Here is a 57671-nt window from a genome sequence, read left to right as displayed (position 1 = left end):
TGAGAATACCATTATTAATTTCAAATACATTCCAATATTCCCCTTCACCGCTAGTTGGAATATTAAATACCTTAATAAGGTTTCCGTCTTTGTAAAGTTCTACCTTTGCTCCACTTTTAACTAAAGGTGCGTCTAGAGAATAATTGTTTACAAAAAATCTATATACACCATCTACTTGTTTAAATGAAGTGATTGTTTCAGGACCATATCCATTTACATCATCCACATCTAGTTCCGCATATTTAACACCATTCTCTTCATAAATTTCATTATTATAAAAAATATGGAAGCGTTCGGTCGAATTTAATTTTGGCCCAGTTAAATGTGCGTCTAAGTCACTCGGCAAGTCATTCCAAGATAATACAACCACAAAATCACTTATCTCTGTTTCAAAAGGCATAATGGATTCATTCTTCTTGACGACTGTTCCTGTTTCCACTACAACATTGATAAATTTAGTTGTATATTCATTTAAAGATATCTCCATCGTATATTCACCTGGAAAAATATTTGCAAACGAATAATTACCGTCATTATTTGTTTTGGTAACTAGAATTGGATTACTCGAATGATTATCAAGTCCAGTTCTTAATTTAACATTTACCTCTGGAACTTCTTTTCCAGTTTTTGCATTACTAATCATGCCTATAATACTACCGTACTGTACAAAAACGGCCTTTATATGTTTATTGCTATTCATCTTAACACTTAGCTTTGTAGATTGACCTGCATTCACTCCATCTACTTCCCAATGATCAAATCCCCACCCGTCCGCAGCATTGGCAGTAAGTTCCACAAGGGAATCTTGTTCATATTTATTATTGCTAACCGCTTTTCCAATACTTCCTTGGCCAGCAACAGATGTTTCCAATGTATAATACTTAGGTTCTTTTGGAGTTTCGTTATCAACCGGTATTATTACTAGTTCTTCTTTTGGTTCGTCCTCTTGTGGTTCATCTTCTTTTGGTTCATCTTCTGGTTGCTTTTCTTCTATTTCAACAAATACTGCTTTAATTTGCTTAGAACCATTCATTTTCACTTTAGTATCACGTTGATTACCAGAAATGGATCCTTCCCAATGATCAAATTCCCACCCCGCAGCTGGCGTTGCAGTAATTTCAACAGTTGTTCCTTCTTTAATGCTAGTACTATCGGAGGAAGTCTTAATTGTTCCCTCGCCTTTTTTCGTTAAGTTCAATGTATAATATTTAGGTTTCTGTTTAAATTTAGCTTTAATGGACTTATCATTATCCATCACAATGGAAACTTCAGCAGAATTCGTTTTAATCGTTGAATCCCATCCTACGAATTCCCATCCTTCATCAGCGACTGCTTTTAGAAGAACCGAGTCTCCTTCTTTAAAAGTAGTTCCAGTAGGACTACTTATAATAGAACCTTGTCCCTCTACCAGCTTTGTAAGGGTATAGTTGTTGTCTTCTACTTGGAGCTTTATCTTAAATTCTTTTCCATCAATTTTAGCTATAATAGTAGATTCACCATTTTCATTTGAAACAAAGGTATTCTCCGCTCCACTTGCTTTGGCAAGTGTTCCGGTGCCCTCTTCTATGTACCACACTGGATTTATAGCCATTTCTTTGCCGTCAGCATCTTTTCCTATTGCTTTTAATCCAATTTCTTGTCCAATTGTTGTTTTATTTTTGGTTGCAATCACTTCTAAACTCTCAAGAACATGTTCTTGGATAGAAATAGCTACTGTTTTCTTGATAGAACCAATTTGTGCAGTTACAGTCTCCTGTCCAGCTTTTTTGGCAAGAAGTGTATTCACATCACTTTCTTTTTCTGATAGTTCCGCCAATTCATCTTTACCTAAAGACCACTTTGCGTGAACTACAATACTTTGTTCATCCTTTACATCCTCAGTATTTTGAACGGAATCGCCATTTTTTGAAGTTTCTTCCGTTGAATTAGCATCAGTAGTTATATTCTCTACCTCATCCTTTTCAACTGTTTCCTCTGAAGTATCTTTCGTAGAGTCAGTAGTATCATTACTTGCAGGCTGATTATCACTTTCTTCATTCGATTCATTAGCATTCTGTTCTTTTTCTTTTTCTTGTTCTTTTTCTTTAGAAGAATTATCATTTTGCTTTGTATATAATACTTTTAATTCAGCGGTTTTTCCTATTTGTACCTTGTCTCTATCAGAAACTAGAATTAAATCTTCATCTATTTCTTTTAATTGTTCCTTAATCTTGCTATCATTAGTCACTCCAAATCCCTCATCTAGAGATTCAATCGCTCCTAATATATCTTCTTGCATTAGTTTTACATCGCTTAACTCCAAGTAGAGACTAGCAGATTTAGGAACAATTTTAATTCCCGCTACCAATACTTCTACTGCCTTAACATGCTTTTCTAATGCCACATAAGATTTTGCTATACCAATACGAGCTTCTGTGTTCTTGGGATCGATATCCAACACTTGTTCATATGCTATAATTGCTTCTTCATATTTTTGCTCTTCATAAAACTTATTACCAATTTTCAACTGTTCATCAATTGTTCTAGCATTAACAACTTGTACAGTAAAATAAGTACCTAAAGATATTATTAATAATAATAAAGCCAGTACAAGTATAGTAATCTTTTTCTTGTTCCTTACATTTTCGGTCCTATTCAACTTTTAAATATCCCCCTCTTCCTAAAATAGGTCTAATCAACCAGCAAAAATTTGATAAACATTCCAAAAGAATCATTTTATTAGTTAATTTTCCCATATTAATACTACCATAATTTATCAATTCAAAAAACAAAATTTTAATTATTATCTACTTCCTTCCATTTTTATAAGGATACTTTCTCTCTGTGGCAAATTAAGATGGGAATCATAAAACCTCTCTATATAGGGTATCTAGCACCTATTATTTAATAAAAATATCAATAAGAAAGCCTGATTGAGGAAATACGAGGAAATACTATTTGTGAAATTCAGTGTTATAGTAATTGGCGAAACGTTTATTGATCAGCTCCATTTAAAACGGGTACTTTGAACTAATTGTAAATGGAAGTGATTATACATGAGGCAATAAGAGGAGATTTCAAAGGGGTACTTTCCATAGAGTTGTGTTAGGATAGGAAGAAAGGCTTGAAAATCTGATATTCTGAAACAGGTTGTTACGTTGATTTTCCTTGGAAATAATGTCATAAAAAGGCTCTGGTATATGCACTATTTTCTTAAAGGCATTATGTCTCACTCGAAATCTTCATTTAAGTATCCTACGCCCAACATCTTAAGGTCATCACAATCTACCACTCCAATATTCTACAGAACAATCAATTTTCCTACCAAAATAAAAAAAGAAAACACCATAATTGCTGTACTTCTTCTTTAACAAATTCCAACTGAAATCACAACAAAGTCCCCTCTGAAACAAGATTATTCGAGGCGTCGCTGTGACCAAGAGTTTACGTAATCTGTTGGAGTTTACTATCCATGGGAAACGAATTGGCGCTATGTGATACATTTATTGGAGAAGATTAGTAAAAAATATGACAAGCGTGGTAAAATCACCTTGCCGTAATCCTTCCACAAAGAAATCTTTCTATGATTATCCCCCCTTTCCTAAACCGAAAAAAACACCTCCAATATCCAACTACTATTTCAGTTTATCACTCCTCATTCTAATTTTCTATTATCAATCTTCGACATATTTCGGGTCGTCCCTGTGACCAAGAAGACTACAGTACTTTTCCCGTTTCTGTGTCAATGATCCTTCATAATAATCTAGTAAAAAATTCACATTCATAAAACAAGGTACTGTAGAATGCTTATCCTTATAATATTGATAGCTACTCCAAGGATAGTATTCTGCCAGCTTAACCATCCTCGCCTCAACTGGGTTAAGGTGTATATAACGGCTAACTTTTAACATTCCTTCTTTGTCGTCAATTCTTTTGTCATAAAACCGTTTTTCAAAGACATGGCCTGTTAAACGGTATTTGGTGTTATAGTAATTGGCATAACGTTTATTGATCAGTGCCATTAGCTTTGAAATGGGCACTTCACTAGAACGCAATTGTAAATGGAAATGATTATTCATAAGGCAATAGGAGGCGATTTCAAAGGGGTACTTTTCGTAGAGTTGTGTTAGGATATGAAGAAATGCTTGAAAATCACTGGCATTCCGAAACAAAGGGTCACGTCGATTTCCTCTGGAAACAATATGATAAAATCGCTCTGGTGTATACACTCGTTTCTTATAGGGCATTATTTCTCCCTCGCAATCGTCGTTTGTTTATTCTGCCCCCAGCGTCTTAAGGTCATCGCTTCCCAAATGGCTTGATCAGCTATTCTTTCTTCCCCTGCTAAATCAGAAATGGTCCTTGCGAGTCTGATAATTTTTATCTGAACACGGTTGCTCCAGTTTTGCTTAGAAGAAATTTGGGTGAGTGTCTTTTTCTGTTCTGTTGTCAAGGCACTCGTTTCCACCAAAATGTCAAACGGAACCTTCGCATTGGATACTTCTTGTTGATACCGTTCATACTGGCGCACGCGCGCTTTTTCCACTCTTTTACGAATATCATTAGAGGATTCTTGCGTCGTTGGGGACCCGTTAACATTTACTGACTGTAAGGATAAGAGGATGTCCATTCGGTCATAGATAGGACCGGACAACCGATTTCGGTAGGCTTGAATTTGCTTTTGGGAACAGGTGCAATAATGATGAAGAGAACCGAGGTATCCACATGGACAAGGGTTCATAGCACCTATTAGGATAAAAGAAGCTGGATACGTCACTGTAGAATGCGCTCTGCTAATGGTTACTTCACCTGTTTCGAGTGGTTGACGGAGCATATCAAGCGTTTTTTTGGAGAATTCTGCAATCTCATCGAGAAAAAGAATCCCATGGTGAGCCATCGAAATTTCACCTGGTCGCGGGTTCGATCCACCACCAATAATGGCGACAGCAGAAGCAGAATGGTGGGGATGTCTGAAAGGAACAGATGGAACATGGATGCGTTTTTCACGAGCAAGCTGATACAAACTCATCACTTCGAGTTGTGCTTGATTTGTTAATGAAGGTAGGATGGAAGGAAAAGATTCAGCTAACAAGCTCTTTCCACAACCAGGAGGACCATTCATCAGCAAATTATGCTCACAAGCTGCAGCAATTTCTAATGCTCTTTTTGCTTTCTCATGTCCAATCACATGACAGAAGTCCTTTTGATGTGTGGCAATCTCTGGTGTTAGATGATTCTCTGAGGAAAAAGAAGGTTGAGACAGCATGCTTTCTTGCCCTTCCAAATGCTGAACGACTTCCTCGATATGAGACACAACTATACATTCAATATCCTGTAGCATATGGAGTGGCAGCACCGAATCATAAGGTAAATACACTCGTTTGATCCCAAGTCCCCTTGCCGCAATAACTGCAGGTAGTATCCCTTCTCCACTCACAACCGAACCATCAAGGGATAATGCCCCAATGAACGCCGTATCTGTGGGAATCTCACGCTTCACCTCCCCCAGTTCCTTCAAAGCAGCAATTGCGATAGCCAGATCAAATAGCGAACCATTTTTCTTTTGATCAGGCGGAGATAGATTCACAACTACCTTCTTATCCGTCACATCCAAATCAAAATGAGCAATCGACGCCAACACCCTCTCTCGAGACTCCTTAACAGAAGCATCAGGCAAACCAACAATCACCATAGATTCCGTGTCCTGTGATATCCGCACCTCCACCTGAACACGGTAGCCCTCTAATCCTTTCAAACCAATACTTGAAACCTTTACGGTCATACAAAAACCTCCAAACTATTTAGTTTTATAGTACAATGAGTGAAAATAAACTAGGAAAGAAATAACAATTCGAGAAAGAATAAAATAGGATGATAAATCAATCGAGGTTAAAATAGAAGGAATTCTTTTTAGAACAAGAACAACTAACAGAGGGAAAGATATAATCTACCACTTCAATATTCTACAAAATAATCAAATTTCCTGCCAAAAATGAAAATGAAAATAAAAAGAAAGAAGAAAACAATATAACTGCTGTACTTCTCTTTGACAAATTCCATCGGCAATCCCACAAAACACTCTTGTAATATTTTCCTGTGAAACAAGATTATTCGGGATTTCACTGTGACCTAAACTTTTCTACAATAGTCATTGAGTCAACCTAGATTTATATATCTCTTTATTAACTACCGAGATCTCATTACTCTGGCTAAATTTAATTTGTTTTTGTTGAATGTTCTTGGAAAATTCCCATAATAACCAATGTCTTTTTTTGCATGTTTCATATTTGATATACCAGCTAATAAGTCATCGAAGTAGGAAAGATGTTCATATACTGCATTCTCTGTATGTTCACTTAAAATTTCATACTCTTGATATAACCTGTGTGCGTACTGCCTAGTTATTTCTTTAGTCGCTTTAGCATCTTTGTTTTCAATTTCTCGTCTATAGTCATCCATAATATTAATAAAAGGCTCATTTTTAATTGGGGTCCAGTGCGGCATAGTATCACTCCATAATTTTTTACTTACTATTTCAATACAAGAGAGAAAAATTCCTTTCGAACTAACTATTCTCTACAGAGAAAAAAGGATTATATTTAATAGCTCTACTGCTGTACTTCTCCTTTAACAATTTCCTACTGTAATTTCACACAAATTCTCTCGTAGAATTTCCTGTGAAACAAGATTTTTTCAGTGCCTCACTGTGCAGCAAGAATTTATTATCGGTTCGCCATTGGAAAGGGAAAAACGCCACCCCCCTCCAATATCCAACTACTATTTAAGTTTATCATTCACACAATCTAATTCTCTATCAATCCTCGACATATTTCGGGGCGTCACTGTGACCATGAGTTCATTGAACTAATCCGAATTTATATTGTCTACTTTTTAGATCTCGGTGCACTGTGACCATAAGTTCAAAATAATCAAATTTCCTGCCAAAATGAAAATAAAAAAAGAAGACAACAATACACTTGCTGTACTTCTTCTTTAACAAATTCCAACAGCAATCACACACAAAGCCTCCCGTGAAACATTTATGTGAAACAAGATTATTCGAGGCGTCACTGTGACCAAGAATTTCTTGTGATTAAAATTATTCTCCAAATTCCCTTTTAACTGTAACAAGTGCTGCCCCAATCACTTGATGCATATCATAATATTTATAAGTACCAAGCCTACCACCAAATATTACATTTGATTCTTTATCTGCCAATTCTTTATATTTTTTATATAATTCATTATTTTTGTCACTATTAACAGGATAATAAGGTTCATCACCTGGTTTCCATTCCGAAGGATATTCCTTAGTAATAACTGTTTTATCTTGAGTTCCAAATTCAAAGTGTTTATGCTCTATTATTCTTGTGTATGGAGTTTCTCTATCCGTGTAATTAACAACTGCATTACCTTGATAATTATCTTGATTTATTATTTCTGTCTCAAACTGCAGACTTCTATATTCTAAGACTCCATATTTATAATTATAAAACTGATCAATCATACCTGTAAATACTACTTTATCAGCTAAGTTATCAAACTCTTCCTTATTTCCAAAATAATCAACATTAAGTTTTACATCAATATCTTTTAACATTTTTTCTATAATAATAGTATAACCACCCACTGGAATCCCTTGATATTTATCATTGAAATAGTTATTATCATAGGTAAAGCGAACAGGTAATCTCTTTATAATAAATGCCGGCAATTCTTTCGCTGATCTTCCCCATTGTTTTTCTGTATAACCTTTGATTAGTTTTTCATATATATCTGTTCCAACTAAAGAAATCGCTTGTTCTTCTAAATTCTTTGCTTCTTTTATTCCTGACTCTTCTTTTTGTTCATCTATTTTTTTCTTTGCTTCAATAGGAGTAATTACTCCCCATAACTTATTAAATGTATTCATATTAAAAGGAAGATTATATATTTCACCCTTATAGTTTGCTACTGGAGTATTTGTATATCTATTAAATTCAGTAAAACTATTTACATATTCCCAGATTTTTTTATCATTAGTATGAAATATGTGCGCACCATATTTATGTACATTTATACTTTCTATTTCTTCGGTATAGATATTACCACCAATATGATTTCTTTTATCTATAACTAGACATTTTTTTCCTCTTTTATTTGCCTCATAAGCAAATACTGATCCGAATAAACCAGCACCTACTATTAAATAATCATACATTTTCTAATTCTCCTTTTATATTATTATTTTTTCTATACTGAAATCTATAATGTATACTGCTTCTCAAAATAATGCTGATATTCACCACTAATGATTTGCTCCCACCATTCTTTATTATCTAAATACCATTGAATAGTATGGGCAATGCCTGATTCAAAAGTATATGTTGGCTTCCAACCTAAAGCTTCTAGCTTAGTCGGGTCAATGGCATAGCGTTTGTCATGTCCTAAGCGATCTGTCACAAATTCAATCAGATCTTCGGATTTGCCTAATGTGCTAATGATGGTTTTTACAACTTCTAGATTGGTACGCTCATTATGTCCGCCCACATTATATACTTCCCCATTTACTCCTTCATGAAGAACAAGATCAATCGCTGCACAATGATCTAGCACATGCAACCAATCACGGATGTTCTTACCATCTCCATACACCGGAATCATTTGATCATTTAATACACGAGAAATTGTTAGTGGGATTAATTTCTCTGGGAAATGGTATGGTCCATAGTTGTTGGAACAACGAGTAATATTAATTGGCAGGCCATATGTCTCATGATACGCGCGAACCAGCATATCAGAAGATGCTTTACTTGCACTGTAAGGACTGTTTGGCTGCAATGGTGTTTCTTCTGTAAAGAAAGTAGTTGGATCAACATCTAATTCTCCATATACTTCATCTGTGGACACATGAATAAATTTAGTCACGCCCACTGCTTTTGATGCATCTAATAATACTTGAGTTCCCAATACATTCGTTACCACGAAAATTTCTGGATTGGTAATGGAACGGTCTACATGACTTTCTGCCGCAAAATGAGTCACATAATCAAATTTCTCTTTCTCAAAAAGAGCGAAAATCTCGTCTCGATTCGCAATATCTGCCTTAACAAAATGATAATTCTCTTTCTCTTCAATCGATTTATGTTTCGTTAAATCGCCAGCATATGTTAATAAATCAAGGTTATAAATATCATAATCTGGGTATTTATTGACCATATATTGAACAAAATTTCCACCGATAAAACCTGCTCCACCTGTTACTAATACTTTCTTCTTTGCCATTTACTTCACCTCTTCTTGATATTCAGCTACATATCGTTTTAAAGCATCTTGCCATGCTGGAAGACGATTAAATCCTTTTCTTTCCAACTTGTCCTTGGACATTCTGGAGTTCTTAGGACGCACTGCTTTTGTTGGATATTCTTCAGTTGTAATGCTGTTGACCTTTACAGCTTTGCCAGCCACGTTAAAAATTTCTTCAGCAAATTGGGACCATGTTGTGAATCCTTCATTGGAAGCATGATATACACCATATTTGTCTGTTTCAACCATATCAAGCAAAAGCTTAGCCAGGTCGAAGGTATAGGTTGGGGATCCGTGCTGATCACCCACTACATTTAATTCATCACGCGTTTCGGCCAAACGCAGCATCGTTTTAATGAAGTTTTTGCCATTGAAGCCAAACACCCAAGAAATTCGCACAATATAATACTTCTCAAGTAAACTTTGTACCACTTTTTCCCCTTCATACTTGGTTAAACCATAGTAGCCAACGGGACATGCTGGGTTTTCTTCTGTAAAAGGTTCTGTACCTGTTCCTTCAAAGACATAGTCTGTGGAAATATAGACGAATTTTGCATCTGCCTCTTTCGCTGCGCTTGCTAAATATTTCGTGCCATTCACGTTCACATCAAAGCACGCTTCTTGGTTGTCCTCTGCGTTATCGACTGCTGTATACGCAGCACAATGGATAATCGCATCTGGTTTTACTTTTTGTACAAGGGTGTGTACTTTTTCTTCGTCGGTAATATCAAGCTCCTTACTGCCGACGCCAATCATCTCCAACCCGCGGCGTTTTCCTTCTTGAACCACGTCATAGCCTAATTGACCGCTGTATCCTGTTACTAATACTTTCATTTAGTGTCTCCATATTGGAAATTATTATCAGCATCTTTCAGAAAAGGAGCTTTTTCGTCTTTTTCGGAAAGAATAGGCGTAATATCTAACGGCCATTCAATATTGATTGCTGAATCGTTCCAAATAATTCCACGATCACAATCTGGAGCATACAGGTTGTCCACTTTGTATTGCACTTCCACATCATCTGTAATCGTCATAAAACCATGTGCGAATCCTTGTGGAATCAGTAACTGTTTTTTATTTTCTGCAGAAAGTTCTACACCAAACCACTTTCCAAAAGTCGGACTTCCCTTGCGGATATCGACTGCCACATCAAAGATAGCCCCTTTTGTACAGCGAACTAGCTTGGTTTGTGCTTTCGGATTTAATTGATAGTGCAATCCACGCAGTGTTCCTTTTGCAGCAGAAAAAGATTGATTGTCCTGAACAAATTTAATATCAATTCCTTCTTGAATTAAATTCTCTTCATTATACGTTTCCATAAACCATCCGCGATGATCTCCGAAAACCTTTGGTTCCAACACTTTTAAACCCTGGATAAATGTTTCTGTAATTTGCATTCCTTGATACCTCATTCTGTTAATATATAATTTGCCCTTTAGCTACCTTTAATAGATATTGGCCATAGCCAGTTTTAGCATATAAATTCCCTTGTTCGACTAAGCGATCGTTCGTAATCCATCCATTTATGTAACCTATCTCTTCTGGTGCGGAAATTTTGATTCCTTGATGATCTTCAACCGTACGTACAAAGTTAGCTGCATCTAACAAACTTTGGTGCGTCCCGGTATCCAGCCAAGTAAACCCTCTTCCCAATAACTCTACATCAAGCTCCCCTAATTGAAGATACGCTTCATTGATAGAAGTGATTTCTAGCTCTCCGCGATGGGATGGCATGACATTCTTCGCAATCTCTACAACACGGTTATCATAGAAATAAAGACCTGTGATGGCATAGTTAGATTTAGGCACTTTTGGCTTCTCTTCCACACTAAGCACTTTTCCTTCTTCATTAAATTCAACTACCCCAAATCGCTCTGGATCCTGTACATGATAGCCAAATACGGTTGCACCACTTTCCTTCTGAGCAGCACGCTGAAGAATCTTTCTCATGCCGCTTCCGTAATATATATTATCTCCTAATATCATCGCAACAGAATCATTACCGATAAATTCTTCCCCAATCAGAAAAGCCTGAGCAAGCCCTTCTGGCTTAGGCTGCACCTTATATTGCAAGGAAATACCAAATTGGGAACCATCTCCTAAAAGCGCTTCAAAACGTGGAGTATCCTCAGAAGTAGAAATAATTAAAATGTCCTTAATACCAGCTAGCATTAGAGTAGAAAGTGGATAGTATATCATTGGTTTATCATTAATCGGTAGTAATTGTTTGCTTGTTACCAGGGTTAGAGGATATAGCCTAGTACCACTTCCCCCGGCTAAAATTATACCTTTCATTAAACTACCTCCTAATTCATTTTAAATTCTAGATAAAAAATTTTTAGTAATTCTTTCAAAATAACTCTGAACAAAGAGAAACAATATAACATTTGTCGAAGTTCAAGTTGAATTTTTAATAAACTAGCATTATTGTTTAATAATTATCGTAAATAAGAAAAAGCATTCACAGTATCATTATCAAAAAATCAGATTTTTGCAAACATGAGCTTCAATTACTTAATATGTGAATGCCTAAATATTATATATAAAATCATACACTTTAATCTAATTCTTCTACTCAAAACTTTCTAAGTACATTTTAGTACAATTTAATCCATTCTTTATAATTTCATAGAATAGCCTTTTTTATATCCCAGATATCTTGTAAGTAAATCAATACCTAGCAACAATAAATCTTTTATTTTAAATCTTTTCAATAGATTTTTTAATAAAAAATATAATAATTTTCTTCCCTCTCCTAATGAAGAATAATCTTTTAAATCATTTTGATATCTTTTTTCAAATGAACCAATTAACTTATATCTTTTATAAACACTTCCAACTTCGAAATTATGGCTATGATAAACTTTACTTTTAGAGTTATATAAAATACTTTTTCCACTAATAATAACATTTAAAGCATATACTACATCTTCATTTGTACCTACATCAAAATCATAGCCACCCAGGGAAAAAAAAGTTTCTTTTAATGTAGCTGAAGAAGCATCAGAATAATATATATTTTTTCTTCCCCATTTTTCAATAGTCATATTATTACATAAACGGTCATAGTCAGGATAGTTAAATTGCCTCATTAGCTTTTCTGTTTCAGTAGCATAAGGATATGCAATTTGCTTTGAATATGTTGCAACTATATCATTATCCCCAAATAGAGGTTCTACTAAGTTTTTTAACCAAACATGGTCATATGGTGTAACATCTTGTGTAATAAATACTAATATATCACCACTTGCCTTTAGAGCAGCTACATGCCTTGTTTTAGCATGATTAAAATTTTCAACCAAAAAAGTTATGTCACATAATTGCTCACAAAGTTCAAGACTGCGATCATTTGACTTGCTAACAGCCGCAATAATTTCAAAATCATTTTCTATCTTCTGCAACCTAATTTTATCAATTAATTTTCTTATATATTTTTCTCCATTAAAAACTGGTAATATGATTGAAATTTTTTTCATTATATCCCACCTCTTTTTCTAAAGATAATAAAATCAACCATAATATTCAATACCTTCAAGAAGAAAACTATGAATAGAATATTCATAGTTTTCTTCTTGAATTTTAAATACTAAGCAAGCTTAAATAAATATAAGTTCTCTATCTTCTTAAAATTTGCCTATACGCTTCGTATGTTTTCTCTGCGGCCATATTCCAAGTATATTTATTTTTAATGAGTCTTATGAATTCATTATTTTTATAATTAAATTCTATAGCATTATCTATAGAACTTCTTATTGAATCATAATTAGATGGATCACAGTAAGACACCATATTTCCATAGTACTCTTGTGTATATCCCTTTTCAGTCATTACAATATTAGAACCCATTGCTCCAGCTTCTAAACCTACTAAACCAGTTGTTTCGAACCAACTCGGTAAAACTGTAACTCTTGCTAATTTATATGCAGAAAATAGTGCCTCTTTTTCCAATTTACCCAAATAGAATAAATTATTATTATCATTAATAAGATTTAAAAATTCTTTTATATATTTTTTATGCTTATTATTAATACCACCTACAAAAACTACCGGATAGTCGCAACCTTTTAATGCATTTATAAGAGCAACTTGATTTTTTCGAGGCTCTATTCTAGCTGGACATAATATGAACTCCTTTAATTTAAATTTTTCATAAAAAACATCTTCAGATATATTCAATAATTTTTCATCAAGCTCTACTCCATTAGGTACAACTAAATAATTCATATTGCGCATGTCAAAATCATTTTCTAATTCTTTATATTCCATTTCAGAATTAGGAAGAAGAATAGTACTATTTTTTAACACATACCTTTGCATATGAAAAAAACCTAATATTATTTGCTTTACGACAGAGTTATAGGTTTTAGGATATCTCATACTATATGATATTGTTTTGAGTAGTTGAAAAAAGTTCTCGTTACTAATCATCTTTCTTATTAACTTCACCAATCCTTCTACTCCATTCTTTTCATAATTGGCAATGTCACTCTTACTATGATGAATTGTAGAAAATACAATAGGTTTATTAAATTTAACTGCATTGCGACATTGTTCATACGTCTCATGAATTCTAGTGATATTAAACAAATGAACTATATCATACTTTTCTAAGTTAGGATGTAATTCTGTTGATATATCTACCTCAATACCGTATAATTTTTCTAAATACTTCTTAGTATTAACCATCTGTATGGTATCGCCACCTAAATTATTAAAAGCATCAATTCTATTTTGCATTAAAATCTTCACTTATTTTTTCACCTCTTTTATTTAAACTTATAATTACTAGTAAAATACTTTCAATAATAACATCACCATCATTTTTTTTCTTCATTTATTTTATAACTTTTATATAAAATAAAATAAATAATATAGATAATTAAATAAAAAATTATACCTAATACTAAGCTAACAAAATAAAGATATCCCTCTACAAAAAACTGAAAAGGTTTTACAACAATTGAGGATATGAAAAAATAATCTATAAAATTTATTCTAATTTTATTCATCGTTTTAAACCTAAAATAAGTTATTATGGTTGAATATAAAAAGACAAATATAACCATGTAAAGAATACTGTTATGAGTAACAATTAATTCTAGTATTAAATTATTGACTGGTCCATTGTAGGTACCTGGTTCTAGCCCTGTTAACAAAAAAACAAAATAGTCCGCAGCGGAATCAAAATCATTCTTAATACCCACTACTTTCAAAAACGGTGCAAAATACCAAATAAGCATTGAGAGATGATTATTACTAACTTCATATTGAAAACTATTAAGCATTATTAACTGATCAAAACTCAAAAATAACCTATTATATAAAATATTTAGTGCCTCAATAGAACTATTTCCAGTAACATAAGATGCATAAAATGGAGTAATTATTATAAAAAATATTGAAACTAGCATCAGTGCAATGAAATACTGTCGCTTTATCTTTAATCCAAATAATTTATATACAAATATTATATTTGTAAATAATAATACAATAGTTAGAAAGGACGCTTTATTTGCTGTTAATATAAGAGATAAAAACACTATACCTAGTGACATTTTAGCAATATTCTTCACTCTATGATATTCTGACAGAGTTAAAGCAATTGGGCTAAAATTCACTGCATAATATAACCAAGTTAATATTCTATTTCCATCACTTACTTGATAACGGTTCTGATAACCTCCGTTAATTAACGGAATGTTTCCTGTCATTAAAAAGTTAACTACAAAATTTAATATAATAACAATAAAAATGGAGATTGATAATGTTAACTGTAACTTATAACTTATTGATAATTTTTTATTCTCATATAAGCTATTTGAAGTTGTTTTATCAAATAAACTACCTATAAAAACACCTAAGAATAGTGCAATCAAACAAAAGATTATTTTATTATAATATATACTATTATTAGGCTGAGTTAAAATGCCAACAAATGAAAATGAATATATTATCAAATAGATGTTAAAAGGATCAAAAAAACCTTTAATTCTTCTTTTAAAAATTACAATTAAGATTACATATAATAAAATTGAATAACCACCATCAAGTAGCGAGAAAGTGAATTTCATTTTATTTTCTCCACTCTCTTTACTAAAAGACTGTCTAGCAAACTTTTGTAAGACATGAGCCTGCATTTATTAATTAATCTTACTGATTCATTATTATTATTAAAAATATCAAGTAAATTAACTACTATAAGTTTTGTAATAGTTATAGAAAATAGCTTTATTTTTTCAATAGTTGTAGTTGCTCCCATAGCTTTACTTATTCCTTCATTTATATACCTTTTTTTAATCCACTCTTTAGTTAATCGTTCTTTTGAGATAAAGTGTTTTACTTTCGCTTTAGGACAATAATAAATAACTCCTAAATCTTTAATTTGAGAGAATACCCAACTCTCTTCACCGGAAATTAATGAATCACCTTTTCTACCTAAATGTATAGGGAATTCTATATCTTTAAAAACTTCTTTTCTAAAAGCCATATTTGCACCCATAGGTAATCGTTTAGAAGGAAACGGTATTTCTTTTTCCCCAAGATTTAATATTGTGAAAAGAGGTTCAATGTCTTTTGATAACCAACTCGGTCGATCAATTTCAAAATTAGGTTCAATGGGGCCACCAATAGATTTAATATTGGGATTATTATCAAAAGTTTCAATTATAATTTTAGCCCAGTCTTCACTTGGGATGGCATCGTCATCTAAAAATGCAATATAACTACTTTGAGATCTCACAATACCAGTATTCCTTGCATATGACAATCCTTGATTTTGTTCTAGAATGTATATTAAATGATAATCCAAAATCTCTTTACATTCCGAAACTATCTCTTTTGTATTATCGTTTGAATTATTATCTACAACTAACACTTCAATTTCATTTGAATCAATAGCTTTTAATTTATTTATAGACATTAATGTTTTCATTAATAACTCGCATCTATTATAAGTACAAATTATAATAGATAACTTTGTATCGTTTTTCAAAATATTCCTCCTTCCCTTTCTCGGCTAATTATTTTAAATATGAATTATAAATTTATTTTGCTGTTTTAAAATACTTATTATACATGAATAGACCATCAAACAATCCTTTTGATATCGTTTTTATACTAATAGCATTAAGCTTATTCAATTTAATAAATTGAAATATACCTCTAATAACAGATATAAAAATTCTTATTTTCTCCTTTTTTGAAAAGGAGGTTGTTTTAAGTAGCCATATCTTATTTCTAACTTCATAATAATAACGTGCACCAGCAGATTCTATTGGTGTATATTTAACCTTAGTTTTGTGTTTGACAACACTCTTAGGTACTACAACTCCGAATTCATTCTTTAGTATTCTTGACGTATACTCCAAATCATCGTTCCAAATAAAATATTCCTTTATTGGTAAACCGTATTGTTCTATTAAACTTCTATTAATTAATAAAGAAACAAATGAGGTTGATCTTATACTAATACAACCGTTTCTTGCTGCCATGAACAGTTTTTCATTATCCCTATTTTTTACAGTTGGTAAATTCATTGGATGAAGAGTACCATCTATCCAGTTTACTCTACTTGCTAAAAGAAGAGGCTTCATTGTATTTGAAAATTTATCTTTAGTCTCTATTAATTGCTCAATGCAATCTAATTCTGGAATGGTATCATCATCTAAAATCCATATCCACTCATACCCTTTTGTCTTAGCATATTTAAGACCTTCATAGAATCCACCTGCTCCTCCAACATTTTGCTCTAAAGGTAGTATAGTAACTTCATCTTCGGAGTATCTACTTCTAATTTCAGAAATAGTATTATCTGTACTTGCATTATCTATAATAATTATTTCATCTAGGCTTAATGTTTGGCTAAGTAATTTATTTATACATTCCATTAGCAATTGTTTTCTGTTATAAGTTACAACAATTGCGCATATTCTTTCTACACCCATTACATTTCCCCCTTAACAATTTCTAATTTCGCTATCTGCTTTATTAAAATAACTTATTCCTTTATACTTCAAGTACATCATCATAAATAATGCTACCAATAGTTCAGAGAAAAGAGCTCCAAAACCAGTACCAAAGTAGGTATATTTAGGAACTAGGGTAAAGGCTAACAGAATATTGACTAAACTACCAATAACTATAATTGAAGAAAATTGTTTATGAAACCCAAGAGGCAACATTGTTTGAGTTCCAAAAATATTACTTATAGCTACTAAGAATGGTACAAAAGATAGAATCTTCAAAATCTCTATTGAACTTTTGTATTCTTCACCATAGAAAATATTAATTATTGTGCTACTAAAATTAAATATAGTAAAACTAAATACTAAAGATAAACAAGTTACCAAAATTAAAACTTTTTTCAAAAATCTTAATCCCTTAATTTTTGATTCTGAGAAAAGTTTATTTACATGTGGAAAAATTGATTGACCAATCGGAGTTATTAAATTATTAACAGTATTTATGAGTTTTTCAGCTGCAGAATAATAACCAACAATTGTAGTACTTGTGAAAAGACCAAGGATAAATGTATTACTGATTGTATAAATACTCACAGAAATCGTTGAAAGAAATATAAACCATCCCTCCTTTAAGTGATATATCAAGGAGGAATATCCAGGAAATCTTAATTTCACTTTATATTTAAAAAATATAATATAAAGTGAAATTAAACCTACTATACTTTGTCCAACTACATTTAAAATAGGAACCCACAAATAATCATTTTTTGATTTCACAAAAATAAAAATACCAATTGTATAGAATATTTTAGAAAGTAGATTTAAAAAGGTTATATACTTCATCTTTTCTATACCCATAAAAAACCAAATCGGAAATAATACATTAGATAAAACTAACCCAAAGCTAATTAAAAAGAGCATTTTATCTTCGGAAAATTTCTGTATATTAGAAATAATCATAATAACAATAATGAAACTTAATATCAAAAATATCCCCTTAATTAATTGGACTGAGTTAAAGATGTTAGAAATTTCATCTTTATCTTCATTACTTTTTGCAATTTCTTTTGTTGCTGATAAATTAAAACCATAATCTGTAAATAAAACAAAATACTGAATAAACATTTGACTAAATATAATTAAGCCATATTTGTCAGGACCTAATACTCTAACTAAATAAGGTAATGAAATTAATGGAAGCAACATATTCGTTGCTTGGACTAGAGAAAGAGAAAAAAAGTTTTCTACTAATTTTTTATGTTTTTTTTTTAAGAGTTCCAATACAGTTCTCTCCTCAATCTATTTACTGTCTCTTTTTAATAATTTTTGAAGGTACCCCTGCAACAACTGAATAATCTGGTACATCCTTTGTAACAACAGAGTTAGCTGCTATAACACTTCCTTTTCCTACTTTTACACCATCTAAAATAACAGCTCCTGTTCCAATCCAAACATCATTTTCAATCATTATACCCTTTGTAGTTAAACCTTGCTGTTTCATCGGCATATTAATATTGTCGAAATTATGATTTGCTGCTACAACTCGGACATGAGTTGCAATCATGACATGATTACCAATTGTTAATCCACCACTTCCATCTAATAATGAAAATGCACCAATAAAAGAATTTTCTCCAATTATTATTTTCCCAGCACTTGATCCAGCATTTAAAATGACAAAATCATCAATGAAAGAAAAATCACCTATTTTAATATTATAATTATTTCGTATTAATATTTTTTTTATTTTAACCCCTTGCCCTAACTCTAATCTATATTTTAGTGAATAATAAAATGAACGTAGAATTAAAAAAATTTTTTTTAGAGCATTTTTCATTATAGAGCACCACACTATATTTTTAATATGCACCTTTCCTTTTTAATACTATCCCTATAGTTTGAATAATTATTTTAGTATCTAATAATAACGATTTATTGTATACATAAAACATTTCTAGATCCACTCTTTCCGGATATCCAACATCGCTACGCCCACTAACTTGCCAATAACCAGTTATTCCGGGTTTAACTGATAGAAAGTCATTTGCACTATTTTTATACTCTCTGAGTTCATCTTCTACTATTGGTCGGGGTCCAACTATACTCATTTCTCCTTTTAAAACATTTATTAATTGAGGAAGCTCATCCATACTTGTTTTCCTAAGAAACCTTCCTAATTTTGTTATCCTTGGATCTTCATTGGGTTCTAATTTATAATTATTCTTCAAATATTTATTATACAGTTCTTTATTAGATTTCAGCTTTTCATCAGCATTCACTATCATCGATCGAAACTTAATAATATAAAATAGTTTTCCACTTTTCCCATATCTGTGTTGTTTAAAAAAAAGGGGACCTTTGGAATCACCAAATAAATAAAAGATACTAACTAATAAAAAGATTGGTGCTGTAATTACCAATCCCGTTAAAGCTCCAATAATATCTATTAAACGCTTAATAAAGATAAATACAAGAGAAGTATTGTTTATTTCAACCTTAGAATTAGTAAGATGTAAATAAGAATCAGTTTTAACCTCGGATCTAGTTTTGCTCACAATTTCACCCCTTAATTAATATTCTATTTAGGATACTTTGTAGATACGTTATGATTTCTTCTCTAAATTCTTCTTCCATAACAGCAAATTCAATTGTTGTTTTAATAAAACCAAGTTTCTCTCCTACATCAAATCGTTTTCCTTCAAAATCAAATGCGAAAACTTTTTGAAATTCAGTTAACTTCTGAATTGCATCAGTTAACTGAATTTCACCACCAATTCCTACTGATTGTTCCCCCAAAAAATGGAATACTTCCGGTTTTAAAACATATCTTCCCATTATAGCAAGATTAGAAGGAGCAGTCCCTGGTTTTGGTTTTTCAACAAAACTTCTCACTTCATAAAGACGATCATTATTAAATTTCGGATCAATAATACCATAACGGTGAGTTTCATCATCGTTCACTTTTTGCACTCCTATTACAGAAGAGTTTGTTGCTTCATATTTATTAATTAACTGTTTAAGTGATGGTACATCTGCTTGTACTATATCATCACCAAGTAATACTGCAAATGGCTCATTCCCTATAAATTTACGAGCACTCCACACTGCATGTCCTAGTCCTTTTGGTTCCTTTTGTCTAACATAATGGATATCCGCAAGTCTAGAAGCATGTTGAACTTTTTCTAATAGATCATTTTTCCCTTTCTGCTTTAAGTTATTTTCTAGTTCAATCGAAAAATCAAAATGATCTTCTATTGCTCTTTTCTCTTTTCCTGTCACGATAATAATTTCCTCTATACCAGAATCAATAGCTTCTTCAACGATATACTGAATGGTAGGTTTATCTAAAATTGGCAACATTTCTTTTGGTATTGATTTGGTAGCTGGTAAAAATCTTGTTCCTAATCCTGCTGCAGGAATAATAGCTTTTCTTACTTTTTTCAATTAATTGACCCCCAATAATAAAAATAATTAGTTGATTTTGAGAAAAGTAAAAAGTGTATCAGCATACATTACTTTCTAAAAAACACTAATATCTTTTTAAGATAAATCAGAATACATGCAATTACGTAATACAACTCTATGTTATCGGTATTTCATATCTAAAAAATACCTAAAAAATTTTTTCTCTTAATCCGTTCTGGTACTTCTTTCATAATAATATTATCACGAACAAGAATTTCTGAATTTTCTAGAAACAAATACACATAACCCATACCAAATCTCATTTCTATAAGATCATATGCCTTTTTCATCATAAAAGTTCTATTATAAATATTATGAGCATCCGAAGCCACAAAATGAGTTAAATTATGTTCAATCAACTTCTCCGAAAACTTCTTCACATTCTTCCCAAAATAACCAGCCACACTAGAAGCTGTCACTTGTGTCAACGCGCCATTCTTCACAAACTGATAAAGAAGATCAGGTTTCTCCTGCAATTCTTTATTTCTCTCTGGATGAACAATAATTGGAATGATTCCCTCTGTTTGTAGTTCATACAGCAATCTTTCTGCATATCGTGGAACAGAGGAAGAAGGAAACTCAATGAAAAGGTATTTTGTATGATTAAGCGTGAGAATTTCTTCCTTATAATAATCTTCTAACACTTCTCCATAAATTCTCACTTCCTGTCCTGGAAGTATCGTAAGAGGTATATTTTCTTGTTTTAAAACGGTGTTTAAGTCATTTACTTTTGTAAGAATAGAAGATTTTCGATTACTGAACTTGTTATTCTTATGATGAGGTGTAGCAATAATCGTTGTTATTCCTTCTTGAACAGCCGCTCTTGCCATCACTACGCTATCTTCTATTGTCGCTGCCCCATCATCAATCCCAGGTAATATATGACAGTGAATATCAATCATTACGCTACACCTCTCTATTTTTAGTAATCTATTATTATTTCCCTATAACACTTCAAAAATAGTAACATTGAACTACTGATTCGTAAATAGCGAAGATTGTCGAATCTCGTCTACTTACTTGTTAATTTGTTCCATAGTAATAATAGTCACCTTTTTTGTCCGCTTTTTTATTATTAAGGACAACTCCTAATACTTTCCCGGAACTTGCTGATAGCTTTTCTTTTGTTTTCAAAACCTCTTCTTTATCCGTTTTCCCACTACTAACTACTAATATACTTCCATGACAAAGATTAGCGAGCACTTGTGCATCTGTAACGGCTAATACTGGTGGTGTATCAAATAGGACAATATCAAACTCCTCGAGTGCTCTCTCTAAGAAATGGTTCATCGCACGGGATCCCAGTAGCTCAGAAGGATTTGGTGGGATTGGACCACTAGGTAAAACATACAGATTCTTCTCTTCATTTTCATGAACAGCTTCCATTAACCCTAACTGATTAGTTAAGACTGATGTTAAACCTGATGTATTGTTCAAGTTAAATGTGTAATGAACGGTTGGTTTACGTAAATCAGCATCAACAAGCAGGACTGTTTTTCCTTGTTGCGCAAAAACAATTGCTAAGTTCGCTGCTGTTGTTGATTTTCCTTCTCCTGGTCCAGAAGATGTCACTAAGATAGAACGTATCTCTTCATCAATACTAGAATAAAGAACATTTGTACGAATTGTTCGATATTGCTCAGAAATAGGAGATCTCGGATCATACTTTGTTATAAGTTTTCTTCTATTTAAGGCTAAACCGCCTTTTTTTGCTCTCTTACTTGCTGCCAAGTAAATCCCCCCTACTTCTTCCTTTTTGAGCGCCTCTTAACTTCGCTTCATGGCTTTCATCAATGGTTGTAATGGCGCCTAACACTGGTAAATCTAGTAGTTTCTCAATATCTTGTTCTGTTTTTACTGTATTATCTAAGTATTCTAGTAAAAATGCTAAACCGACTCCAATCATTAACCCTACTACCGCTGCAATCGCAATATTAAGTGGTGGGTTTGGACTGATTGGCGCTTGATTTTCTTGGTCCTCTGCAAGTGGCAATACTGTCACATTGTCAATGGACATAATATTTTTAATTTCTTTTTCGAACACTTCTGCCGTTTTATTGGCAATTTGCAAAGCTACTGTTGGATCAGCATCTGTAACAGATAGAGTCATTACCTGCGAATTTTGCGCACTTTCCACAGTAATCTTACTATTCAATTTTGAAACACTCATATCTAAATTCAATTCTTCTTTTACAATATTTAAGATAGCCGCACTTTTTAGAATCACACTATATGTGCTAATCATTTGTACGTTTGCCTGTACTTCACCTGAATTAATGACAGCTGATGATTCCTCTTTCTTTTGGTTGACAAGAATTTGTGTTGAAGATTTATACTCCGGTGTAATAATGAAATAACTTACTATCCCACTTACAATCATTGCGATTAAAGTGATGGAGATAATAAGGGCAAATCGTTTCTTAAGTGTGTCGAATAATTCTTTTAGACTAATCGTTTCTTCCATGACTTCCTCCTAGAAAAATATAAAAAACTAAAAATATTATATCATATATCATTGCATATATTGTCATTTCTTGTCATAATTTTAATAGATTTGAATTACTACGTTTATTACTATACCAATTAATTGACATTTTTCCTATCTTTTTTTTATAAAAGGGATAAGTTTCCTTCATACTTGTAAATTATCGGTATACTTAAATAAAACGATTATACTGAATTCCTGGAGGTTGAAATGAAAGCAGCTATTCTATCTATTCTTTCTATTGTTCTTGTTGTGGTTCTTATTATTGGAAATATTCATTGGAATATTCGGGGAGATAGTCCTTTATCACCGATTCACGAAACACACGATTCAACGGTTTCCCAAGAAAAAAGTTCTAATCCAGAGAGCTACTTTAGCCTTGATTACTATATGGGCTTTGCTAAATCTTGGCCAGAACAAGCGCAACAAGTATTAGAAGCGAAATTATCAGACAAAAAGGCGTTTCATATTTTACTAGTTGGCTCAGATTCGATTGGCGATCAAGAGTCTGGTTTACTTACTCCTTTAAAAGAAGCATTGTCCAGTAAGTATGATCAATATGTAACCATCGACAGTATCGTTTATGACGGAACTACTTCCGATTATGTAAATGACGAAGAGTATGAATCTCTAATTGACAAGAAACCAGATATGGTTATCTTTGAGCCATTCTTATTACATGATAATGACAAAGCAGTAAATATTTCTACAACATTAACGAATATCAATAAGGTCATTAAAGAAACCAAGGATTCGTTGCCTGATGTTACGTTCGTTTTAATGCCAGCACATCCATTATATGAAGCCAACCTCTATCCTATGCAAGTCAGTGATCTAGAGAAATATGCCGAAGCGGAAGAAATTCCCTATTGGAACCATTGGGAAGCTTGGCCAGATCGTAAGGATGAAAAGGTTAAAGATTATTACAAAAAACTACCTGGCGATAAATCGATTGCGAATGAACAAGGGTTTGAAGTTTGGAGCGAGTATTTAGCTGATAAGCTTATCTCCGAGTAGTACCATCATTCGTTCTTTAACTATATATATCGATTCCTTACTAAGCGAGTGGTTACTCGCTTTTTTTATTCATTTGTTTTATATAACTACACGACTTTTTAACATTTTATATGGAAGCGTTATTTTATTTCTTCTATTATATATATTCTTTTTTCCATATTAAATTTATTTATGTCCACCCTCAGACTAAAATGGAAATAGAACATACTAAGAGGTGTTTAAGGGTTAGAAAAATTCGACTAATTATTTCAAAATAGAAATTTGGACAAATAAAAAAGATGCATCTCCCTGTTCGAAATAAGGAGATGCATCTTTATAATTAGTTAAATGGAAGAATAGGATAACTTTGAACATCAATATGTAGGCAGGAGTAAAATTTTTTATCATCGTTTATATGTCTTCCTGTTTAAATTCATCACTGATTAATTGATCCACCGTTATTCCTAATCTCTCCGCTACTTTTTCCAAAAACTGAAGAGATGGATTATTTTGTATACCTCTGTCTAGATTACTTAAATAGGTTTTTGATACTCCCGCTTCCTTTGCTAATCTGGAAATGGAATAGCCTTTTCGTAACCGCAAATATTTAATTCTTTCCCCAATCATTGACTCTCCTCTTCTCCTTATTTATTATTTTTATCAGCCCTTCTTTTTTTAATGTAAGTAAGAATGATTGTACTTGTTTTTGGCATTCTTCTTGGGTTATATCATATTTGTCTAATAACTTGTTCACTAACTTTTCTATTGTAATGGGATCCTTTATTATTCCCCAAATATCTCCACCGATTACTCCTAGGTTATAGTATTTACTATTTGCTACACTTAGCATTACCTTTTCACCATTCATGTCACTTACTATTTGACCTGGTGTCTGCTCCACTGTACTGGTCATTTCAATAGTTATTTTTGTTTTACTCACTATTATTACCTCCATTAACCGTATGTAAAATCCATTCTGCTATATCATTTGCTGTAAAGCGTGATTCTGGCCTGATAATCTGAAACATTTTAATGGAATCTGCTAGTTTAGATGTAGTGGAAAAATGCCAGGGTAGTAAGTCTAAAGGTTGAAGAAATATATTTCGAAAGGTGTGAATATAAAGAGTTTGTAGTCTCTCTAAATTTAATACCTCTTTGTATTTTATCTCCTGTCTTCTTTCCTTTTTTAGCTCAAAAACTCCTGCTAATGGAAGAGAGCTATTCTCAAATTGAAAGGAAATAGGTACACTATATTTTTCTTCTCTATAGGCAATTGTTTGATAGTTATCGACGTTCATATCAAAATTTTTTAGACTCTCCAGCCATAATTTTTGGTTTGGATATGAAGGCAAAACTATAGATTCTTTAGCTGTTGTTTCCTTTAGGGGAATAATGTCATCACTAATTAATTTATAGCCTCTTTCCATAAATGCTCTTGCTAAGGTTGATTTTCCAGCACCACATTCTCCCACTATCGCATAAGCTTTCCCATTAACACTGATAGCGCTACCATGCAAAGGGAGAATACTTCTTTGCATAAGGAGTGCTCCCATGCAAGTACCTAGCAAATAAAGACGAATTTCATCTTGCTTATTATTCGCTAATGGAGTGATATAGATATACCTCCCCTTCTCTATCAAAAAGATGGCAATGTTTGGCGCATAGAATAATACAGAGTCTTTATCAAATACGAAATGGCTATTAGGATTGGAAGTGGCTAACCATTGTTCTTGTAAATCTTTTTTTAAGATAAATATGTCTGGTTTTGATCGATTATCTATTTGTTTGCTTAATTCCGGTAGATGAAATTCGCTATAAATAGTAGAGCCAAATGCGAAATAATGATAGATAGTTTGGATAGTCGTCATAGTTCCCCCCATTTCTCCCTGTTTTTATACAGTAGAAAAGCCTCTACCTTCTAAATAATAGGAAGTGAGGCTTACATCATAAATTGAATTTAATATCGATGGATGGTGTTTATTAACTCCAGCCTAGATCACCCCATGCAGTTCCAGCTGGATACGTATTATCTAACGAGTTGTTATCAAATGTGCTAGCCATTGTTTTACTAACTTCTAACACTTCTAACTTAGGTTCTTTCCATTCTAATTTCTCCATTATATACTCACCTCCTTTCAGGACATTTTCTTCATAAAGCGAAATAGAATAATACTTCTCATTAATATTCGTATATCTGCATCCACTGCAAAATCTGTTCTAACTCCCGATTTTGCTTTATTCCAACCTTTTATTACTGCTTCTTTGTTCATATATGACCAAATCTCTTTATCCTTTAGCATATCTTGTGCTTCTTGTAGAAATGAACTCCATTGAGGAATCATTCTGTGGACCCAATCTGTTCCCTGCACACCCCTTACTTGTTGATTTAAGCGGACTTTGTCTGGAAGATAGCCCTTTGTCGCTCTCCGAATAAGCCCTCTATCCATCCCATTTTGAACATACTGATCTTCCGGTATGGATAGACAATAACGGATAACTCGCAAATCATTTGTTGGATCGCGACTGATTATTCCATACTTTAAAGACAGCTTTCCAGAAAATGTATTAGTAGCATTCCAATGAAACAAGTCATCGAAATGTCTTTTTCTATGTTCATATGCGTTATTGCTCAAAAACCAGCCTGTTTCGCTTATTCCAAATAATCGCATACGGTCATAAACTCCCATTTTCTCTGCAAATGCTGGATGAACAAGCGGAGAAACGCCCTTAGAAATCGCTTTATTTTTACTAAGAAGAGATGGAGGGAGTATTTCCTTTATTACCATGTTAGCAACTCTTCTTCTTGGTCGTTTGATCAGTCTACTATAACTAGTAATCTCTTGATAAAGCTTTAGCCAATTAAGCTGTTTTAATAATCTTGGAAAGTAATCCTGTGCTGATCCCCAAGAAATAGATAAATTTCCTCTATTACCATTTAATAAAATACCAATATCCTGTTTTTTTGCCTCTTCATAAATTCCGTTGATCCAAAAAGTATTTTCAAAAAATTTATAAGGCATTTCCAATGTATCCAAAAATGTATCGATATCTGAATAGGAATCTTTTCCTGCAAAATCTAAATAATGATTCTCTAACCCTCCAATGAAATCCACCGTTTCTTTAATAAATGGTGTTTCATTGGACAGTAGACTCTTCGGCACGAATGGTTGAAAATCCTTAGGCGGTATATAGCTATATGTTGTTAAGGTACCATTCGACTTTTCTTTTAACTTATTGGCAGCAATACTTACCACTGATCCAGAATCCAATCCCCCACTCAATTGGGATCCAACTTTCTTAAAGGTACGTAATCTTGCTTCAATAGCTGTTTGATACACATCCATAAATGCATCGACATAGTCTTGGCTATTCTTGTATCTTATTGGTTGTATTTCTTGACTTAGTTGACTATACCTAAATTGTTTCAGATAACCACCTTCAACCATTAAATAATGAGATGGTGGTAATTGTGCTATTGCTTTATAAGGTGTAATTGCGACATTCGCTACATCCACAGCAGCAGAAATAGCTAAATACTCTACCAGCCATTCCTCGTTTAATTCTTTTCTCACATTTGGTAGATTTAATAAAGGCTCCATTGTTGTTGAAAAGGAAAAACGCCCATCTTGATCGTTATAGTAAAGGGTTCGACTACCAGAAAAATCTCTTGCTGCAAAAAGCCTCTGTTTTGTTTTATCCCAAATAACAAAGGCAAAATCACCAATCAAATACTTAGGTGTTTCTTCTTGCCATTTTTCGTAGGCAAGGAGTATGAGCTGACTATCTGTAACATCTTTCCTATCATGAGCATCTATTTTTAATTTACTTATTAGTTCCGTTCTATTATCAATAATTGCGTCTGCGGTAATGACTAATTGTCTTTTCGGATCATAATAAGGAAGTTTTTCACCAATCGATTCAGGGGTAATCCATTGAGCATGGCATCCCATAAATATATGATCCATTGTAAAAACCTGAATATCATCAGCAGGAAATTGCTGGAACCCACTCATCATTAAATGAATATGTTCATCTGATACATGTTCATTTTTTTTATTATAAATACCAGCAATTGCACTCATTTTTTATCTCCATCCCTATAATTGATTCTTTATTAAGAACGTGGTGTTATGAAAAAAAGACCTTATAACAAAACGGTTCTTAATAAAGAACATATCATGTTTTTTATTACTATTCAACAAGAAAAATAGCGTTTTTGCTATTTTTTTTACTTAACGGTCATTTCCTTGATTATTTCTTCCCATTCAAAAGAAAAACGATAGATATCTTCTTCCACTAATTCACTGCCTGTTTGAACTTCAATGATTTCCATTGTGCTTGTCGCCCTTAAAGCATGTTTTGTACCTAAGGGAATATGGATAACATCTCCTGCACGAATATGTCGGAGTTGATCATCGATAACTAGAACTCCTTCTCCTTTAATCACTGTCCACACTTCACTTCTTTTATAATGAACCTGATAACTGAGATTTTTTGCCGTATCTACACATATTCTCTTTGTTAAAACTTCATTCCCTTCCTTATACTTCGTATGCTCTAAAACTTTATACCAGCCCCACCTTCTTTCTTCATACATGGGGCGTTCTTCTAGACCTTTTAATATTTCTTTCACTTTTGGACTAGATTCTTTTTCTGTTACAAGAATACCATCTGGACTAGCAGCTACCACTACATTATCCAGACCAATTAATGTAATAGGGATATCCAGTTCATTTACAATATGGGAATTTATTAATCCATTGCTGACATATCCTCTTCCATTAATTGAATCTCTCATTTCTTCTGTTAACGTATTCCATGTCCCCAAGTCTTTCCAATATCCTTCATAACTTAACGCGATGATTTTGTTTGCCTTTTCTACTACTTCATAGTCAAAACTATTTTTGGGCAACAAATGATATTGATTTAGTAATTGTTCATAGTGGATAGGGATTCCTTTTTCGATCAATATATTGAGAATATATTCTAAACAGAAAGCAAATACACCACAATTCCATAGTGCTTGATCTTCCATTAATTCTTTAGCCACTTTTTCGGACGGCTTTTCTTTAAAGGAATCCACATGCATATAGTCACTTCTTTTATCTCTAGACGGAACAATATACCCATATTTTTCAGATGGATAAGTTGGTTTTACACCAAGTAATGCAAGTTCTGCCTCACTCTCCCTTAATCGATCTTCCATCTCTCTTACTTTCGTGAAAAATTGATCTTCTACATATGGATCCACTGGAAGCATAACCACTACCTCGTTCGGACTACAACCTTTAATGGAATATAGATATACAGCAGCTAATGCAATGGCTGGAAAGGTATCTCTTCTTTCTGGTTCCACCACGATAGGGACATCATAACCTAACTGGGTGTGAATCATTTCTACTTGTGATTTACTGGTGGCTATAAGAGAGTCTTCTACGAGATTATTTTTAGCAAGCTGCCCCCATACTCTTTGAACCATGGATTCCTTTTCTCCATCCTCATTTGATAATACTTTGAGAAACTGTTTGGAGCGAGCATCGTTTGATAATGGCCATAGGCGTTTTCCTGAACCACCTGATAATAGGACTAGTTTCACTATATCCCCCCCTTTTTATAAAAAGGAGCTAAGCTAATGTTTGGTTACTAGCTAACTCCTGTGTGATTAACATTCTTCTTAATGGTCCTTTTGTCTCTGATAAGACTCCATATTCCCCTGCCTGTATGACACTTCCACCCTCTAGCACGACAACTTGGTCGGCATTTCTAATCGTAGATAAACGATGGGCAATAACAATGATTGTCATCGTCCCTTTTAATCGATCAATTGCTTGTTGAATTTTCCTCTCATTCTCGCTATCTAACGCACTTGTTGCCTCATCAAGTACAAGAATGGTTGGTTTTCTGAGAATTGCTCTTGCTAGGATAAGACGTTGGCGTTCGCCGCCTGATAGCCTAATCCCTCTGTCCCCAATAATCGTATCTAATCCTTGAGGCATTTTTCGGACAAATTCATCCGCTGCAGCAAAGGTTAATGCATTCCATAAGTCCCATTCACTTGCATGTGGGGCAACCATTTGCAGGTTCTCTCGAATACTGCTGTGAAATAAAAAAGGTTCTTGCGCTACATAACTGATGGTGCTCCTATATCCTAATACAGTCTTTTCTGTTAAGGGGTCACCATTAACGAAGACTTTCCCCTCTTCAGGTTGTAATAAGCCCATTACAATATCTACTAACGTAGTTTTTCCTGCCCCTGAAGGTCCAACGATTGCTGTCGTTTTATTCTTTGGAAAGGCAATATTTATATTAGAGAGCGCCCAATTATCCTGTGCCTGCTTATATCTATAGGATACATTTTTGCATTCAATGGCACTTTCTAAATGAAATGATGGCTTAGATGGCAATTCTTCCATTTGTGAAAAATCCCATTCCTGCTCTTTTCTACATTCCTTTTGCACTTTCAGTAAATGATTTAATGCAGGAAACATCGTTACAATTTGTTCTATACTACTTTGAATAGAGGAAAATTTCGGCCATAATCTAGAAAAAATCAAGATAACAAGAATCATTTTTTCTGGTGGAACTTTTATAAAGGAAAAAGAAACATATACAAAAAAGATAATTAAAAGTCCTGCTGCTACCCTATATATAAAGGTTGACTTTGAATTCAGTTTGACTAGCTTCATGACATTTTGATGTATACGGTTAGACATAGATTGAAACCATTCATTAAAGGAAGATTCCAGCCTATTACTTTTCATATCTTTCATTCCATTGAATTGCTCTGAAATTCCGCCAAAGTAATTAGACATTAATTCGGTCGTCTCTTTGCCTAATACTTTGGAACCTTTAACAAACTTTCTCATATAAATGGCGATGACTGCACCGCAAATCATTACCACTATCGTTAATGAAGGTGATAATAGAAATGCAAGAGTGACTTGCACAATCGTAAAAAAGACAATGCCAATTAATTGAATAATGCCATGTGTTCCTATTCCTACTCTTGATATTTCAGTTGTTAAGATGTAGTTAAAATCTGACTTTCTTTTTTCCAGATAATATTCCCATTTGGCTTTTATTAATGATTCATAAGTTTCTACTCGTAAATATCTAATAAAGTTCTGTTGGATTTCTGTATTCAAAATCGTTTGGTATCGCTGTAGCAAAGCTTGCCCTGTTAATAACATAAAATAAAGAACTAAAATAAATGGCAAATTAAGAGTAAAAGGTAACTGTTCCAGTCCTTTCACTAATACATTTAATGGGAAAACATTACTAATAGAAGCTTCGAATAATCCTATGACTGCAAGCATTGGGACGAGCAAATAAATACTAATACCTTCTATTGCACTTATAAAAATGCTGAGAAAAATGTTCATATAGATTTTCGGCCCCGTAACCATTTTGAGTTTCTTTAAATAGATTGTTAAATTCCTCATTTTATAGTCTCCTGAATGAAACTTTTTGTTTTATGATAACTCTCCATAGCCATAGGAATGGTCTTAGTGGAATGTAAAGAAAATGAAGAGCTAACGGTAAGGGCAGAACTTCAGCATCCCAGGAGTTTGCAGCAAATTTGCGAACAAAAAAATCTAATTTCTGGGCAAATGGCTTTATTTCAAACAAATACTTTATACCTTCTTTATCCCATTCCTTACTTGGTGGATGATAAAAATCAATTCTTTCTTTTATAAAAGTGAATGCTTTTTGTGCGAGCATTTTGGATCGCTTGTTTATCTTTATCGAGTAGGAAACAGATATTAATTTTGTTCTCTCTAATAAATGAACTGTCTGTTGAAATAAAGGAAAAGCCTGATATTCACTCACCCTTAATGGATTTTGGACTAGTTCGGGATTATTTTTTATCATTTGCATGATATCCGTCAACCACCGAATGCGAAACCAGCCATGACGCGCACCATGTGTAATAAGATAAAGGAATAATGTTTCTTCATCTAAGGTATAAATAGGTTTATCTGTTATATAAACTGTTTTTCTATTATTCCATAATTCTTCAAAGCTTGGTTCCTTACTTGGACCAGGGTGCAATCTCCAATGAACCTCTACTTTGCAGTTTTTCTCTTTATGAAGGAATTCCAAATGATGATTCCGCTTTTGCCAATCCTTTAACTTTCTCGGAGGTTCATATTCCAATTGATATCCTTTAGATTGTAGAATACTCCTTGTACGTTCTAGTTCATGAAAAGGAATCAATATATCTAGATCATTTGACGTTCTGGAGGACAGATCTCCATATAACTGATAGCTAAGAGCTGGACCTTTCAACATTATTACACGTATATTTTTAACATAAAACGCTTTATTTATATCATCCATCTCTTTCGATAAAATCAACATCTTAAAAGTATTATTTACATATAATTGATGTATTTGTTCTTTCACTTTCATTGGTAAAAAAGTAGAATCTTCTCTCGAAAACTTTAAGTAAATGGTAGGATATACTTTATGAAAATAAACTAGCTTTATAAATTCCTGCCAATTTATGATGGCATGAAACGCTTCTAATAGATTGCTTACATCATTACGATCATTTAATAGCTTCAGTAAAAATTGAAGTTCCTTCGAACAATTATCTAGATTAATCTCTTGATATTTTATCAAAACTTCCACCTCTATTTTTTCGTCCACCAGCAAACTTATTGACAACAGTAAAGTTCTGTTTAGCGTCAGCACCCGTTACATATAAAGAACCACTACGCACCCAAGCATGTGCATGCATTATTCCTTTTGTATCTCGAGCAATCCCTAAGTATAAAGTCGTTTCAATGTTTCTTCTGTTTAACATGCGAGTAGCAGCAATTGCTTGAACCAGACAGGCACTTTCCCATAATGTATATCTACTCATGGTTTGAACAGCAAAGGATACATCCTTAATCACTTTTTCATCTTGACTAATTATTACCGGCGGCGTCTCCAAAGATTCTTCCCCCAAAGTAGGAGCAACTTTTTTAAATGGCAAAAGCTTTAAGTACCTCCCCCTTGCCAAGAAAAAAAATGCCTCTATTAGTAGGCATTTTTGTTTGAAATCTAGTGTTATCCATTTTTTTATTATGCGGATCACTCTATACATCCTTTCAAATTCACCAATTCCAATAACTCATCTTCTAACAATTCCTTTATAAAGAGTTCCACCTGTTCTTCACAGTCTTCTTTTGAAACGTCATATTTATCCATTAACATGGAAATAATTTGTTGTTTACTAATCGGATATTGGCAATATTCCCAAATAATCATCCCAATTTCTCCGAGTTTATAATAGATATTCCGTTTATCATTCCAAACATATTGTTGATTTCCTACTTCTTTTAATACACTTTCTTTATTTCCTTGATAAGTCATTATTCCACTAATTTCCTGCTTAATTACCATCATTATCCCTCCCTAGCCAATTGCTTTCTTCTTAGCCCAGTGAACATCCGTTATGGAAAATGATTTAACATTCTCGTTCATTAAAGAATGCTTTTGAATTCGATTGTATTTTTTAGCAAGCTTGTCATCAATGAATTGTTTAAAATCCTCTCTAAATCTATCTGGTGAAAATTTCAATGCATGATTTCTACAATTAGAAGGATTAAAGGAAATTTGTTCAAATTCCTCAACTGCCTTTTTAATAGATTGGGCTGTTTGTTCATAAAAGAAATAGCCAGTTGGGTTTTCTGATTCCATATATCCCTTCACTGTTTCAAGCGAACCGCCTTTCCCATATGCAATGACTGGTGTACCGCATGCTTGCGCTTCTAAAGGGGTAATACCAAAGTCCTCCTCTGCTGCAAAGATAAATCCTTTTGCTCTTTGCATATGATCTTTTAATTCTTCAAATGATTGATATCCCATCATGCTAACATTTGGACCTGCTTTCGATTTATTTTTTTTAAAATCAGGCCCATCTCCAATCACAATCAATTTTTTATCTGGCATGAGCGAAAATGCCTCTACAATTGTATCTATTTTTTTATAGGGAACCATTCGGGAAGCCGTTAAGTAGAAGTCCTCTTTTTCTGGATGAAAACTAAAGGCTGATACATCTACTGGTGGATATACCGTTTGGGATTTTCTTTTATAAACCTTCCAAATTCTTCTTCCAATAAAATCAGAATTAGACATAAAAAAATCTACACCATTCGCTGTCCGATAATCCCAATTGCGAATCTTGTGTAGAAGAAATCTTGTTATATATCCCTTTAATCCTTTATCCATTCCTGATTCTTTTAAATATTGATGTTGAAGATCCCATGCATAGCGAATCGGCGAATGAACATAGGAAATGTGAAGCTGATCAGGTCCGGTTATTACCCCTTTTGCCACAGCATAAGAGCTGGAGATAATTAGGTCATATTTCGATAGATCAAGTTGTTCAATTGCTAATGGCATAAAAGGTAGATATGCACGGTATTTGCTTTTGGAGAAAGGAAGCTTTTGAATAAAAGTGGTGTTCACTTTCTTATTTTGAATAAAATGCCGATCCTTTTCTTCTAAGTAATCGACCGTACTGTATAGATCTGCATCTGGATAAATCTTTAGTATCTCTTCCAGTACTTTTTCCGCCCCATTATAAACTACCAACCAATCGTGGATAATTGCCGTTTTCAAGAGAATACCTCCTTTTTATTATGCCTTTCTTTTCATTTTCAGCCATTGTTCTGAAGTTACCTTATTAACCATAACCCTTTCTTTACTCCAAGCATTTATTTTACTATCAATAAAAGCTTTAAATTCTTTGCGAAAACGTTCATTAGAAAAAAACAGGGAATGATTTCGACAATCGATCGAATCAATATGGATATGCTCAAACTTTTGGACAGCAGCAGCAATCGCTTCAGCATTTTGTTCATAGAAAAAGACACCTGTTGGATTTATGGATTCATTGTATCCTCTCACCGTCTCTCGAGACCCACCCTTTCCAAAAGCAATAACAGGTGTACCACATGCCTGTGCTTCTAACGGAACAATTCCAAAATCCTCTTCTGCCGCAAAAATAAAGCCTCTCGCCCTCTGCATATGATCCTTTAATACTTCAAAAGGCTGGTACCCCATCAAAATAACATTGGGTCCAGCCTTTGCTTTAATTTTCTTATAGTCCGGTCCATCTCCAATGACAACCAGTTTTTTGTCTGGCATTAAAGCAAAAGCCTCCACGATGGTATCTATCTTTTTATACGGTACCATTCGTGAGGCTGTTAAATAAAAGTCTTCTTTTTCTTCCCTTAATGTAAAAGCAGATACATCTACGGGAGGATAAACTGTCTTTGCTTCCCGCCGGTAGGTCTTCCAAATTCTCCGTCCGATAAAATCAGATACACACATAAAAAAATCCACACCATTTGCTGTTCGATAATCCCAGTTACGAACATAGTGTAGAATGTACCTTGTTATCCAACTTTTTAAGCCTTTATCAAGTCCAGATTCATTTAAGTATTGATGCTGCAAATCCCAAGCATAACGTATTGGTGAGTAGACATAAGAAATATGCAATTGATCCGGTCCAGTAATCACTCCCTTGGCAATAGCATGCGAACTAGAGATGATTAAATCATATTTTGATAGATCCAGTTGCTCGATTGCTAAAGGCATGAGTGGTAGATAGTTACGATACTTCTTCTTTGAGAAAGGAAGCTTTTGTATGAACGTTGTTTTGACCTCTTTATTTTGAATAAAATGCCTATCTTTTGCTTCTAGATGTTCGACTGTGCTGTAAAGGTCTGCATCGGGGTAGAGTTTGAGTAGTTCTTCTAGTACTTTTTCTGCACCGTTGTAGACTACTAGCCAGTCGTGGATGATGGCTGTTTTCATGAATTGCCTCCTTTACACTTCTTAATTGTATTGCTATCAACTTGCTCTTTTCGGAACAAAACGTTTCATAGGTATTATAATCATATTTTTTTCGCTTTTATTTAAAAAGAAGAAATACATAATTACTGCATAAAAAACACTTATTACCATAGAAAATATTAATATGTCTACAATAGAAGTAACGATGACAAATGATTTTAGTACAAATCCTACTATACCAATTATTATCATAGGGACAAAGAGTATTCCCACTTCTTTATAATAACGTTTCATCTCTATGCCTATTTTGGAATAATAAAAATTCATGACAATTGTATTAATCATTTTCCCAATGACTGTTCCAATTGCAACACCAATAATTCCATACATCTTTGCTAGCGGAATACTTATTATTAAATTGAATACAGCAACAACTAAATAGAGTTTTGATTGAAAAGAATGTAGATTCTTTGCTTGTAAAATGGAAGTTGCTAACACTTGAACAACTGGTATAAATCGAGAAGAGATAACTAGTAATATAATCCAATATGCCATTGAATAGTTTTGACCAGCCCATATTAAAATAAATTCATGACCTACTAATGCAAAGCCAGTTAACACTAAAGCGGCTAAAATAAACTGTATTCTCGATATCTTAATAAACAAATTTGTTATTTCATGATTACTCTCATTGTGTGAAACCATGCGTACCATTTTGGGTAAGAAAAAACCACTTAGCACCATTGTCAGCTTGGAATAAATAGTATTTATTACTTCAGCCACATTATAAATAGCAACTGCTGCAGCGCTCACTAAAGCGCCTAAAATAAACATATCTGTCCTTGTATAAATAAAATCAGCTAAGCTTGCTATAAATACCCATATGGAATATGCAGTGATTTCTTTTAAAAGTCGGAAATCAAAGGTATACAACTTTATTTTCATCTTTAAAACAGCAAAACAATAATATATATCCACTAAAGAAAGAAGAAAATTTACTATTGTTATTACCACTAGCACCATAACGGACGAGTATCCTAATAGTAAAATAGATAAAGTCACTAGCGGATTCGTAATAAAACGTAAAATATTTAATAGGTTACTATAAATAAACTTTTCATGGGCGGTTATTATTCCACCAAATAGTTTTAATGGAAAAGATATGCCTAAATTAATAGAAACAATTTGAAGCATCAATTGAAATCTTGCTAATTCCTCTCCATTCAGACCATTAGAAAAAATGATATCCGCACCAGCAGCAATGACCATCCCACATATAAATACAACCATACCAATAAAGGAATAAAGGATTAAAAACATGGCATTGATATTATGATATTCCTTCAGTTGATTTTTTTCCCGATAGCTTGCTACATACTTTACTATGGCATTAGAAAAACCAAAATCAAAAAGGATTAGCATATTCATTACTGACAGCGCTAAAGAATACAATCCATATTCAGATTGACCAAATAATCTCAAGGTTATCGGTGTAATCAACAAACCTGTTATTAAACTAATAAACGTATTTGTATAGGATAAAACTACACCTACTTTAATCTGTTTATTCAAGGACTTGCCCTCATTTCTACGTAAAATACACTAAAAACAGCTAAATTGTGTTATTAAAAATTAACTAGACATACTTTTCATAATAGGGCTTCCATCTCGTTTATTCTCATTAATACACTCGACTATCTGATTATAATAAGTCATCGAAAATGAATTATCATACTTACATTCCTTGTCACTTAGTTCTAGTAATTCATTTATATATACAAAAACATCTTCCTTGTTTTCAACAAACTTAATGTAAGGAAGATGTTTTATCCAATTATAGGTGTATTTTACCTTGTGGTTATAATTACTGAATACAATACAAGGTGTCGAAGTAATAGCAGCAAATACCATACCGTGTAATCTATCTGTTATTACTAATTTTGATTTTCTAAATATGCTCCATTTTTTCGAGAGTTCTTTATTTCGTTTAGACTTATTAATCGAGTAGTTAACTATAGTATCCGTTACTCTAATCACTTTGTAAGAAGCAGAAACTTCATTTATCAGTTGATGCTTAAATTCTTCATCTAAAATCCCCTCCACATCATTTCTGAAGCAGAAGGTTATTCCCGACCTTTTCTCAATGGGATTCATTTTATTCAAATATATAACAATATCCGGTGTTAAAATGACTTTATTATTCTCAAATGAATTCTTCATATCCTTATAAGATTTCTCTTCTCTAGCTATTAATGTTAAATCCTTATGATTTGCATATATCCTCTTTGTTCTTTCTAATTCCCTTAAACCTTTTTCTGTATTACCGAAATAAATTGTTTGAGGAAAAACCAGAATTTTATTATTTGGAAAATTAGTGATAATTTCTCTTCGTAGTTCTTCTTCATCAAAATATTCGATTCCTAAGTTCCCTCCTCCATGTAGGGTGATAATATCATTTTTGGTAATAGATTCTTTTATTATCTCTAATGAATATTTCACTTCATGAAACTGTAATTCGAAAATATCATACGCTTTAAAATGATCCCTTAAAAATTCTATTTCAGCACACGCAATTGCCTGATCTCCTAAATTTCCATGTTCAGGAGTACCAAATAAAAATATCTTAGGTTTAACACTATTACTAATTTTCTTCTTGAAGAAACTTGCTTTTATAGGTGCAAGTAAATTCATTTGCATTCTGAAAAACCTTCTTCTTTGGTAATAGATATAATTGTTTATCCTGCTAATAATCATAGTTTAGCTCCTGTTCTATTATAGTTTCACCATTTATTTAAGTGCATAATTGATATTATGCTATCGATTTTTCTGAATTGTAGCCTTGCTTTTTAACTTTAGAAAATCTGTACAGTGATTTTATAAGATAACTAGGGCTAATCTTTATTAAAATATATAATATATTTTGCTTAAGGTTTCTATTATTTCTGTCAAATAATTTGGTATTTCGTTTATAGAAATTTATCAAATTATCTAATATCTGTTCTTTATCATTTATATTAGAATTTAATACACGTACAATTGATGCCTTTATAGTAATCTCCAAAATATTTGCCGCTCTTCTCTTTAACTCTTTTAGCCCTTTCTTATCATAAAAATATACTTGTTCAACATATGCTTCTAATACATCTAAATGTTTAACATTAAATCTTCCCATAATACTACTTGCCCTTTGCGTATAGAAGTATAACTGTTTATTCGTAGAAACCATCATTTTTGCTCTATATAAAATTTTATACGTTGTAAAAACATCTTCATGTAATTTACCTTTTGGAAAATAGATATCTCTTAACAACTCTCTTTTGTACAATTTATTCCAAACATTCCATATCACTGTAATTTCTTCGTTTCCATATAAACTGTTCAATATATCTAAATTATGTAATGATATATTTTCATCATTTTTATCTTCTAATATATCATTCTTATAGGATAGATTACCGTTTTCAGTGATTTTTTTATAAGAACATTGTGCGGCGTCTGCATTACTATTCCTTATCAAATCAATTAATATTTTGTAAAAGTCTTTATCAATATAATCATCTGAATCAATAAAACTAATATATTCTCCACTTGCAATCTTTAAACCCTCGTTTCGTGCATCAGAAAGTCCTCCATTTTTTTTATGAATAACTTGTATTCTATTATCTATTCTTGAATACGCATCACATATATTTCCACAATTGTCTGGAGAACCGTCATTAATTAAAATGATTTCTAAATTTGAGTAGGATTGATTAATAATACTTTCAATACATTTAGATAAGTATTTTTCTACTTTATATATAGGAACTATTACACTAACTTTTCCATTCATCTTTATCACCTTAATTCTTTATTTTTCAGCGATGCTTGAAGATCTATTATTCAGTATTATATAGTTAATCGCATATTTATATGTTATTAATGCTCTCTTAAATCCACTTATTTTATTTTCCTTTATCTCAAATGCTAGTGTATGAAATAAAGAGTAAAACAAATAAATACCTGATTTCAATTTTTTATTTTCTACGTAATAATATTTTTTATAAGTTACATATATTCTAGAAGCTTCTTTAAAAGACCTATAAAATTCTCTATTTACACTAGAGGGATAGTGATCATTAATTGCCTCTTCACACAGAATAATTTTATATCCTAGTGATTTGGCTCTAGTCGCAATATCAACTTCATCATATCCATAGACAAGTTGCTCATCAAATTTAAGAAATTCAAACAAAGAAGCTGGAAATAGTGTACTATTAATCACTATAGTCTTTAACTCTTCTTTCCCATTATACGGAATTGCTTGATGTCCTAAAAAATTCACATTATTAGGTAATACAAGGGTTCCCTTATTCCTTTCAATTCCTGTAATAATAATATTTGACGCATTTAGATAACTTAATAATACTTTATTTACAATTTTGAGAAAGTCTTTAGACATCTTCACATCATCATCCATAAATAATACTCTCGATCCAGTGACTATTTTTAATGCATTATTACGATTAAAACAAAGTCCTTTTCTAGGTCCTTTTACATATTTCACCTCTGAAAATTCTTTTTCAATCATCTTTTTTGTTTCATCATTTGTACTATCGTCAGAAACTATAACCTCAAAATTTCTATATGTAGATTGAAAAATAGAATAAATTGCATTTTTTAAATCAATCGGTCTATTTCTTGTACAGATACATATGGATACTTTCTCCATCTATTCACCTCCATTCATTTTTTAGAAACTATCCCTATACACTCCTCAACCTTTGAAACAGTTTTTTTCAGACTGAATTTTTCAAGAAATCTTTTATTTCCCCCGCTTGCAATAGATTTATACAGATGTTCATCTTCAATCAAGCCATTAAGTTTAGAGACTAGATTTCTAACATTTCCAGGTTCATACAGGATTCCAGATATTCCATCTTCAATGATTTCAAGTGGTCCTCCTATTTTCGCAGCAATGACTGGTATTTTGGAAGCCATCCCTTCAATAATCACCCTGCCAAACGGCTCTTCCCTAACAGACGCATGTACTAAAATATCGATATCTTTCAGTAATTCCAACACATTTTCCCTATGACCTAGAAACTCAATATAATCACAATCCTTCGCTAAATCTAATAAGTGATTCTTGAACTGAAGTTCTTCTTCTTTCTCAAACAATACATCTCCAATTAACAAAAATTTAATTTCAGGATACTTTGGATGCAAAAGCTTTGCTGCTTTAATGAACACATCCTGCCCTTTCCACCTAGCAATCTGGCCAATAATAGCTACTTTAAATTCCTTCACTTCTAGTAACCTCCTCTAGTGGAAGAATCCCGTTATAGACAATTTTTATTTTCTCTGATTTTCCAAATTGGCTAGATACAATCTTTGAAATACATATTATTTCATCCGTAAACTTTGACAGAGCAACAAACAGTCTCTTATTTACTCCACCGTCAATAATATCCCTTACATGCCAGATTACCTTTTTAAACGCCAGCTTCCCAACAACTAGACCAATAAAATGGGCTTTCATTGAGTTAGAATAGACAATCTTTGCCTCGCTCTTATACATGAAAGAAAAAAGCTTAACCATCGGGGCAAATAAAGAGAAGATAGACAAGAACCTTACTATACTTTTTTCATCTCTGTTATACTTCAACACTTTATCGGAAAATGGAATGACAACAACCTCAACACCAGATATTTCCCTGACCCACTCCACAAGAGGACCGTTCTCAAAGCATACTAATGTGGGTTGAAATCTTTCTTTGTTGATATAGGTTAATATATCAATTAAACTTCTTTCTCCGCCTCCAATTATGGCGGTGTGTACTAGGAACATTACTTTAATTTTTCCAGCTGGCTTCACTAGCTCCCCTCCTTCTATTTTTTATGCATAAAAAAAAGCAGTTCTCGACTACTTCATGGTTAACAATCTATAAATTTGCTAGTTTAGGATAGGTGGAAGAATAGGTGCTGATTTCCTTCCTTATTCTTTGCATATCTGCATTCACCATCATTTTTATCATTTGTTCCAGCTCTGTCTTCGCTCTCCAATTTAACTGTCTTTTTGCTTTCGATGAGTCTCCTAAAAGCACGTCTACTTCTGCCGGCCGATAGTATTGGGCATCTATTATGACGTAATCTTGATAATCTAAATCAAGATAGCTAAAGGCGATTTCACAAAGTCTGCGAACAGTGGTTGTTTTGCCCGAGGATATAACGTAATCATCTCCTGCTTCTTGTTGAAGCATTAGCCACATTGCTTCAACATAATCTGCTGCATAGCCCCAGTCTCTTTTTGCCTCTATATTGCCCAGCCTCAATTCCTTTTGCATCCCTAATTTTATTCTTGCAACGGCATCTGTGATTTTTCTGCTAACGAATTCTATTCCCCTTAAAGGCGACTCATGATTGAATAAAATACCACAAGAAGTGTGCATTTTATAGCTTTCTCGATAATTAATTGTCATCCAATGTGCATATAATTTAGCCGCACCATAAGGACTTCTTGGATGAAATGGCGTTTTTTCCGTTTGAATCTGTTCCTGTACTAATCCAAACATTTCACTTGTTGATGCTTGATAGAATTTTATCTCTGAATTCGTTAACTTTATGGCCTCCAAAATATTGACTGTTCCTAAGCCTGTGATATTTCCTGTTAAAACTGGCTGTTCCCACGAGGTCCCAACAAAGCTTTGTGCTGCTAAATTATATACTTCCTTAGGTTTAGCTACCTGTAATGCTCTTATTAAAGATGAGAGGTCTGTCATATCTCCGTCAATTAGTTCTACTTCTTCTTTAACTTGTAGATATTCTAGTCTCCATAATGTATCTGTACTTCTTCTAGCTAGTAAGCCAAACACTTTATACCCTTTATTTAATAACAATTGTGCTAAATAAGCTCCATCTTGACCTGTTATACCAGTAATCAGTGCAGATTTCATCAATCTCGCCATCCTTCCCTTTATGCTTCTAAGGTGTCTAAGAGCTTTACTCTACTCGACCATAAACAATTGCTATTAACCCATTCATATCCATTTATACCTATTTCTTTTATTAGTTGCTTATCTTGCTGCAATACCTGAATAGTCTTTATGACCTCTTGAATATCTGTGGAGTTTACTAGGTAACCAGTTGTTCCATTCACTACCGCATCTGGCACTCCCCCATTGTTCCCTCCTATGACCGGTAATTTATGCATGCCTGCTTCTAAAAAAACGATGCCATATCCTTCAACATCCCCTTGCTCTTTCAGTTCTCTGTTCAACATAATAAACAGATCAGCAGCCTCATACAGTGCTTCCAATTCGTTCTGGTCTATATCTCCTGTAAAGACCACAAATTTATCTAATTGTAATCTCTTTGTCTGTGCTTCTAGTTTTTCCCGCTCTGGCCCCTTACCACAAATAATATATTTAATATTCGGATTATCTTTAACAAGCTCCTTTAAAGCTTCCAAGACTTTATCATGTCCTTTGCGCTTCACAAGGCGTCCAACTGTTAACAAAACAAATTTATCCTGAAGTTGATACTTCGTTATTGCTGCTTCTTTATGTAACTTTTTAGATTCAACATTGGCATGGATCCCTGGATGAATGACAATTAATTTCCTTTCATCGATACCTGATTTCCTCAACATATTTTTCGTATAATTGCTATTACATATTATCTTTGTAGCATGCTTTAAAGTATAATTTAATAATTTATACTTTAATGGATTGGTCTTAGACTCAAGAAAATCCAAACCATGAATATATGGATAAAACTTTACCTTTAACCATTTCCTTGCATACGGACCAACCATTCCAATTGGCATTATATTGCCAAAATGAAGTTCCTCTATTTTATGCTTTCTTTTAATGGACCAAATTGAGAAAAACAAAACAAATAGCTGCAATATTTGTTTGACCATGGACACCTTGTTAGAGATTCCGATGCGATATGTCTGGTAAGGTTGTTTCTTATCAAATTCTTGATAGACATCCTCTCGTAATCTATTAGAAGTTAAAACAACTGTTTTCATAGGATCAAGATGAGAAACAAGTCCATATACATAGTTTTGGATTCCACCATTCTCAGGTGGGAAATCTACAGATATAAATAATCTTTTGGTCATTTAGAACACTACCTTTTTATAATAATTAGCTTCCTTATACGGCATTATTTCCGTAAGTATCTTTTGTCCCATTTGTTTATTGGAAAATAGACTAATCGCTCTTTCCCTACCCTTTAAACCCATACTATGAAAATCCTCTTTTTCGATTAAAGCTTCTATCTTGTTTGTTACCATGTCAGGAGAGTCTGAATTAACCAATAATCCTGTTTCCTTCTCCTTTACGATTTCAATTGAACCTGGGGATTTGATAGCAACAACGGGCTTCGCATGCAACATTGCCTCTACCATCACTATTCCAAAAGGTTCTCCCTTAGCTGTATGTACATATATATCCATTGCGTCATAAAAAGGTGCTACATTTAATTGATTGCCTGTCATGATAATATACTCACTCAATCCTTTTTCTATGATCAACTGATTTATCTTTCTTTCATATTCATTGTCGAGATTATATAGATTTCCCCCTACCATCAATAGCTTTACCTTTTTGTTTTGCTTAATCAATAACTCTAAAGTTTCTATTAAAATATCTTGTCTCTTCCAACCTTGTATCCTTCCAATATTACCTAGAACTATTGTCTCTTCATCGATCCCATACTTTTCTCTAATTGCCTCTCTACTTTTCACATCCGGTGCATGTTTTGCTATATCTGATCCTGGAAAAGTGCAGAAAACTGGTTTATCCGTTAGTTTTTCTTGTGCTAACTTCGCAATGGTGGAAGAACTGCCAATTTTCTTTGCCGGTAATTTTGGTGTGATTTTATCAAAAAAATTGGGCGGATTGGGAACTCCATGCTGCCACCAATAGGTTGGCTTTTTTGCAAAGTAATTAGGGAGTGCAGTAAATAGATGGGCTTTAGGCATCCAGTTTAATACGAAAGTGGGGTTTATTTTTTTTAATAATTGATTATATTTTGTCATCCAGATTACCACACCTACCCCATTTTTCATCCTAGGTATTTCTAAATAATGTGTCCTAATGTTCAAATTTTCTACAGCTTCCTTTAATTTCCCGTCTTTCATAAATAGTACTTCCAGCTCAATTTCCTCTTTAATGCTAAAGACTAGTTCATAAAGCATTGATTCTGCACCACCACCGAGTTCACCCACAGAAGAAATTATCAATAACTTCATAGCATTTCCCCCTTCAAATAATCGCTTCAAACGCATTAATTAATTGAGCTGCAACACCTTTATTCCCATATTTTTCAATAGTAAATGTTCGAATAGTATTATTATCGTTTTTATCCTCACTGGCTTTTATTATTTCATTTGTAAGCTGACTAATTTCTCCTTCTTGGAATATACTTTTCATTCCAAGCTTATCCATTACATTTGGAATCTCCCCACTCGAGCTACCAATAGAAGGGACACCACATGCTGCTGCTTCAATTAAAACTCTACCAAATTGTTCTCTCCAATTAGGCATCGTAATGGAGGGAAGTACATGAACATCCATGCAATTAAACCATTTTGGCATTTCCGAATGGATTGCACTACTTATAAATTTAACCCTTTCACTCACTCCCAATTCTATTGCTAGTTGTTTCATTTCTTCTAATAATGGTCCTCTTCCTACAATTAATAAGTACATATTATCCTTCCTTTTATAAACGGAGCTATATGCCTTAATCAATAGATCAACGCCCTTCTCCTTTACAATACGTCCAGCAAATCCTACTACAAAAGCATTAGAAGGAATGTTCACTTTCCTCCTTGCCTCTACTCTTAACTCTGGAGAAACGATAAAATATTCTTCATCTACACCCAATGGGACTTCACAGATCTTATTTTGGAACCCTTTTTCTCTTAATACAGTTGTTACATCTTCACTAATGCTAACGGCAAGAGAAGAATGTTTATATACATATTTCTCCATCCTTCGAAATAGGAATGGATAATTTTTTTTTATATTTTGTGCAGAATAAAAACCGATTGCTTTAGTGTAGGGCAAAGCACTTTTTAAAACTTGAAAACAACTAAGGGAATACGGCTCTTCTGCAACATATACAGCATCTGGATTATTATTTTCAAAGAATTGCTTAAATCTTTTTTTATAAAAGTGAAGCGGAATACTTTTATTGAAGTAAATAGGAACTTCCAGAATTCTCCCGCCAAATTGCGGCCATCTTTTCACTGATATTGGCCTATCAGCTAGGCCTGGTGCAATAAAATTACTGGGTACAATTAAGTCAACTTGATGTCCCATCTTTTCAATTTCAGCATATATTTGTTGATTTATATCTGTTACACAAGCATGACTAATAACTACTAAATGCATTATCTTCACCTCGATAAATACTATATTGTTTATGAATCCAACCCACTAAGAGCCATGTTATGATAGTGGCTGTATAGAACCCCCCATTTATCCATGCTCCAAATCCTCCAAGGAAAATTGCTAATGATATTATATATTCTAAATTTTTCTTCTTGTTTATGAGATAAATAGATTTATAAATAGTAGTAAAAACAACTGCTATATAGATAATGCCGCCTACTCCCATCGCTACGATCATATTAGATATGTCAATCTCAGTAGACATGGCTTCCGTTGTTGCTGATTTATCAGCCGCCTTTGTAACAGAAGCAATTCCATGTCCAACAGGATTAGTAAAAATAGATTTCATCCCATCAACAAACCGCTCAATATGCCCTAAACCGGTTTGATCCTCTGACAATGGGTCTACTAAACCTTCAATCATATGAGAAACAGCTGGTTCTGCGACTCCGAACCACGCAGGGTTTAAATTGGGTAAGCCCATCCAGATCATATAAAAAACTATAATACTTATGATTCCTGTAGTAATTTTTCTTATTAGTGTTTTCTTCGTTAAAATCAAGACCATAAAAATAGCGATTGCTATAAAAAAAATAATCGTTCTGGAACTAGCGAAGAAGATAGATAATAGGGTAATCAGCACTACAGGTAGATGTAATAATAGATTTTTTTTATATGTCAACTTTGTAAATCCAATCATAAAAGTAATCATTGTAAAAAAGACAAATTCCTGTGCACTCGGAAATGTTCCAATTGCTCTTACAGTATCCGCAGCCAGATACAATGCTGCATACCCTGTCAAATCCACCCACATTTGTTCAAATGGGAGAATCCCAAAGAATGTTTGATAGATGCCATAAAGTGCAATTATTGTACCAATTACTTCAACAATGTTTAAAATCACGCCGATATCCTTTTGCTTAAGTTTGTAGAATGCGATGAAATACCATAGCCAGGGAACGATTATATACATCGCTGCTACAAAACCTGATATAGGACTACCTGAGTAGGGATTGAACATTTGTACACATCCGAAAATAAAAAGAGTAACCATTAATTTGTCTGGTTTCTCTTCTCCTAGGTTATGGTGATTTTTCAATTCCCAAAATAAAGAGATAGCAAGGATTACAGTTATGCTTGGTGCAAGTATTAGTAAGGGATCGAATGAACTCCAACTTGCAATAGGAATTAACGCTCTTCTTATTAAGCCCATGAAAGCCAAATAGATAATTAAAAAGATAATAATTCGTTCCCTAATGACTGCTACCATTGCTAGTGTAAATATAAATAAACTGGCAAATATAAGTACTCTTACATTTCCAGTACTTATTGAAAGTCTGCCAACAACAAAAAGAGCAAGGAGAAGGACTCCTAACTCTATTAATCTTCTTCTATATAGAAAAGTAGCCACTATTCAAACCTCACTTTTAGGACACATCTATTAAACTCTCATATTGCTTTTGAAATAACTTATGGGTTTCATCCCAAGTAATATTTAACGCTCGAAGTCTAACTTGAAATGACATCTTCTCTCTTAGTTCTGGATTTAATGCTAATTTCTCCATTGCTTCTAAAACGGATTCTTTATTTCTATCTACGGTATAGCCTGTAATATTATCTTCGGCAATTACATTAGCAATACCAACAGAAGTCATAATAACTGGCAAGCCACATGCACCTGCTTCCAATGATGCAATACTAAACGTTTCATATAAGCTAGGGAGAACATAAATATCAGACAATCTATATAGATCGGATGGATTCTCTTTGAAGCCATGAAAAATAACATGATCTGTAACGTTCTTAGGAAAACCTTTCAATATTGCTTGTTTGTCCCCTTTTCCTACTACTAAAACTTTTGCTTTAAGTTCTGTATTTCTCCATAATAATTGTTGAAAAGCCTCTAATAGAATTCTTAATCCCTTTCTAGCCCAATCTCCGCCAACAAATACAAATACTAAAGCATCTTCAGGAATTCCCAAATTATTCTTGTAATGCATTTTTTCTTCAACGGTCGCAGGTGTAAAAGTTGAAACATCAACCCCATTATAAATAATACTTATAGCATTCTCTTTATAATAAAAATGCTCCAAAACTTCTTTTTTCACATGCTCAGAAACAACTACTAGATGTGGAATATGGTTAGGCCGATAGCATATACCTTCCATCCATAGAGCAAAATTCCCTTGTAACCATGAATTTATTTTATGGGCAAATGACTTTGTATGTTTTAATCGATCATTTAGTCCAAGACTTCTGTATGCTCGATGACAAAAATGGATAGTAGACATATCAACACGGTTAAAGACAATGGCACCAGTAGTATGAACAAAATCAAACTTTTTAAAAAACAAAACAAGACTTGCCATAATTGCAAAAAATACGCTTTTAAGAAAGACAGGTCTCTGTGGAACTGAAATTTTTATAAATTTAACATCGAGGAAAGACCCACTTAATTCAGATGCGATAACAGTAATTTCATAATCCTTACTTAGTCGCTTAATCATTTCCGAAAGATGTATTTCCATTCCGCCTCTATTATTTATATTATGGGCTACAATCGCTAGTTTCCTTTTCATCTAGCTTAACTCCTTACTAGTGTCTTTAGTTTTTTTTGAAATCTTAATCGTGTGTGAATATTTACGGAGAATTTTTGAAAGATAGGTTTTGGGTTTTTATTCAAAAACCGAATAAGTTGTAATAGGCCCGGTTTGTCTGAAGTACCAATCAATATAGACCATATTATATAGAACTTTTTTTGAAAGGGATTTGACATATATTCTGACAAAATTAAAGTTTCATTAAATATTCCTTGTAAATAAGCTTCCTTATTAAAAGCACCCCTTTGATCAAGATCAAAACGCGGAGCTGGATAGTGATTGACTCCTACATCCGGATCATAAACCAGCCTCCATCCCCGCTTTCTAACACTTAAACTAAATGCCATATCATTATGTACTTGGGCTCCCTGTCCTAACAATCTTTCATCAAAAAGTAGTCCTTCTATCGCTTTTCGCCTATAGCTCATATTTGCTCCTTTTAATACATCTACATCCCGGGCCTCTCCATATCCTAGATGGTGATTGCCAATTACACGACCAAACCATTGTACTTTTCCAACTGGATCTTTCTTCCCCTCATCTTTATGGTTGCCTTGAATTACCCAGTCGCGGCCGCCAACTCCGCCAATTTGTTCGGAGCTTTTAAATATTTCAACTATCTTCTTAAGCCAGTGAATATGCGGTACTGTATCATCATCCAATATGCAAATAAACTCTCCTGATGACTTCTGTAATCCTGTGTTTAAAGCGGCTACTTGGCCTGGTTTATTTACTATTGCTGTTGTAATATGGGTAGTAGATTGATATTCTTCAAGAAAATTTCTTGTTTTATCATCTATATCTCGAACAACAACTATTACTTCATCAGGTACTTGAAACTGTCGACTCAAACCTTCTAAACATCTTTTCAAATCATCTGTCCGTTTATAGGTCGGTATAATTACCGATGTTTCCATTTCTTCGCCTCCTCGAATCAATACGCGTCCTTTGATCCAAAAAGGACAAAAAATGTCTTTACTATCAATTTAAAATCAATTAGTAGGTTTCTTTCTCTTATATATTTAAGATCTAATTCTACCCATTCATTAAAGCTAATATTGCTTCTCCCGCCAACCTGCCAATAGCAGGTGATTCCTGGAACTATCTTTAGCCTCTGTCTTTCATACGGAGTATAAGCTGCTACCTCTTGTGGAAGTGATGGCCTTGGACCAACTAAACTCATTTCTCCTTTTAAAACATTAATTAATTGAGGAAGTTCATCAATACTAGTTTTGCGGATAAATTTTCCGATTCTTGTCACTCTCGGATCTTCCTTGATCTTGAATACAGGACCTGTTGCCTCATTTTTATCCATTAAAGAGGCTTTAAGCTCTTCTGCGTTGGATACCATAGAGCGGAACTTATACATTTGAAAGGCTTTTCCATCCTTTCCGATTCTCGTCTGTTTAAAAAAGACAGCTCCACGTCTGTCCTCAAGCTTTATTAACAATCCAATAAGGAAAAATAAGATCGAAAGCAAAATTAGCCCCATTAAAGAACATAGTATGTCGAGGACTCGCTTTAAAATAAGATAGGTTTTTTGTTCATTTATCAGTACTTCTTCTGTCCTTGCATTTAATTCTCTTGCTATCGTTTTTTCTCCTACCGACAACTACCTTCACCAGCCTTCTTCTGAGCTACTAAAATAGTCAAATCTGGTTGCGACAATTATAAAGTTTCTCTTACTTTTTCATTAATACTCGGTCTTCCTACAGAGTGATATTCGATGTCACTTTCCTTCATTAACTCTAACGAGAAGCAATTTCTACCATCAATGACTATCGGATTATTCATCTTGTTAAATAAGCTGAGATCCATTAGTTTGATGTCATCCCATTCCGTTAAGATAAGGACTGCATCAGATGATTTGATGGCTTCACTCGTGGAAGATGTATAGTTTACTTGAGGAGGTAGAAACCGTTTGGCATTTTCGATTGCAATGGGATCATATGCGTAAACTTTTGCTCCATTATCTACAAGATCTTTAACTATTAGTATAGAAGGTGCCTCTCGCATATCGTCGGTGTTCGGCTTAAAGGCTAAGCCCAATACGCCAATTCTTTTTCCGCTTAAATTCGGATAAATTTGTTTCAATTTATTCAAAATTAATCCCTGTTGCTTCTTATTAACATTCACTACACCCTTTAACAATTCAAAATCGTAGTGAACATTACCGGCAATTTGAATTAGTGCCTTTGTATCTTTTGGAAAGCACGAACCACCATAGCCAATGCCTGCTTTTAGGAATTGAGGTCCTATCCTTGTATCTAATCCCATTCCTACGGCTACCTCTTCTATATTTGCCTGTACTCTTTCGCAAATATTAGATATTTCATTGATAAAGCTAATTTTTGTTGCGAGAAACGCATTGGAGGCATACTTTATCATCTCTGCACTTTCAATAGATGTTTTATAAACTGGGATTCCAAAGGGTTCATTCACTTTCTCCATCATCCTAGCTGTTTCTTCCTTATCTGTTCCTATGACAATTCGATCACCATGAAAGGAATCATAAATTGCCGTTCCCTCTTTTAAAAACTCAGGATTAGATACCATTTCCACTTGCACATCATGCACTAGATTCTGCAAGATTATTTCTTTCACCCTTCTATTTGTTCCAACTGGTACCGTACTTTTGATTACTACAATAGTATCCCTAACTATATTCTCTGCGATTGAATATGCAACTTCCTCAATAAAGGTTAAGTCAGCAGAACCATCCTCCCTTTCTGGAGTACCTACTGCAATATAGATAAGATCTGCTTTTATGAAAGCATCATACTGGCTAGTCGTAAAAAACAAGCGATTACTTTCCATATTTTCTATCATTAATTCACTTAGTCCCGGTTCGTAAATAGGAGAGATACCCAACTTCATTTTCTCTATTTTTTCCTTATCAATATCTAAACAAGTTACTGAATGGCCAATGGCTGATAGACTTACACCTGTAACAATTCCTACATATCCTGTACCAACAACCGTTATATTCAATTGAATAACCTCCTTTTTTGCTTCTAGAATGTTCATCCAGCTGCTTTGTACTATATCTAAACCCGATTATGTACTTTATGGGAGCTTTATCTACCAATTGTTACACTTTTTCCTTCAATACCTATATAACCTATTTCTTCTCTTGCTTTTCTCTTTCCTAAAAGCAAAAGCGAAGAAAAATATAACTCTCTTTTTTCTTCGCTAAGCATTTAATTGGAGGCATTTAACCTCTCCTCACATCACACTTTCGCAGACTAGCGCTAAGGTTGAATGTTCCATTCTACCCACAGCATGACCGAGTGCCTCTATTGATATTGGTTAAGAGACATCACCAAAAAATTCATTTAAAAGAACTATTTTATTCTTAATTAAGAACAAATGATCAAAAATATATATTCATTTTTTCCTACTAAGTAATTTTCTTTCTCCATAACACTATCTACCAGCATTCAATTTTTATATTCTGTGATTGTTTTCGCATTTTTCTGAAAATATTCCGTGTATTCTCTACCATAATATTTATTTATTAAGTTATAAGCTTTATCTAGAAGTAGCCCTTGTTCACTTTGTGCATTGCTTCCAACAAAATGTGCCATATTTCTTTTTATTAACTCGGTTGCTAATCTTTTTGCCCTCCAACCATTCTTTCCTACGATACTGGCTGCTGAAAGTTGGATTAATATCCCTTTCTTTGCTAAACTATATAATTCCTCTGGATTAGTGAGGAAGAAAGGATATGTTTCTGGGCTTGATAGAATAATCCGGTTACCGTTAATTTGATAGTTAAAGAGTGTTTCGGTTAGATGCAGAGGCATTTCATAGGATGACAGATAAATAAATAGATTTCTATTTTCCATATGATTGGAATTTCGATTTCTTTTATTCCTATATGTATGATCAATAGTGACAAGAGGTTCAACAATCATTTGCAGGTTTATCTCTTCTTTTTTCATCCTTTCTTTTAGAACATTAATCTTTCTTTCAAGCGATTTATCTTCATTTTCAGTAACGGATGAGGTTGCAATAATTGTCTGAACCCCTTGTTCAAAAGCCTTCTTTGCAATATTTAAGTTCTTTTCTAGATAATTTTCTTCATTATGAATATGAGAGAAAATAAAACAGTTTACATCAATCAAGTGAATACATCCTTTCCCTTAAACCAAAAAGGACCAATCGTTCTTTTTAAAGAACGATATAATAATGGTTATTATAGCAAGATATTTAATCGTTGAAAATATATTTTTTATTAAAACTTTATTTTTGGTTAAAAGGGAACTTTTTTCTAAACTAGAGTATGGTACATTCCTTTTAATTTATCTTGACTTTTTTCCTCTGCCTTTTATTTATTCTCTCATCATTTAATACGGCTCCTAAAAAATATGCCTTGGAGTTAGATAACATATCCCTCGCAAATTCCACTGTTTCTACATTATTTTTACTGCTTCTTACGACCATTAATACCCCATCGCATATATTAGAAAGCAATAACGAATCTGCAACGGTTACTAGAGCAGGTGTATCAAGAATAATCATATCGTACTGCTGGGATAGGTTATCTACTAATCTTTCCATCATGGAAGAGCCTAGGAGCTCAGATGGATTAGGCGGTATAGGTCCACTAGTTAGCAATTCAAGATGATCTATCGGTGTTTCTATGACACAGTCTTCCATTTCAAGCTTATCAACAAGTATCGTGCTTAATCCTACATCATTGTTTTCTTCAAATGAAGCATGTAATGTGGGGTTACGTAAATTAGAATCTACGAGTAGCACTTTTTTTCCCACCTCTGCAAAAGCAATCGCTAAGTTTGCCGCAAAAGTTGATTTTCCTTCTGCTTCTTCTCCCGATACAATTGCTAAGGATTTAATTTCATTTTCATTAATAGATAACTGGATGCTTGCACGGATGGCATGATATTGTTCTCTAATAGGTGATTTCGGTTTCAGATGTGATAAAAGATTACTGGGATTATCTAGTTTAGAATTCCGTTTTGGTAGTGGTGACATTTAATGATCTCCTTTCCGCTTTTAGTGATTGCATAAGAGAGTGTGGTATTCTGTCTCTTTCATAAATGGTGGATAATGTTCCTACTACTTTAATATTTAATTTCTCTAAATCCGCCTTCGATCTAACTGTCGTATCCAAAAATGCAAATAACAGCACAAGTCCTATTCCAATTATGGCTCCTAAAGCAACTGCAATTCCTACATTAACCATCATATTCGGGCTAATTGGATTTGAATTTTCTTTGGCTTCATTCATTATTTGCACGTTATTTACCTTCATTAAGGATGGTAATTTTTCTAAAAAGGTGTTAACTGTAGTGTTTGTAATTTCTGCAGCACGTTCTGGGTCTGTGTCAGTTGTAGTTACATTTAAAACTTGTGTGGAATCTTGTTTAGCTACTTGAATTTGGCTACTTAATTGTTCCCCTGTTATTGGCAATTGAAGTTTCTCCACTACATCATTCAAAATAACTGGATTTCTTATAATAACAATATATGTATCTATCAAATCCATATTTGATCTAACATCCAATTCACTAACATCGACTACCTTTTCGATATTTTTATTAACCAAAAGCTGAGAGCTACTTTGATAGAGTGGTGTTATTTTGTAATTAGTATATAAGCCACTTACAATTCCAGCTCCAATGGATACCATTAATATAAGCAATAATCTTTTTTTCAAAATAGCTAAAATCTCTTTAATCGATTTTATTCCTTCCAATTGTTTCCCTCCTAATTTATTGTACTCAATACAAGATTATATATGCACTTTTTGTTCTCTATAAAGAACTTATGTCCATTATACATCTTTTCTACTTATTTGTGATAGGAAATTTAGACGATTTTTTATTTTATTCTTTTTCTTTATTATTGATCTCTATTATTACGTATTATCCCGACAATATGTAAACGCTTCCTAGTTTCTTCTATATTATATATTGATTTTATGTTATTAAAATATTATTTTTTTCTGAAAGCAATGGTGATAAGGGATTTATTAACCAAAGAAGATGTAATTTTATAAATTTACTAAAGAACCCCTTTCACTAAAGTACATCCATTTTTATGCACTATGTTATAGAGACTACTGGTTGCAAAATTAAATATATGTTTCATTTCTTTTTATTTTTGACAAATATGTCAACATTACTAGTTCTTTCTTCCTGTATATACCATTTTTTATAATTACCAAAAAACAGTGCTTTTTTCTACCAGAATAATGCTAGATAAGTAGTGTTATACAGATATATTCTGCATAAGTATCTTGAAGGTATCCATATAAGTCTTACTGGCTATCCGGCGAAACATTACCGTGTTTATGCATAGGATTGGATGGGCGAAAAATGGAATGGAAGTTGGATTTGAAGGATGGGCTAAGCGATTAGTGGCCATTTAAATTATGCTTGTTTCAAAAGGTAGTGGCTCGTCTGTGAGTGAAACAAAGGCATTTAAAAAGGAAAAATCTGTTTTCTTAGATTCTGGACATGATGAATCTGACCCAGGTGCAATGGCTGTTGGCTATACAGAAGCTGGCTTGAATTTATCGGTTATCGGTTGCGAAGAAAGTGCAAAAGCTATTGAAAGACCGTGGCATATTGTCTATCTGTCTCATACTATCTTTCTTTAACTAGGCCGTTCAAAAAAAGCAGGATGAGCTTATCCAGACATCTTTGTGAGCATCCATCATAATTCAACTGGAGCTGGCTCGTTTACAGCGTCTGGAATCGAACCGTATTACTACAAATATAATCCAGCATACCCTTCTGTCATCAATAGCGATAAGCATAATGATCCAAACCGCGTGATGAAAAGCACATTGCTAGCGGATTTGATACAGAATGAAATGATTAGCGCAACAGATGCCACTAATCGTGGCATTGATGGTGAAACACTTGCTGTTTTACAAGAAACAGCAGTACCAGCTACTTTACTGGAGCTTGGATTTATTAATAATACGGCTGAGCGTAAAAAGCTTGTAACGAGCAGCTATCAGAATAAATTAGCAAAAGCAATTGCAGATGGCATCGAAGAGTATTTTGAAAGATTTTAACTTTAATCAAGGATTAGCAGGAATGCTGATCCTTTTTTCTATGGATAGGCTTGTCATATTACATTTTATTTACTCTTATAAGTGAGTTGCTTGGGTTTGCCCATTCCTATGCTATAATGTTTTTCGAGGTGATTTAGATGGATGATTTACAAGTATGGTCGCAATGGGAGCGATTTATCGCTGCTTTTGAGCGGTTTAACTGGATGGATATTGGGATTGCCTTGCTAATCTTTCTTGTTTTTTTAGGGTTTAGAAAGCTATTTACGACCTATATTTTCAAGTTAGTGTTAGGAATGGTAAAGAAATTACCAGTAGCTACGGTTTCCAAAGTATTATTAGCGTTTGAAAAACCACTTCGTTGGTTCTGGGTCATTATCGGAACTTACTTGGCTTTAACTTATTTGCCATTTCCGATTACTACTTTCTACTTTGTGCAACAGATATATAAGTCCTTTATTATCGGATTAATCGGCTGGGGAATCTTTCATTATTTTTCCGATCAATCGAATCCTTTTGAACGACTGGTGTCGCGAACAAAGCTAGATGCTGATAGCATGCTGATTCCTTTCTTAGGGAAGGTATTCCGAATGCTTGTCGTTATCTTTACTGCTGTTAGCATATTGGACATTTGGGATATTCAAATTGGTGCCTTCGTTGCTGGTCTCGGGGTTGCTGGTCTTGCCTTCTCCTTAGCAGCACAGGATACTGTTGCTAACTTCTTCGGCGGTGTTGTGATTATTACGGAAAAGCCATTTTCCAAGGGGGACTGGATTCAATCTCCTTCAGTGGAAGGTACAGTCGAGGATATCACATTCCGCAGTACGCAAATTCGCACATTTGCTGATTCGATTGTGACCGTTCCTAACTCAAAGCTGTCCAATGAAGCGATCACAAACTGGTCCAAAATGGCAAAGCGACAAATCAGCTATGAATTGGCGCTCTCCTATCGCACGCCAAATGAGAAATTACGGGTCGCTTTAAGAGAAATAGAAGAAATGCTTCATGCACACCAGGGTGTACATAAAGATGTCATCATGGTGCGATTCACGGAATTCCGTGATTACCATTTAGGAATCTTCATCTATTTCTTCTCGAAAACTACCGTTTGGTCAGAGTTTTTAGAAGTGAAGGAAGATACGAATTTACAAATATTAAATATTTTAGAGAAACACGGAATAGAAATCGCATTGCCTAGTCAGCAGATTTATTTGCCAGAGAAAGAGGAAGGGAAAAAGTTGATGGCTGGGGAGTGAGGATTGTAGGGGTAGAAGACAAGGCACGGGGTGCCTTGTCTTTGCTTGGTTTGTGGGTGGTTTGGATCATTTTTCTCCTCGTTTGGACCATATATTTGTTTTTGGATCATTTCCCTTCTCCTTTGGATTATTTTTTATGTTTTTTTGCTGATTCAATCTCCTCTTTCGCTACTAATTCCAGTTATTTCAATAAATCCAACCCCTATTATTGTATTATTTGTTGTTTTTTCCTCAAAAATCTATCTAAAATGCTTTTTTCGTTTGTCTATCTGGTAGGTATAAGCTATTTAGAATGAACAATAGGATACATTGATTTTTTTTTGTTAAACTGTCCTTTCCATATGTACAGTTCTAAGTTTTTGTCTTTTTATGGTGCCTAGTATAGTAAATAGGTCAAATAATTAGAAAAAAGCCA

Annotated in this window: 55 protein-coding genes (1 of these 55 running past the window's edge); 4 read left to right on the top strand and 51 right to left on the bottom strand. The window is 33.4% G+C overall.

What is annotated here, in order from left to right; translation table 11 throughout:
• The 21 genes from ADJ83_RS09250 to ADJ83_RS09150 form a co-directional block, all read right to left on the bottom strand.
• Nucleotides 1-2638, bottom strand: the 5' portion of a protein-coding gene (locus ADJ83_RS09250; protein WP_048717647.1) for an InlB B-repeat-containing protein. Its footprint begins 38 nt before the window's first position; only the first 2638 of its 2676 coding nucleotides appear in the window; the start codon lies at nt 2636-2638; its stop codon lies beyond the left edge, outside the window.
• 1015 nt (nt 2639-3653) lie between these two features.
• The gene (locus ADJ83_RS09245) at nt 3654-4226 is read right to left on the bottom strand and encodes a transposase (protein WP_048717645.1); all 573 of its coding nucleotides are present in this window, start codon (nt 4224-4226) and stop codon (nt 3654-3656) included.
• Nucleotides 4226-5761, bottom strand: a complete 1536-nt coding sequence (locus tag ADJ83_RS09240) for a YifB family Mg chelatase-like AAA ATPase (RefSeq protein WP_048717644.1) — start codon at nt 5759-5761, stop codon at nt 4226-4228. Before ADJ83_RS09240 ends, ADJ83_RS09245 begins: the two co-directional genes overlap by 1 nt.
• Nucleotides 5762-6165: 404 nt before the next feature.
• Entirely contained in the window at nt 6166-6483 is a 318-nt protein-coding gene (locus ADJ83_RS09235) for a hypothetical protein (protein WP_048717642.1), read from the bottom strand.
• A gap of 595 nt (nt 6484-7078) precedes the next feature.
• Nucleotides 7079-8179, bottom strand: a complete 1101-nt coding sequence (gene glf / locus ADJ83_RS09230; RefSeq protein WP_048717640.1) for a UDP-galactopyranose mutase — start codon at nt 8177-8179, stop codon at nt 7079-7081.
• A gap of 44 nt (nt 8180-8223) precedes the next feature.
• Nucleotides 8224-9243, bottom strand: coding sequence for a dTDP-glucose 4,6-dehydratase (rfbB, locus tag ADJ83_RS09225; protein ID WP_048717638.1), 1020 nt, complete (start codon nt 9241-9243; stop codon nt 8224-8226).
• A complete protein-coding gene (rfbD, locus tag ADJ83_RS09220) occupies nt 9244-10098 on the bottom strand; it encodes a dTDP-4-dehydrorhamnose reductase (RefSeq protein WP_048717636.1) in 855 nt (284 codons plus the stop codon).
• Nucleotides 10095-10661, bottom strand: a complete 567-nt coding sequence (gene rfbC, locus ADJ83_RS09215) for a dTDP-4-dehydrorhamnose 3,5-epimerase (protein ID WP_048717634.1) — start codon at nt 10659-10661, stop codon at nt 10095-10097. The genes rfbD and rfbC overlap by 4 nt, the downstream gene beginning before the upstream one ends.
• Nucleotides 10662-10680: 19 nt before the next feature.
• Nucleotides 10681-11559 carry a glucose-1-phosphate thymidylyltransferase RfbA gene (gene rfbA, locus ADJ83_RS09210; RefSeq protein WP_048717631.1) on the bottom strand — a complete coding sequence of 293 codons (879 nt, stop codon included), beginning with the start codon at nt 11557-11559 and terminating at the stop codon, nt 10681-10683.
• A 323-nt stretch (nt 11560-11882) separates the two neighbouring features.
• Nucleotides 11883-12740, bottom strand: coding sequence for a glycosyltransferase family 2 protein (locus ADJ83_RS09205; RefSeq protein WP_048717629.1), 858 nt, complete (start codon nt 12738-12740; stop codon nt 11883-11885).
• Nucleotides 12741-12879: 139 nt separating this feature from the next.
• Nucleotides 12880-14013 (bottom strand): glycosyltransferase, encoded by a 1134-nt coding sequence (locus ADJ83_RS09200; RefSeq protein WP_048717627.1) that lies wholly within the window; start codon nt 14011-14013, stop codon nt 12880-12882.
• 68 nt (nt 14014-14081) lie between these two features.
• The gene (locus ADJ83_RS09195) at nt 14082-15335 is read right to left on the bottom strand and encodes an O-antigen polymerase (RefSeq protein ID WP_048717625.1); all 1254 of its coding nucleotides are present in this window, start codon (nt 15333-15335) and stop codon (nt 14082-14084) included.
• Nucleotides 15332-16255 (bottom strand): glycosyltransferase, encoded by a 924-nt coding sequence (locus ADJ83_RS09190; protein WP_048717623.1) that lies wholly within the window; start codon nt 16253-16255, stop codon nt 15332-15334. Before ADJ83_RS09190 ends, ADJ83_RS09195 begins: the two co-directional genes overlap by 4 nt.
• A 52-nt stretch (nt 16256-16307) precedes the next feature.
• Entirely contained in the window at nt 16308-17207 is a 900-nt protein-coding gene (locus tag ADJ83_RS09185; protein WP_048717621.1) for a glycosyltransferase family 2 protein, read from the bottom strand.
• A gap of 12 nt (nt 17208-17219) precedes the next feature.
• Nucleotides 17220-18506, bottom strand: a complete 1287-nt coding sequence (locus tag ADJ83_RS09180) for a flippase (protein WP_048717619.1) — start codon at nt 18504-18506, stop codon at nt 17220-17222.
• A 22-nt stretch (nt 18507-18528) separates the two neighbouring features.
• Nucleotides 18529-19062, bottom strand: a complete 534-nt coding sequence (locus ADJ83_RS09175; RefSeq protein WP_053094369.1) for an acyltransferase — start codon at nt 19060-19062, stop codon at nt 18529-18531.
• Nucleotides 19063-19084: 22 nt separating this feature from the next.
• Nucleotides 19085-19714, bottom strand: a complete 630-nt coding sequence (locus ADJ83_RS09170; RefSeq protein ID WP_204375764.1) for a sugar transferase — start codon at nt 19712-19714, stop codon at nt 19085-19087.
• A gap of 70 nt (nt 19715-19784) precedes the next feature.
• A complete protein-coding gene (galU, locus tag ADJ83_RS09165; RefSeq protein ID WP_048717615.1) occupies nt 19785-20669 on the bottom strand; it encodes a UTP--glucose-1-phosphate uridylyltransferase GalU in 885 nt (294 codons plus the stop codon).
• A 158-nt stretch (nt 20670-20827) separates the two neighbouring features.
• Nucleotides 20828-21592 (bottom strand): tyrosine-protein phosphatase, encoded by a 765-nt coding sequence (locus ADJ83_RS09160; protein WP_048717613.1) that lies wholly within the window; start codon nt 21590-21592, stop codon nt 20828-20830.
• 121 nt (nt 21593-21713) lie between these two features.
• Entirely contained in the window at nt 21714-22421 is a 708-nt protein-coding gene (locus ADJ83_RS09155) for a CpsD/CapB family tyrosine-protein kinase (protein WP_048717611.1), read from the bottom strand.
• The gene (locus ADJ83_RS09150; RefSeq protein WP_048717609.1) at nt 22408-23154 is read right to left on the bottom strand and encodes a YveK family protein; all 747 of its coding nucleotides are present in this window, start codon (nt 23152-23154) and stop codon (nt 22408-22410) included. Before ADJ83_RS09150 ends, ADJ83_RS09155 begins: the two co-directional genes overlap by 14 nt.
• A 231-nt stretch (nt 23155-23385) precedes the next feature.
• Between ADJ83_RS09150 and ADJ83_RS09145 the strand changes: the two genes are divergently transcribed.
• Nucleotides 23386-24192 (top strand): SGNH/GDSL hydrolase family protein, encoded by an 807-nt coding sequence (locus ADJ83_RS09145; RefSeq protein WP_048717607.1) that lies wholly within the window; start codon nt 23386-23388, stop codon nt 24190-24192.
• A 390-nt stretch (nt 24193-24582) separates the two neighbouring features.
• Here ADJ83_RS09145 and ADJ83_RS09140 read toward each other — a convergent pair whose 3' ends face one another.
• The 30 genes from ADJ83_RS09140 to ADJ83_RS09000 all read right to left on the bottom strand — a co-directional run bounded on the left by ADJ83_RS09140 (nt 24583) and on the right by ADJ83_RS09000 (nt 54674).
• On the bottom strand, nt 24583-24798 hold the full coding sequence (locus ADJ83_RS09140; RefSeq protein WP_031536208.1) for a helix-turn-helix domain-containing protein: 216 nt from the start codon (nt 24796-24798) through the stop codon (nt 24583-24585).
• A complete protein-coding gene (locus tag ADJ83_RS09135; protein WP_048717674.1) occupies nt 24779-25117 on the bottom strand; it encodes a lasso peptide biosynthesis PqqD family chaperone in 339 nt (112 codons plus the stop codon). Before ADJ83_RS09135 ends, ADJ83_RS09140 begins: the two co-directional genes overlap by 20 nt.
• Complete coding sequence (locus tag ADJ83_RS09130) at nt 25104-26039, bottom strand: hypothetical protein (protein ID WP_048717605.1); 936 nt, start codon at nt 26037-26039, stop codon at nt 25104-25106. The genes ADJ83_RS09135 and ADJ83_RS09130 overlap by 14 nt, the downstream gene beginning before the upstream one ends.
• Before the next feature lie 112 nt (nt 26040-26151).
• Nucleotides 26152-26289, bottom strand: coding sequence for a paeninodin family lasso peptide (locus ADJ83_RS25190; RefSeq protein WP_152910808.1), 138 nt, complete (start codon nt 26287-26289; stop codon nt 26152-26154).
• Nucleotides 26290-26306: 17 nt separating this feature from the next.
• The gene (locus ADJ83_RS09125; protein ID WP_048717603.1) at nt 26307-28253 is read right to left on the bottom strand and encodes an asparagine synthase-related protein; all 1947 of its coding nucleotides are present in this window, start codon (nt 28251-28253) and stop codon (nt 26307-26309) included.
• 146 nt (nt 28254-28399) lie between these two features.
• Nucleotides 28400-29767, bottom strand: coding sequence for a sugar phosphate nucleotidyltransferase (locus tag ADJ83_RS09120; RefSeq protein ID WP_048717601.1), 1368 nt, complete (start codon nt 29765-29767; stop codon nt 28400-28402).
• Nucleotides 29768-29795: 28 nt separating this feature from the next.
• Nucleotides 29796-31613, bottom strand: coding sequence for an ABC transporter ATP-binding protein (locus tag ADJ83_RS09115; protein WP_048717599.1), 1818 nt, complete (start codon nt 31611-31613; stop codon nt 29796-29798).
• 1 nt (nt 31614) lies between these two features.
• Nucleotides 31615-32796: a nucleotidyltransferase domain-containing protein gene (locus ADJ83_RS09110; RefSeq protein WP_048717597.1), complete on the bottom strand. Its 1182-nt coding sequence runs from the start codon at nt 32794-32796 to the stop codon at nt 31615-31617.
• A complete protein-coding gene (locus tag ADJ83_RS09105) occupies nt 32774-33265 on the bottom strand; it encodes a lasso peptide biosynthesis B2 protein (protein WP_048717595.1) in 492 nt (163 codons plus the stop codon). Before ADJ83_RS09105 ends, ADJ83_RS09110 begins: the two co-directional genes overlap by 23 nt.
• Nucleotides 33253-33567 carry a PqqD family peptide modification chaperone gene (locus tag ADJ83_RS09100; RefSeq protein ID WP_082169256.1) on the bottom strand — a complete coding sequence of 105 codons (315 nt, stop codon included), beginning with the start codon at nt 33565-33567 and terminating at the stop codon, nt 33253-33255. Before ADJ83_RS09100 ends, ADJ83_RS09105 begins: the two co-directional genes overlap by 13 nt.
• Before the next feature lie 9 nt (nt 33568-33576).
• On the bottom strand, nt 33577-34785 hold the full coding sequence (locus tag ADJ83_RS09095; RefSeq protein ID WP_048717590.1) for a glycosyltransferase family 4 protein: 1209 nt from the start codon (nt 34783-34785) through the stop codon (nt 33577-33579).
• A gap of 18 nt (nt 34786-34803) precedes the next feature.
• Nucleotides 34804-35985 carry a glycosyltransferase family 4 protein gene (locus ADJ83_RS09090; protein ID WP_048717588.1) on the bottom strand — a complete coding sequence of 394 codons (1182 nt, stop codon included), beginning with the start codon at nt 35983-35985 and terminating at the stop codon, nt 34804-34806.
• Between the two features lie 36 nt (nt 35986-36021).
• Nucleotides 36022-37536 (bottom strand): oligosaccharide flippase family protein, encoded by a 1515-nt coding sequence (locus ADJ83_RS09085; RefSeq protein WP_048717586.1) that lies wholly within the window; start codon nt 37534-37536, stop codon nt 36022-36024.
• Nucleotides 37537-37596: 60 nt separating this feature from the next.
• Nucleotides 37597-38661: a polysaccharide pyruvyl transferase family protein gene (locus tag ADJ83_RS09080; RefSeq protein WP_048717583.1), complete on the bottom strand. Its 1065-nt coding sequence runs from the start codon at nt 38659-38661 to the stop codon at nt 37597-37599.
• 112 nt (nt 38662-38773) lie between these two features.
• Nucleotides 38774-39796, bottom strand: a complete 1023-nt coding sequence (locus ADJ83_RS09075; protein ID WP_048717581.1) for a glycosyltransferase — start codon at nt 39794-39796, stop codon at nt 38774-38776.
• An 18-nt stretch (nt 39797-39814) separates the two neighbouring features.
• Entirely contained in the window at nt 39815-40675 is an 861-nt protein-coding gene (locus ADJ83_RS09070) for a glycosyltransferase family 2 protein (RefSeq protein WP_048717578.1), read from the bottom strand.
• Between the two features lie 14 nt (nt 40676-40689).
• Nucleotides 40690-41253, bottom strand: a complete 564-nt coding sequence (locus ADJ83_RS09065) for a glycosyltransferase family 4 protein (protein ID WP_048717576.1) — start codon at nt 41251-41253, stop codon at nt 40690-40692.
• A complete protein-coding gene (locus ADJ83_RS09060) occupies nt 41240-41821 on the bottom strand; it encodes a hypothetical protein (RefSeq protein WP_048717574.1) in 582 nt (193 codons plus the stop codon). Before ADJ83_RS09060 ends, ADJ83_RS09065 begins: the two co-directional genes overlap by 14 nt.
• 67 nt (nt 41822-41888) lie before the next feature.
• Nucleotides 41889-42899: a GDP-mannose 4,6-dehydratase gene (gene gmd / locus ADJ83_RS09055; RefSeq protein ID WP_204375763.1), complete on the bottom strand. Its 1011-nt coding sequence runs from the start codon at nt 42897-42899 to the stop codon at nt 41889-41891.
• Nucleotides 42900-42919: 20 nt separating this feature from the next.
• Nucleotides 42920-44071 (bottom strand): glycosyltransferase family 4 protein, encoded by a 1152-nt coding sequence (locus ADJ83_RS09050; protein ID WP_048717570.1) that lies wholly within the window; start codon nt 44069-44071, stop codon nt 42920-42922.
• The gene (locus ADJ83_RS09045; protein ID WP_048717568.1) at nt 44072-45205 is read right to left on the bottom strand and encodes a glycosyltransferase; all 1134 of its coding nucleotides are present in this window, start codon (nt 45203-45205) and stop codon (nt 44072-44074) included.
• A gap of 13 nt (nt 45206-45218) precedes the next feature.
• On the bottom strand, nt 45219-46352 hold the full coding sequence (locus tag ADJ83_RS09040) for a glycosyltransferase (protein ID WP_048717566.1): 1134 nt from the start codon (nt 46350-46352) through the stop codon (nt 45219-45221).
• Entirely contained in the window at nt 46333-47763 is a 1431-nt protein-coding gene (locus ADJ83_RS09035; RefSeq protein WP_048717564.1) for a hypothetical protein, read from the bottom strand. Before ADJ83_RS09035 ends, ADJ83_RS09040 begins: the two co-directional genes overlap by 20 nt.
• Before the next feature lie 16 nt (nt 47764-47779).
• Nucleotides 47780-48931, bottom strand: a complete 1152-nt coding sequence (locus ADJ83_RS09030; RefSeq protein ID WP_048717562.1) for a glycosyltransferase family 4 protein — start codon at nt 48929-48931, stop codon at nt 47780-47782.
• A 5-nt stretch (nt 48932-48936) separates the two neighbouring features.
• Nucleotides 48937-49869, bottom strand: coding sequence for a glycosyltransferase family 2 protein (locus ADJ83_RS09025; protein WP_048717559.1), 933 nt, complete (start codon nt 49867-49869; stop codon nt 48937-48939).
• A 17-nt stretch (nt 49870-49886) separates the two neighbouring features.
• Nucleotides 49887-50543 carry a sugar transferase gene (locus tag ADJ83_RS09020; protein WP_048717673.1) on the bottom strand — a complete coding sequence of 219 codons (657 nt, stop codon included), beginning with the start codon at nt 50541-50543 and terminating at the stop codon, nt 49887-49889.
• A 77-nt stretch (nt 50544-50620) separates the two neighbouring features.
• Entirely contained in the window at nt 50621-51943 is a 1323-nt protein-coding gene (locus ADJ83_RS09015) for a UDP-glucose dehydrogenase family protein (protein WP_048717557.1), read from the bottom strand.
• Between the two features lie 449 nt (nt 51944-52392).
• A complete protein-coding gene (locus ADJ83_RS09010) occupies nt 52393-53079 on the bottom strand; it encodes a CpsB/CapC family capsule biosynthesis tyrosine phosphatase (RefSeq protein ID WP_031536180.1) in 687 nt (228 codons plus the stop codon).
• Between the two features lie 172 nt (nt 53080-53251).
• Nucleotides 53252-53950 (bottom strand): CpsD/CapB family tyrosine-protein kinase, encoded by a 699-nt coding sequence (locus ADJ83_RS09005; RefSeq protein WP_035416114.1) that lies wholly within the window; start codon nt 53948-53950, stop codon nt 53252-53254.
• Nucleotides 53922-54674 (bottom strand): YveK family protein, encoded by a 753-nt coding sequence (locus tag ADJ83_RS09000; RefSeq protein ID WP_031536178.1) that lies wholly within the window; start codon nt 54672-54674, stop codon nt 53922-53924. The genes ADJ83_RS09005 and ADJ83_RS09000 overlap by 29 nt, the downstream gene beginning before the upstream one ends.
• Nucleotides 54675-55382: 708 nt before the next feature.
• Here ADJ83_RS09000 and ADJ83_RS08995 point away from each other — a divergent pair.
• The 3 genes from ADJ83_RS08995 to ADJ83_RS08985 all read left to right on the top strand — a co-directional run bounded on the left by ADJ83_RS08995 (nt 55383) and on the right by ADJ83_RS08985 (nt 57256).
• On the top strand, nt 55383-55580 hold the full coding sequence (locus ADJ83_RS08995) for a hypothetical protein (RefSeq protein ID WP_152910807.1): 198 nt from the start codon (nt 55383-55385) through the stop codon (nt 55578-55580).
• Nucleotides 55581-55625: 45 nt separating this feature from the next.
• Complete coding sequence (locus tag ADJ83_RS08990; protein ID WP_048717553.1) at nt 55626-56003, top strand: N-acetylmuramoyl-L-alanine amidase family protein; 378 nt, start codon at nt 55626-55628, stop codon at nt 56001-56003.
• A 137-nt stretch (nt 56004-56140) separates the two neighbouring features.
• Nucleotides 56141-57256, top strand: coding sequence for a mechanosensitive ion channel family protein (locus ADJ83_RS08985; protein WP_048717551.1), 1116 nt, complete (start codon nt 56141-56143; stop codon nt 57254-57256).
• The last annotated feature ends 415 nt before the right edge of the window (nt 57257-57671 follow it).

Origin of the sequence: Bacillus sp. 522_BSPC (assembly GCF_001076885.1) — a bacterium.
GTDB lineage: Bacteria > Bacillota > Bacilli > Bacillales > Cytobacillaceae > Niallia > Niallia hominis.
The sequence above is the reverse complement of the archived record's forward strand: the minus strand, read 5'-3'. Positions and strand labels throughout refer to the sequence as shown.

Bases quoted from the DNA above. Each gene is read 5' to 3' on its own strand.
- ADJ83_RS09070 (WP_048717578.1), bottom strand. From the start codon at position 40,675: ATGGAGAAAGTATCCATATGTATCTGTACAAGAAATAGACCGATTGAT.
- ADJ83_RS25190 (WP_152910808.1), bottom strand. From the start codon at position 26,289: ATGGAGAAATTAGAATGGAAAGAACCTAAGTTAGAAGTGTTAGAAGTT.
- ADJ83_RS09115 (WP_048717599.1), bottom strand. From the start codon at position 31,613: ATGAGGAATTTAACAATCTATTTAAAGAAACTCAAAATGGTTACGGGG.
- ADJ83_RS09025 (WP_048717559.1), bottom strand. From the start codon at position 49,869: ATGGAAACATCGGTAATTATACCGACCTATAAACGGACAGATGATTTG.
- ADJ83_RS09125 (WP_048717603.1), bottom strand. From the start codon at position 28,253: ATGAGTGCAATTGCTGGTATTTATAATAAAAAAAATGAACATGTATCA.
- ADJ83_RS09175 (WP_053094369.1), bottom strand. From the start codon at position 19,062: ATGAAAAATGCTCTAAAAAAAATTTTTTTAATTCTACGTTCATTTTAT.
- glf (WP_048717640.1), bottom strand. From the start codon at position 8,179: ATGTATGATTATTTAATAGTAGGTGCTGGTTTATTCGGATCAGTATTT.
- ADJ83_RS08985 (WP_048717551.1), top strand. From the start codon at position 56,141: ATGGATGATTTACAAGTATGGTCGCAATGGGAGCGATTTATCGCTGCT.
- ADJ83_RS09105 (WP_048717595.1), bottom strand. From the start codon at position 33,265: ATGTATAGAGTGATCCGCATAATAAAAAAATGGATAACACTAGATTTC.
- ADJ83_RS09045 (WP_048717568.1), bottom strand. From the start codon at position 45,205: ATGAAGTTATTGATAATTTCTTCTGTGGGTGAACTCGGTGGTGGTGCA.
- ADJ83_RS09195 (WP_048717625.1), bottom strand. From the start codon at position 15,335: ATGAAATTCACTTTCTCGCTACTTGATGGTGGTTATTCAATTTTATTA.
- ADJ83_RS09160 (WP_048717613.1), bottom strand. From the start codon at position 21,592: ATGATTGATATTCACTGTCATATATTACCTGGGATTGATGATGGGGCA.
- ADJ83_RS09140 (WP_031536208.1), bottom strand. From the start codon at position 24,798: ATGATTGGGGAAAGAATTAAATATTTGCGGTTACGAAAAGGCTATTCC.
- ADJ83_RS09050 (WP_048717570.1), bottom strand. From the start codon at position 44,071: ATGACCAAAAGATTATTTATATCTGTAGATTTCCCACCTGAGAATGGT.
- ADJ83_RS09005 (WP_035416114.1), bottom strand. From the start codon at position 53,950: ATGTCACCACTACCAAAACGGAATTCTAAACTAGATAATCCCAGTAAT.
- ADJ83_RS09075 (WP_048717581.1), bottom strand. From the start codon at position 39,796: ATGAATGGAAAAGTTAGTGTAATAGTTCCTATATATAAAGTAGAAAAA.
- ADJ83_RS09235 (WP_048717642.1), bottom strand. From the start codon at position 6,483: ATGCCGCACTGGACCCCAATTAAAAATGAGCCTTTTATTAATATTATG.
- rfbA (WP_048717631.1), bottom strand. From the start codon at position 11,559: ATGAAAGGTATAATTTTAGCCGGGGGAAGTGGTACTAGGCTATATCCT.
- rfbD (WP_048717636.1), bottom strand. From the start codon at position 10,098: ATGAAAGTATTAGTAACAGGATACAGCGGTCAATTAGGCTATGACGTG.
- ADJ83_RS09030 (WP_048717562.1), bottom strand. From the start codon at position 48,931: ATGAAAAGGAAACTAGCGATTGTAGCCCATAATATAAATAATAGAGGC.
- ADJ83_RS09240 (WP_048717644.1), bottom strand. From the start codon at position 5,761: ATGACCGTAAAGGTTTCAAGTATTGGTTTGAAAGGATTAGAGGGCTAC.
- ADJ83_RS09090 (WP_048717588.1), bottom strand. From the start codon at position 35,985: ATGAAAACAGCCATCATCCACGACTGGCTAGTAGTCTACAACGGTGCA.
- ADJ83_RS09100 (WP_082169256.1), bottom strand. From the start codon at position 33,567: ATGATGGTAATTAAGCAGGAAATTAGTGGAATAATGACTTATCAAGGA.
- gmd (WP_204375763.1), bottom strand. From the start codon at position 42,899: ATGAAATCTGCACTGATTACTGGTATAACAGGTCAAGATGGAGCTTAT.
- ADJ83_RS09040 (WP_048717566.1), bottom strand. From the start codon at position 46,352: ATGCATTTAGTAGTTATTAGTCATGCTTGTGTAACAGATATAAATCAA.
- ADJ83_RS09185 (WP_048717621.1), bottom strand. From the start codon at position 17,207: ATGGGTGTAGAAAGAATATGCGCAATTGTTGTAACTTATAACAGAAAA.
- ADJ83_RS09245 (WP_048717645.1), bottom strand. From the start codon at position 4,226: ATGCCCTATAAGAAACGAGTGTATACACCAGAGCGATTTTATCATATT.
- ADJ83_RS09145 (WP_048717607.1), top strand. From the start codon at position 23,386: ATGAAAGCAGCTATTCTATCTATTCTTTCTATTGTTCTTGTTGTGGTT.
- rfbB (WP_048717638.1), bottom strand. From the start codon at position 9,243: ATGGCAAAGAAGAAAGTATTAGTAACAGGTGGAGCAGGTTTTATCGGT.
- ADJ83_RS09205 (WP_048717629.1), bottom strand. From the start codon at position 12,740: ATGAAAAAAATTTCAATCATATTACCAGTTTTTAATGGAGAAAAATAT.
- ADJ83_RS09130 (WP_048717605.1), bottom strand. From the start codon at position 26,039: ATGACGACTATCCAAACTATCTATCATTATTTCGCATTTGGCTCTACT.
- ADJ83_RS09080 (WP_048717583.1), bottom strand. From the start codon at position 38,661: ATGCAAATGAATTTACTTGCACCTATAAAAGCAAGTTTCTTCAAGAAG.
- rfbC (WP_048717634.1), bottom strand. From the start codon at position 10,661: ATGCAAATTACAGAAACATTTATCCAGGGTTTAAAAGTGTTGGAACCA.
- ADJ83_RS09150 (WP_048717609.1), bottom strand. From the start codon at position 23,154: ATGGAAGAAACGATTAGTCTAAAAGAATTATTCGACACACTTAAGAAA.